Raw genomic sequence first — 46,295 nt, forward strand, 5'->3', positions numbered from 1 at the left:
GGTGCGCACCGTCGTGCGCACCGGCGCGGCGGGGACGCTGACCGCGCTGGTCAGCACCGTCCGCCTGGACCAGTACGGCGAGGCGGCGCTGCGCGAGAACCTGGAGGACCTGGCGTGGCTGGAGGAGACCGCCCGCGCCCACCACGACGTGGTGGACCGGGCGGCGCACGCCGCGCCGACCGCGCCGGTGCGGATCGCCACGATCTACCGCGACGACGCGCGGGTCGCGCAGGTCCTCGACGAGCAGGGCGACCGGTTCGCCCTGGCGCTGGACCGGGTCGCCGGCCGCGCCGAGTGGGGCGTCAAGGCCTACGCGCACCGCGAGGCCCTCGAACCCGCGCAGGCTCCCGAGCCCGCCGCGTCCGCCGCGCCCGAGCCGCGGTCCGGTGCGGGCGGGGCGGGGACGGCCTATCTGCGGCGCCGCCAGGACGAGCGGCGCCGACGCGCCGACGCTGGCCGCAAGGTCAGCGAGCAGGCCGCGGCGATCCACGACGGCCTCGCCGAACTCGCGGTCGCCGCCCGCCACCACCCGCCGCAGGACCCCAAGCTGTCGGGCCGCGACGGCGTGCAGATCCTCAACGCCGCCTACCTGCTCGAGGACGGCGACGCCGAGGCGTTCGCGCAGGCGGCGCGCGCGGCGGGGGAGCGGTGGCCGGGCATCGAGGTGGAGGTGACGGGGCCGTGGCCGCCCTACTCCTTCATCGACACCACCGACCCCGCACCCGAGACCGAAGGGGCCGGGCGGGCGGCCGAGGGGGCGGTGCGGTGACGGCCGTCCTGGACACCGGCCGCGACGTCCCGATGGAGCGGATCGCGCTGGTCGACCTGCTGGACCGGCTGCTGGCCGGCGGCGTGATGATCGCCGGCGACCTGGTCATCTCCATCGCGGAGGTCGACCTGGTGCGGGTGTCGCTGCGCGCGCTGGTCACCTCGGTCCGCGACGAGCTGCTGCGCGGCGACGAGCTGCTGCGCGAGGAGGAACGGTGAACCCCACGCCCCGCGACCCCCGCACCGGCCCCGGGACCGGACGGTCCCGCGCCGGGGAGCGCGCGCCGGTGTCGGGCGAGGTGTCGGTGCGCGACCCCGCGGCGGGCGACCCGCTCACCGACGACATCCTCGCCGGCCGCACCGGCGGCGCCGCCGCGGACGCCCCGGTCCGCGCGACCCGCGCGTCCGCGCACGCCGAGGCCCTGCGGGAGCGGTCGTCGCGCACGATGCAGCGGCTGCGCACCGACCCCGAGACCGTCGAGCGGGACCTGGTGAAGCTGGTGCTGACGCTGGTGGAGCTGATCCGGCAGCTGATGGAGCGGCAGGCGCTGCGCCGCGCCGAGGGCGGCGACCTCACCGACGAGCAGATCGAGCGGCTCGGGCTGGCGCTGATGCGCCTGGACGAGGCGATGACCCGGCTCAAGGACCACTTCGACCTGGAGGACGGCGACCTGAACCTCGACCTCGGGCCGCTGGGGCCGCTGCTGCCCGAATGACCCCGTCGTGCGTCGAGCCCCGCCGAGGCGGGGCTCGACGCATGCTCGGCCTCGATCGTCCTCAGCGCCCGCGCGGCGGCGCGCCGTCCGGCGGCTCGTGCGGGATGGCCTCGTGCGGGGCGGCGGGGTTGACGGCGGTGCCCTTGAAGAAGGTGTAGTGGAACGTGCCGCCCTCGGCGGCGGTGCGGCGCAGGTCGGCGATGCCGCGGTCGAACTCCTCCGGTGTGGTGAGGCCCGCGGCGACCGCGTCGTCGCGGACGGCCCGGACCATCGCGGTGAAGGTGTCGCGGGTGAACCCCTCGACCAGCGCCGGCCGGCTCCGGTCGGCGTACACGGTGCGGGGCCGCACCGTGACCTGCCGGTATCCGGCCCCGGTCAGCAGGGGGTGCAGGCGGCGGCCGATGAGCGCGTCGCCGCCCGCGGCGGCCTGCAGCCGGACCTGGTGGCCGATCGCGGCGCGCGCGGCGGCGCTGTCGGGGTGGAAGAACGCCGACCCGTGGTCGCCCTCGATGACGGTGAGGGTGCCGCCGGGCCGCAGGACCCGCCGCAGCCCGGCGAGCGCGGCGGCCGGGTCGGGCAGGTGCTCCAGCACGAAGCAGACGAACAGGTGGTCGAACGCGCCGCCGGGGAACGGCAGGTCGTGCAGGTCGGCCCGCAGCCACCGCACCCGCGCGGCCGGGAACCGGGCGGCGACGCGGTCGCGCGCCACCGCCAGGGACGCGGCGGACACGTCGACGGCGGTGAGGTCCGCGCCGGGGGAGGACGCCAGCAGGTGGACGGTCTGGGCGCCGACGCCGCAGCCGACCTCCAGGACGCGGGACCCGGGCGGGTAGGCGGTCCCGGCCTGCCCGTCGGCGGCGCCGTGCAGCAGCGCGGCGAGCGTGTCGGCCTGGTCGCCGAGCCGCCGCGTCTCGTGCTCCGAATAGCCGTGCACATAGCCCCGGACGGTGCCGGACGCCTCACCGGACGCCTCACCGGATGCTTCGCCTGATGTCTGGCCGGGCGCCTGGCCGGAGGGGTGCCCGGGAGCGGTCACTGTTTCCATATGCCCACCGTCCCGCCACAATGGCCCGATGCACAGGTCCAAAGACGGCGCGTCCGACCAGGCCATAACCGGTGGCGGCGACGCCCCGGCTCCGGGCGGCGGATCCGGGACCGGGCCGGGCACCCGCGCCGGCATCGGAGCGGACTTCCTGCAGCTCGACACCGCCGAGGCACCGCCGGGCGGCATGGCCGCCTGGCTCGCCCGGCGGCTGCGCGAGGCGATCGCCGACGGCCGCCTGCCCGTCGGCAGCCGCCTGCCCGCCACCCGCGTCCTGGCCGCCGACCTGCGCGTCTCGCGCGGCGTGGTCACCGACGCCTACCAGCGGCTCACCGACGACGGCCACGTCGCCGGACGCGGCCGCGCCGGCACCATCGTCGTCGCCGCGCCCCTCACCGCCCCGCCGCCACCCCCCGCCCGCGCACCCGGCCGCCCCGGCGCGGCGGAACCGCCGCGCCCGGTGTTCCCCGACCGACCCGGCGCCGAAGCGTTCGACGTCCTGCGCGCCGCACCCGCACGCATCGACCTGTCACCCGGCGTCCCCGACCTGGCCGCCTTCCCGCGCGCCGCATGGCTGCGCGCCGAACGCCGCGTCCTGTCCGCACTGGCGGCACCGTCCTTCGGCTACGGCGACCCGCGCGGCACGCCCGCGCTGCGCACCGCCGTCGCCGGCTGGCTGGCCCGCAACCGCGGCATCCGCGCCGACCCCGCCGACATCGTCATCCTCGCCGGCACCGCCCAGGCCCTCGGCCTGCTCTCCCAGGTGCTGCGCGACACCGGCATCGACACCGTCGCCGTCGAGGACCCCGGCTCCCTGGGCACCCGCCAGCACCTGGACCACTGGGGCATGCGCACCCCGCCCGTCCCCGTCGACGACCACGGCGTCCGCGTCGACGCCCTGCGCGGCACCGGCGCCCCCGCCGTCCTGCTCACCCCCGCCCACCAGTTCCCGACCGGCACCGTCCTGTCCGGCACCCGGCGCCGCGAGCTGAGGGACTGGGCCACCGCCGGCGGCCTGATCATCGAGGACGACTACGACGCCGAGCACCGCTACGACCGGCCCCCCGCCCCCGCGCTGCGCGCCCTGCTGACCGACCGCGTCTTCTACGCCGGCAGCGTCTCCAAGCTGCTCGCGCCCGCGCTGCGCACCGGCTGGGTCCTCGCCCCGCCCCGCCACCGCGACGCGCTCGTGGACGCCAAGCGCTTCGCCGACCTCGGCAACGCCGCGCTGCCCCAGCTCGTCCTGGCCGACCTGATGGAGTCGGGGGAGATGGAACGGCAGCTGCGGACGCTGCGCCGCCGCCACCGCGCCCGCCGCGACGCGATGATCGACGCGATCCGCGCGCGGCTGCCCGGCGCCGTCGTGCACGGCGCCGCCGCCGGCCTGCACCTGCTGGTCACCTTCCCCGGCCTCGGGGACGCCGATGTGGCCGACACCGACCTGGCCGCCGCCGCCCTCGGCCGCGGCGTCAAGACCCAGCCGCTGTCCTGGCACGCCCAGCGGCCCGCCCCGCCCGGCCTCGTCCTCGGCTACGCCGCCACCGCCCCCTCGGCCATCGACGACGGCGTCACCGCGATCGCCGCCGCCCTGCGCGACCTCACCTGACCCCCCTGCCCGCCCGCCCGGCCCGCGTCGAGCCGTGCCGGGCGGAGCGGGGAGAGGCCGGGGTCAGGCGGCCAGTAGCTCGGCGTCCCACAGATCCCGGTACGGGCCCGCCACCGCCACCAGCTCGTCGTGACGACCCCGCTGCACCACCCGGCCGCGATCCATCACCACCACCTCGTCCGCCGCGTCCAGCGCCGCCAACCGGTGCGTGACCAGCAGCAGCGTCCCACCGCCCGGCGCCGACAGCAGATCCCGGACGACCGCGTCGGCCATCACCGGATCCAGCGCCTCCGTCGGCTCGTCCAGCACCAGCACCGGCGGATCGGCCAGCAGCGCCCGCGCCAGCAGCAACCGCTGCCGCTGCCCGCCCGACAACCCGTGCCCGCCCGTCCCGACCGGCGTGTCCCACCCGTCCGGCAGCGCCCGCACCACCTCCAGGAACCGCGCCCGCCGCGCCGCCGCCTCCAGCTCACCGTCCGTCGCGTCCGGACGCGCAAGCAGCAGGTTCGCCCGCACCGACCCCGCGAACACGTGCGCGTCCTGCATCAACCCCCGCACCGCGCCCCCAGTGCCCCCGACACCGCCCGCGCCGTACCGGGCCGCGTCCAGCCCGCCGAGCAGCACCGCGCCCGCCTGCGGAACCACCTCACCCGACACCGCCGCCAGCAGCGTGCTCTTGCCCGCACCGCTCGCGCCCACCACCGCCACCCGCCGGCCCCGCTCCACCCGCAGATCCACCCCGTCCAGCGCCGCCCGCACCCGACGCGCCCCACCGCCCGCCGCGCCCGCACCGTCCGCGTACGACACCCGCACACCCAGCAGCTCCACCGCCAGCGGCCCCTGCGGCACCGCCACCGGACGCGACGGACGCGGCGCCGGGGGAGCGGCGGCCAGCACCGCCTCCACCCGCCGCACCGCCGGCGACACCTCCCGCCACCGCTGCGCCGCCCCCGCCAGCGGCAGCACCGCCTCCACCGCCACCAGCGCCGACAACCCCGCCACCGCCGCCCCCACCTGGTCCGCGCCGCTCCCGAGCGCCGCCCACGCGACCGCCGCCACCACGCACCCCTGCACCGCCACACCCGCCCCGGCCACCAGCGCCGACACCCGCGCCGCCGCACGCTCGGCCCGCTGCAGCCCCGCCGCCGCGTCCCCGGCCGCCGCCGCGAACCGCACGTCCGCACCGAACACCGCAAGGTCCGCCGCACCCTCCAGGACGTCCAGCGCCCGCACCGCCAGCTCCTCACGCCCCGCCGCGACCCGCGCCCCCGCCCGCCCGGCCGCCCACGCCGCCACCGACGCCAGGACCGGACCCGCCACCAGCACCCCCACCGCCAGCACCACGGCCGCCGCCGGCGCCACCCACCCGCACACCACCACGCCCACGACCCCGCACACCACCGCCGCGACCCCCGGCAGCACACACCGCAGCAGCAGGTCCTGCACCGCCTCCACGTCCGACACCATCCGCGTCAGCGCACCGCCGTCCCGCACCCCCGCATCCGACCGCCGCCACGCCGCCAACGCGTCGAACACCCGCCCCCGCAGCTCCGCCAGCGCCCGCAACGTCGCGTCATGACCCGCCAGCCGCTCGACGTACCGCAGCGACCCCTTCGCCAGCGCGAACCCCCGCACCGCCACGATCGCCACCGACAGCACCGCCAGCTCCGGACGCTGCGACGCCCGCGCGATCAGCCACGCCGCCGTCGCGACCAGCGCCAGCCCGCACACCTCCGCCGCCACGCCCGCCAGCGCCGCCGCCACCAGCCGCACCGCATGCGGCCGCACCGCACCCCACAGCCCCCTCATGCCGCCCTGCCTCCCTCAGCCGCACCGGCCCGCACGCACTCCGCCCCAGGCTCCGACGCAGGCTCCGACGCAGGCTCCGACAAGCGGCCGTCCTGCAGCCGCACCACCCGATCCACCAGCGACAGCAGCGCCGGACGATGCGCCACCACCAACGCCGACCGCCCCTCCAGCAACCGCGCCGCACCCTCCACCAGCGCCCGCTCACTGGCCACGTCCAACCGCGCCGTCGGCTCGTCCAGCAGCATCACCGGACCACCCGCCAGATACGCCCGCGCCACCGCCAGCCGCTGACGCTGCCCCGCCGACACCCCCGCACCGCCCTCGCCCAGCACCGTCGCATACCCCTGCGGCATCTCCCCGACGAACCCGTCCGCGACCGCCGCCCGCGCCGCCTCCACCACCCGCTCCATCCCCGCCTCCGGATCACCGAGCCGGATGTTGTCGGCCACCGACGCCGCGAACAGATGCGGACGCTGCGGCACCCACCCCAGACGCCGCCGCCACGCCACCGGATCCAGCTCCGCCAGATCCACCCCGTCCACCAGCACCCGCCCCGACACCGGAGCCACCAAACCCGCCACCACCAGCAGCAACGTCGACTTCCCCGCGCCCGACGGCCCCGTCACCGCGACCCGCTCACCCGCACCCATCCGCAACGACACCTCCTCCAACGCCGCCCGCTCCGCCCCCGGATACCGGACCGTCACCCGATCCAGCACGATCTCCGGCACCACCGCCGCCACCACCGCCCGACCCGCCGACGGCGCCGCCGGCGCGTCCAGCACCGCGAACGCCTCCTCGGCCGCCGCCACTCCCTCCGCACTGGCATGGAACCGCGCACCCAACGCCCGCAACGGCAGATACGCCTCCGGCGTCAGCACCAGCACCAGCAGCCCCGTCGACAGCACCATCCCGCCGTCCAGCAACCGCAACCCCACCGGCACCGCCACCAGCGCCACCGACAACGCGCACACCAGCTCCAGCACCAGCGACGACAGGAACGCCACCCGCAACGCCCCCGTCGTCGCCCGCCGATGCTCCTCCGCCAGCGCCCGCACCACCCCCGACTGATGCCCCGTCCGCCCGAACGCCCGCAACGTCGACAACCCCGCCACCACGTCCCGGAAATGCCCCCCGAGCCGATGCAGCGCCCCCCACTGCCGCCCCGTCAACGCCGCCGTCCGCAACCCCACCAGAGCACCGAACACCGGCACCAGCGGCAACGTCACCAGCACCACCACCGCCGACGCCCAGTCCGCCGCCCACAACCGCGCCACCACCAGCGGCGGCACCACGCACGCCGCCAGCAACTGCGGCACGTACCCGGTGAAGAACGGGTCCACCGCGTCCAGCCCCCGCGTCAGCAATGTCACCCGCGCCCCCGCGTCCACCGCCCCGCCCGCCAGCAACCCCGCCCGCAAACCCCGCTTCACCCCGGCCGCCGCACGCCCCGCCACCAGCGACGACACCCACGCCAGCACCGCCCGGCCCGCCACCGCCGCCACCACCCACGGCAGCGACCCCGCGTCCAGGCCCGCCACCGCCCGCGCCAGCAGACCCGCCGCCACCACCAGCAGCACACCCTGACCCGCCGCCAGCACACCCAACCCCACCAGCACCCGCCGGGGGAGAAGCCCCAGCAGCCGCCGCTCCACACCCTTCACACCGACCCCCGGCTCACAGGTACGAGGGCGAATCCACACGCCCCCAGAACGTCCGCCACACCAGCGCCTGCGACGCCGCCAGCAACGGCAGCAGCACCACCGCCGACACCGCCGTCAACGACAACCCGCCGCCCTCCGCGACCACCTCCGACCACGGCAACCGCGCCCCCGCCACCACCGACGCCACGACCAGCACCACCGCCGACACCGCATACCGGCCACGACCCCGCGCCGCCCGCACCGCCAGCTCACCCGACAGCCGCAGCCGCGCGAACCCCGCACCATGCCACGCGAACACCACCGCCAACGGCAACGCCAGCACGCTCCCCGCGTTCACACCCCCGCCGCCCAGCACCGACCCCAGCAGCGACGCCCACGCCAACCCCAGCGCCCAGCTCCCCGCGACCACCGCCCCATCGCACACCGTCCGCCACCCCGCCGCGTCCACCCGCCCGCGAAGCCACAGCCCCATGTCCCGCACGACCCACCCGACCAGCAGCACCGCCGCCACCGGATACAGATCCGCCAGCAACCGGTGCTCCAACCCCGGGAACGCCCCCGCCACCAGACCCGCCGACGCCACCAGCCACACCTCGTTCCCGAGGAAGAACGGCGCGAACGACGCGATCACCACCCGCCGCTCCCGCTGATCCCGCCCCAGCCACGGCAGCAGCATCCCCACCCCGATGTCCGCACCCGCCAGCACCAGATACCCGCCGGCGAACACCGCCAGCAGCACGACCGCCAACGACTCCATCACGCACACTCCCGTCGCACCGTCACGAAACCGAGCATCAGAACGTCGCCGACACCGCCGGCGCCGACGGCGCCACCGGGGGAGCGGCCCCCAGCGCACCCCCGTCCGGCCCCCGCCGCGCGAACCGCGCCAGCAACCACGCGTTCACCGCCACCAGCACCGCGAACAGCACCGTGAACCCCGCGAACGACACCGCGAACGTCCCCGACCCCACCCCGGGCGACAGCGCGTCCCGCGTCTTCAACACCCCGTACACCATCCACGGCTGCCGCCCCACCTCACGGAACATCCAGCCCGCCAGCATCGCCGCATAGGGGAGCGGCACCGCGCAGATCATCACCACGTGGAACACCCGGCCCCGCACCAGCCACCGCCCCCACCACACCTTCACCAGCGCGACGACCGCCAGCAGCAGCATCAGCGACCACAACCCGGTCATCACCGCCTCACCGACACCCGCCTGCCCCGGCGCCATGTAATCGCCCGGCCCGAACCGCGCCGTGAAGTCCGCCACCGCCGCGGCCGCGTCGTCCCCACCGGTCTTCGTCGGCTGCAGGTACCGGTACTGCATCCCCCCGACGACCACCACGGGCATCACCGACGCCATCACCGTCACCAGGCCCATCCGCATCGACCGCCGGAAGAACTCCACCTCCGCCGTCCGCCGCAGCAGGTGGTAACCGCTCACCCCCGCCATGAAGAACCCCGCCGTCAGCAGCCCCCCGAACAGCACATGCCCGAACGCCAGCACCGCCGTCGGATTGCCCAGCAGCGCCCCCACGTCCGTCAGCCGCGCCGCCCCGTCCCGCATCTCGTAACCCACCGGACGCTGCATCCACCCGTTCGCCACCAGCACGAAGTACGCCGACAGATACGCCGTCAGCGTCACCACCCAGATCAACCCCAAATGCACCCACCGGTTCAGCCGATCCCACCCGAAGATCCACAACCCCAGGAACGTCGACTCCACGAAGAACGCGGCGATCGTCTCCAGCGCGAGCGGCGCCCCGAACACCCCGCCCGTCATCCGCGACATCCCCGACCAGTTCAACCCGAGCTGGAACTCCATCACCAGCCCCGTGACGATCCCCACCGCGTAGTTCACCACGTACAGCTGGCCCCAGAACCGCGTCATCCGCTCATGCACCGCACGGCCCGACAACGTCGCCCGCGTCTGCATCACCGCCACCAGCGTCGCCAGCCCCAACGTCAACGCCACGAACACGAAATGCGAACCTGCCGTCAACGCGAACTGCACCCGCGCCAGCACCAACGGGTCCATCAGCACAACCCCCACGAACGATCGCCGGAAACCACGACACGATCCTCCGGCCCCGCACCCCCTCCGCGAATCCTGCGCAAGCCCCGAACCGCACTGCGCGTTTCGCGTACCGACCCCCCGCCCACTACGCCCCGAGATGTACGACGCCGCCGCGCCTACTCCCAGCGGAGAAGCCGCCCCACCGCCCCGGGGCCGGGGGAGGAGCATCGGCATCGCGAGACTGTCGGCGCCGTCCAATACCCTGCCCGCCGAACCACCCGAACCAGGGGAGCGCCGCCATGACCACACTGCCCGACCGCCCCAACACCGCCCTGCTCGTCATCGACGTCCAGAACGGCGTCATGGCCGACGCCCACAAGCGCGACACCGTCATCGCCAACATCGCCGCACTCGCGGCCAAGGCCCGCACCCAGAACGCGCCCGTCATCTGGGTCCAGCACTCCGACGCCGAACTGCAGAAGGGAAGCGACGCCTGGCACTACGTCCCGGAACTGGAACGCCGAGAGGACGAACCGCTCGTCGCCAAGTCCTACGGCGACGCCTTCGAGGACACCGACCTCGACCGCACCCTCACCGACGCCCGCATCGGCCACCTGGTCGTCGCCGGCGCGGAGACCGACGTCTGCATCCGCTCCACCATCCACAGCGCCTTCACCCGCGGCTACGACGTGACCCTCGTCGAAGACGCCCACACCACGCCGGATAAGAGCACATGGGGCGCGCCGCCGCCCGAGCAGGTCATCGCCCACACCAACCTCTATTGGCGGTCCCTCCACGCCGCACCAGGCCGCACAGCCACGGTCACCGAAACCCGGAACGTCACCTTCAACACCTGAGCCGGGGAAGAGCCCATGCCTGCGGTTCCGCCGAACAGCCCTGGGGGATAGGGGCGGGTGACCAGCGGTCAGGTGGTGATCGAGGTGATGAAGGCGTCCAGATTCGTCTTGGTGCGTGCGACCTTCTCCTCAAGGGGGACGCCGTCGTCGTGGCCGTCACCCATCAGGGTCTGCTTCATGCCCCGCACGTAAAGGGAGCAGGACAGGTCGGCGCACAGGTACCGACCGACGGTGTTGCCCTGCTTGCCGGCATCGCCGCTGCGCCGCGCGCTCATCAACGCGACCCCGCCGCCGGTGTGCGCGGTATGGCAGAACGAGCACAGGCTGGTCGAGTTGAACCCGCGTGCCTTGCCGGGCGGGGACGCGAGGCGCAGCGCGATCCCGGTGAGCCGGTCGTCCTTCTCGGCGATCAGCTAGGCGCGGTCGGGAGCCTTCGGATCACGCCAGCCGACGAAGTCGAGGCCGGCCCAAGGCGACTGTGCGAAGTCTATTTTCGGGCGGGTGAGGAGGGGGCCGATGACGTCTACTTAACATAATGCTCATTATCGACCATCTGCGCGAGCTGGGATGAAAGGGGCGTGCGGTGCCGGAACGCCGTGTGTGCGGCGGTCAGTGCGTGACGGCGATCCAGAAACGGTCCTCGCCCCGGCGGCGGCCGTCCGGCACGCCGCCGTTGGCGAGGATGACGCGCCGCGACGGCTCGTTGCCGGCGGCGCATGTGAGAAGAACGCGATCCAGGCCAAGGCTCCGGCATTCGGTCAGGCCGGCGGCGAGCATCGCGGTGGCGTGGCCCTGGCGGCGCCAGGGCGTGACCACGTGGTAGCCGACGTGTCCGCCGACGTCGGCGAGCTGCGGCGTCAGCCGGTGCCGGATGATCAAGGTGCCGATGTAGTGCTCGCCGGACACGTACCAGAACGTGCTGTACGGCACGCCCCAGCGGTGCCTGACGGCGCGGACCCGCGCGGCGAACGCCTCGAAGTCGGCGGCCGCGTCGTCGAGCGTGCGCGTCCAGTCGTCGGTGGCGCCTTCGGCGAGGCAGTCGGCGCGTTCGCCGGCGAGGAACGAGTCGCGCACCGCCGCCGTCGGCGGGACGAGCCGCGGCGGGCGATCTGATGCGGACATGGCAGGACATCCTCTCTTTCCCGCCCTGGGCTCGCGAGGTGGGTCCGCTCCCCGGCCCGGATCGGCGCTCGCTCCGGGCGGATGTCGCGGATGATCAAGGGTGCTCGCGGTGCTCTGGTCGGGGGTGCGGTCGTCGCGCGGTGTCACTTGCGATGTGTGTGGTCTTTTTGACCTCATACCAAACAGAATCCAGCTTCTGTCCGGTATGAGCAGTTTGTTTAGATTCGTCCTTTTGCTTGGGCGGTGTGCTGTCCCGTCTCAGTGAACCTGCTCGGTTCTCAGTCAAGCCGCCGCGAGCCGGTCGACCGTCTCACTGAACCTGCTTCCTGCGAAGATCAGCCGAACGTGAACGTCCTGGCGTGGATAGGACGCCCCCTGGGAGGGTGGGCCTCATGGAGGACTTGCAGGAGGACTTGCGGGAGGCGGAGCACCGACTCCAAGCCGCGCAGCTGGCTGGAGATGTCAAGGCGCTTGATCGGCTGCTGGATGATCGGCTGATCTTCACCTTCGGTGCCAACGTTCAGACCAAGGCGGACGATCTGGAGCTGCATCGCACTCGGACGCAGGTGCTGACGAAGGTGGCCGAGGAAGAGCTGACCGTACTCGCTGACGGGCACACCGGGGTGACCTGGTTTCTCGGCACCGTCGAGGGGACCGTCTCCGGGACGCCGTTCGCGGCCAGGATGCGATACACCCGCACTTGGATATACGACGAGAGGCACGGCTGGCGAATCATCGCCGTGCACGCCAGCACTACGGATTGACACAGCCGACACATCGTCCGACGACCGTCCGGCTTCATGGTCACCACCCCGCCCAAAGGTGACTGCACAGAGCGGTGGCCACTTCGCAGGTTCATTGAGACAGGGCATGTGCGGCTCGCGGCGGCGGGCTCTCTAGGGTGATCGGCATGACCGTGCTGCGCTCGATCGCCCTGTTCCTGCTGGCCGCGCTCGCGGAGATCGGCGGCGCGTGGCTGGTGTGGCAGGGCTGGCGGGAGCACCGGGGGCCGTGGTGGATCGTGGCGGGGGTGGCCGCTCTCGGGGCGTACGGGTTCGTGGCGACGTTGCAGCCCTCCCCCGACTTCGGCCGGATCCTGGCCGCGTACGGCGGTGTGTTCGTCGCGGGGTCGCTGGCGTGGGGCGTGGTCGTCGATGGGTTCCGGCCTGACCGGTGGGACCTCGCCGGCGCGCTGGTCTGCCTGGCCGGGGTCGCGTTGATCATGTACGCGCCGCGTTCGTGACCGGGGCGCGCCGGGTCATGTGGCGGTGAGGTCGATGAAGCGCAGGGCGTTGCGGACGGCCGCTCCCCCGGGGTCGTTGTTGAAGTAGACGTAGGCGTCGTCGGCGTCGTCCAGGCGGTCGGCCCAGGCTCGGAGCGTGTCGTCGTCGTAGTGGGGCCAGGGGTCGGCGGGGCCTTCGTGGAAGCGCAGGTAGAGCCAGTCGGCGGTCCGCCAGAGGGGTGTGAGGGGGCGGCCGAGGCGGTCGGCCCAGCACAGGGCGGCGCCGTGGTGCTCCAGGACGCGGCGGACGTCGTCGGTCCACCAGGTGGGGTGGCGTGGTTCGACGGCGACGCGGACGCCGGCCGGGAACCGGCGCAGGCAGGCGTCGAGGCGGTCGGGTTCGGTCTGGAGGGTGGGCGGGAGTTGGAGCAGGACGGGGCCGAGTCTGTCGTCGAGGCCGCCGGCGGCGGCCATGAGGCGGGCGACGGGCTCGGCGGGGTCGTTGAGGCGTTTCATGTGGGTGAGGTAGCGGCTGGCTTTGACGGCCATGACGAAGCCGGGCGGGGTGTTGTCGCGCCAGGCTTCGAAGGTGGCGCGTTTGGGGAGCCGGTAGAAGGCGTTGTTGTTCTCGACGGTGGTGAAGACCTCGCTGTAGCGCTGCAGCCAGGCGCGTTGCGGGACGCCGGACGGGTAGAGGACGTCGCGCCAGTCGGTGTACTGCCATCCGGATGTGCCGATCCGCACGGGCGGCTCCTCTCCCCCAGGGTGTCGGGTGCGGTGGTCGTACCCGTCCGGGGGCGGTTTTGTCGGTGGCGGGTTGTAGCGTCCGGCGGGTGCGTCCTGCCGATCTTCAGCGTGTGACCGTTGCCGAGGCTGTGGACCGTTATGCGGAGATGGTCCGGGCGAAGTGTTCGACGGGGGCGTTGGCGCCGGCGTCGGCGGAGGTGTATGCGCGGGACGTGGTGACGTTCGCGGAGCTGGCGGGTGCGGATCGGGTGCTGGACGATCTGACGGGGGCGGACGTCGATGAGGTGCTGCTGGGGTTCGCGCGCAAGCCGGACGGGCGTCGGCGCGGGGGGCGGGTGCCGGGGGCGGACGGTGGTGGTGCGTTGCAGAGCGCGTCGTCCCAGGCGCGGTTCCGCAGGTCGGTGTCGGCGTTCTTCAAGTACGCGGTGGTGGCGGGGTGGGTGCAGTTGGATCCGATGGTGGCGGTGACGGTGCGGCCGAAGCATCGGGGCGGGTTGCGGGCGGAGCGGCGGGCGTTGACGGTGGAGCAGGCGGAGGGGTTGCTGGGGGCCGCGCGGGAGTTGGCGGAGGCGGGTCCGGCGCCGCGGCGGCGGGTGGATCAGCGGACGGAGTTGCGGGACGGGTTGATCGTGCTGTTGCTGGCGGCGGTGGGGCCGCGGGTGTCGGAGTTGACGCGGGCGAACGCGGAGGACTTCTTCGTCAACGGGGGGATGCGGTATTGGCGGATCTTCGGGAAGGGCGGGCGGACGCGGGATGTGCCGCTGCCGCGTCCGGTGGTGGAGGTGCTGGACGCGTATCTGGCGGAGGGGCGGGTGCTGCTGGATCGCGGGGTGGAGTCGCGGGCGTTGTTGCTGTCGTGGCGGGGGCGGCGGTTGGCGCGGGGTGATGTGCAGGCGGTGATCGATCGGGTGCTGGAGGGGGTGGAGCCGGGGCGGCGGCGGAGTGTGACACCGCATGGGCTGCGGCATACGACGGCGACGCATCTGCTGGCGGCGGCGACGGACATGGATGCGGTGCGGCGGGTGCTGGGGCATTCGGATCTGTCGACGCTGGGGCGGTATCGGGACGAGCTGCCGGGTGAGTTGGAGGCGGCGATGCGGGTGCATCCGTTGCTGGGGCCGGTGGAGCGGGGGTGAGGCGCGGGGCGGACTGTCCCCCGGTCCTGTCCCTCGGGCCTCTCCCCCGGCGTCTCCCTCCCCCGGTCGGTGGTCAGAGGAGGGTGCGGGCGAGGGTGTAGGCGGCGGTGAGGTCGGTGCCGCGGTAGTCGAGGGCGGCGATGCCGGCAAGGTGGTGGTCGGCGTTGATGGCGATGGTGTTCTTGAGGTGGCGGAAGAGGGGCGCGTCGGACATGGAGTCGCCGTAGGCGAGGCATTGGTCGGTGGTGAGGCCGTGGCGGGTGCGGAGTTCTTCGGTGATGCGGACCTTGTCGTCGGGGGTGAGGATGCCGCTGGTGTCGAGGGGTGCGGCGGTGAACGGGAGCGGGGGGAAGCGGGAGGCGATGACGTGGTCGAAGCCGAGGTCGAGGAGGTGGCGGGCGAAGAAGTCGGGCGACATGGTGATGACGGCGGAGTGTTCGCCGCGTGCGCGGATGTCGGCGCAGACGTCGGGGATGCCGGTGAGCCAGGGGCCGGCGGTGTAGGCGGCGGCGACGTGGTCGGGGGTGAGGTGGTGCCAGAGGCGGTGGATCTCGCTGGAGAAGCCGCGGGTGTCGAGGGTGCCGGCGGCGAACCGGGCCTCGAGGGCGTGGAGTTCGGTGAGGGTGCCGAGGTGGCGGGCGAGTTGGAGGTTGGCGGTGGTTCCGGTGAGGAGGGTGCCGTCCATGTCGAATATGTGCAGGTGTCCCACGTGGTGTCAGTGTGGTGGACGGGCGTCGTGGTGGGCGAATCGGTTTTGGTTGTGGTAAGCGGCGTGGTGTGACCCCCTGTCGGAGGTCGGGGGTGGTGGCGGGCTTTCGGGGGATGTGGGGGCGGTGGTGCGGTTCCTAGCGTCGGGGGCATGGATTCGATCTTGGATGTGGTGGGTGCGGCGGTGTCGTCGCCGTGGTTCTGCCTGGTGCTGTTCGCGGTGGCGCTGCTGGACGGCTTCTTCCCCGTGGTGCCGAGCGAGAGCATGGTGATCGCGGGCGGGGTGTATGCGGCGTCGGGGTCGCCGGATCTGGCGCTGGTGGTGGTGTCGGCGGCGGCGGGCGCGTTCGCCGGTGATCATGTGGCGTTCCTGCTGGGGCGGGGGCCGGGCGGGCGGTTGCTGCGGCGGGCGCGGCCGGGGACGCGGCGGTACGGGGCGCTGGTGCGGGCGCGGGGTGCGTTGGCGGAGCGTGGCGGGTTGGTGCTGGTGGTGGCGCGGTACGTGCCGGGTGGGCGGACGGCGGTGACGGTGTCGATGGGTGCGTTGGGGTTCCCGTTGCGGCGGTTCTCGGTGTTCGCGGGGGTGGCGGCGGTGTCGTGGGGGTTGTACGGCGGGCTGCTGGGTTATGTGGGCGGTGCGGCGTTCGAGGACGATCCGGTGAGGGGTGTGGCGGTGGGGCTGGGGTTGGCGTTGTCGGTGACGGGTGTGGTGGAGGGGGTGCGTTTCGTGCGGCGGCGCCGGTCGCGGGCGCGGCGCGGCGATGGTGGTGGCGGCGTGGGGGTCGGTGGTGCCGCGGTGGGGGCCGGTGGCGGCGGGGTCGTCCGTGCGGAGGGGCGGTAGGGCTGTCTTCGGTGGGGGTGCGGGGTCGACTTCTGGGTGATGCGCGGCGTTTGTGGAGCGGGTGATCGTCGGGACGTGCCAAGCTCTACGGGACGGTGAACGTGGGGTGAACTTCGACGGTCCGTCCGGTGTCCCATGGGGTGTCGGGCGGCCGTCTCGATCGTGAGGGAGAGCATGCAGGCGCCAGATTTCAGCGTGCATCTGTACCGGGACGTCACCGAGTGGGCGTGGGGTACGCCGTCGTGGGTGCATTCGGTGGCGGACGTGGGGACGAACGCGGGGCTTCTGTTGTTCGCGGTGCTGTTCGTGGCGGGCTGGTGGCGGGCGCGGGGCCTGGACGCGCGGGCGATGGGGCTGGCGTTGTCGGCGCCGTTCGCGATGGTGGCGGCGTATCTGGTGAGCGAGGTGTCGAAGGACTTCCTGCAGGAGGAGCGGCCGTGCCGGGCGGTGTCGGGGGCGGTGCACATCGCGTCGTGTCCGGCGCCCGGGGACTGGTCGTTCCCGAGCAATCACGCGACGATCGCGGCGGCCTCGGCGGCGGCGCTGGTGGTGGTGTGGCGGGCGCTGGCGCCGCTGGTGCTGCCGTTGGCGGTGCTGATGGCGTTCTCGCGGGTGTTCGTGGGTGTGCATTACCCGCATGACGTGGCGGCGGGGTTCTGTGTGGGTGTGGTGGTGGCTCCGGTGGTGGCGCTGGTGCTGGTGCGGGCTGCCGAGCCGCTGGTGGATTTCCTGCGGGGGTTCCCGGTGGCGGCGGTGCTGCTGGGGGCGCGTCCGGTGGCCGCGCCGGCGGGTGCGGGGTTCGGTGGCGCGGGGCTGGCGCAGGAGCCGGTGCCGGCAGGTGCCGCGGGTGTGACGCGGATGGACGATGCGGCGGTGACGATGCCGGACGTGATGGGCGGCGTGCGGGGCGTCGGCGGGCCGGGTGGTGCGGTGGGGCGGCATCATCGGCGGGGTTCGTAGCGCTCTGCGGGTGTGGCGGGCCGTTCCGGTGGTGGCACCGGGGCGGCCCGTTCCGTTCGTCGGGGGGGCGGGTTCCCTGCCGAAAGTGGGGGTCGGGGGGTGGCGTTCGGGCACTGTGGGGCCGCTCCCCCGCCGCCTAGGTTCTGGCGTTGTCGAGATGTCGGGGCCGGAGGGACGGTGTGATGATCGCGTTGCGTGGTCTGACGAAGCGGTACGGGGACAGGACGGCGGTGGACGGGCTGTCGCTGGAGGTGGCGGCCGGGAAGGTGACGGGGTTCCTCGGGCCGAACGGGGCGGGGAAGTCGACGACGATGCGGATGATCGTGGGGCTGGATCGTCCGAGTGCGGGTGCGGCGCTGGTGGGCGGGCGGTGGTATGCGGAGTTCCGGCATCCGCTGCGCGAGGTGGGGGCGTTGCTGGAGGCGAAGGCGGTGCATCCGGGGCGGTCGGCGCGGCGGCATCTGCTGGCGATGGCGCGCAGCAACGGGATCGCGGCGGGGCGGGTGGAGGAGGTGCTCGCTCTGGTCGGTCTGGAGGGGGTGGCCGGGAAGCGGGCGGGGGCGTTCTCGCTGGGGATGGGGCAGCGGCTCGGGATCGCGGGTGCGCTGCTGGGCGATCCGGGGGTGCTGCTGTTCGACGAGCCGGTGAACGGGCTGGATCCGGACGGGGTGCTGTGGGTGCGGCGGTTGATGCGGTCGCTGGCGGCGGAGGGCCGGACGGTGTTCGTGTCGTCGCATCTGATGAGCGAGATGCAGCTGACGGCGGACCGGCTGGTGGTGATCGGGCGGGGCCGGTTGATCGCGGACGCGCCGGTGGCGGAGGTGATCGCGGCGAGTTCGCGGAACGCGGTGCGGGTGCGCAGTCCGCGGGCGGCGGAGCTGGCGGCGCGGGTGGAGGCGGAGGCCGTCCCGCGCGGGGCCGCTCACCCCGGGGCCGCTCACCCCGAGGCCGCCCCGCGTGGGGGTGCCGCGTCCGGGGATGCCGGGCGGCGGGGTGTCGAGGTGGTGCGGGTGTCGGCGGAGGAGCTGGTGGTGACGGGGTTGCCGGTGGATCGGGTCGGGTGGCTGGCGTTCGAGGCGGGGGTTCCGGTGCTGGAGCTGAGCGAGGAGAAGGCGTCGCTGGAGGAGGCGTACATGGAGTTGACGGGGACGAGCGTGGAGTACGGCGCGGGTGCGGCGGCCGGGGTGGAGGCGTGATGGCGGCGACGGTGCGGGCGAGGTCCGGTGGCGCGGAGCGGGCCGGCGGCGGGCTGCGGGGGGCGGTCGCGGCGGAGTGGACGAAGCTGTGGTCGGTGCGCTCGACGTGGTGGGGCCTTGCGGCCGCGGTCGTGCTGATGGGGCTGATGTGCCTGATCCTGGCGTCGTCGACGGTGTCGAACAACACCAACGAGGTGGCGTCGGACGATCAGGGGGTGGTGTCGGTGAGCGGGGTCGCGATCGCGTCGCTGGACATGGTCCAGTTCGTGGTGGTGGCGGTGGCGATCCTGGTGATCACCGGTGAGTACGCGACGGGGAGCATCCGGTCGACGTTGCAGTGGGTGCCGCGGCGGGGGCGGATGCTGGTGGCGAAGGCGGTGGTGCTGGCGGCGGTGATGCTGCCGGCCGGGGTGGTGCTGGGCGTGGCGGGGACGGCGGTCGCCGGTCCGGTGCTGCGCGAGTGGGGGCGGCTGCGGGCGGTGGTGTTCGTCGACGACGCGCTGCAGTCGGGGGTGTATCTGGCGCTGGTGTGCCTGCTGGTGCTGGGGCTGGGGGCGATGCTGCGGAGCACGGCGGGGACGTTGACGACGGCGTTCCTGTTCCTGCTGGTGCTGCCGATGCTGCTGGAGAACGCCGGTTCGAGCGTGGGGCGGCGCGCGGCGGACGCGTTGCCGAGCGGTGCGGGGCGGCATTTCATGAACGGGGACGGCCCGTATCCGGCGGGGGCCGGTGCGGCGATCCTGGCGGCGTGGGCGGTGGCGGCGTTGTGGGGCGGTGTGGTGGTGCTGCGGCGTCGGGACGCCTGACACGCCCGTGGGCGGGCTCGGGGGCCGTCGCGCCGTGGTCGGCGCGGCGGCCCCCCGGGGTCGCGCTCAAGGTGCGCGGGTGTCAGGGAGTGCGAGTGTCAGTGGTGGGGTCGTGGACGAGTCCGGCTTCGTGGGCGAGGACGGCGGCCTGGACGCGGTTCTTGACGTCCAGGCGGGTGAGGATGGCGCTGACGTAAGCCTTGACGGTGCCTTCGACGACGTGGAGGCGGTCGGCGATCTCGGCGTTGGCCAGGCCGGCGCCGAGCAGGGCGAGGACCTGGCGTTCGCGGGGGGTGAGGCCCTCGGTGCGGCGGCGGGCGGCGGCGCCGGCGGCCATGCGCCCGCCGGACAGCTCGGTGATGACGCGGTGGGCGACCTTGGGCGACAGGAACGCGGCGCCGGCGGCGACGGCGCGGACGCCGGCGATGAGCTCGTGGGGGTCGCCGGACTTGAGCAGGAAGCCGCTGGCGCCGCCGCTGAGGGCGCGGGCGATGTAGTCGTCCTCGCCGAAGGTGGTGAGGATGGCGACGGCGGTGGCGGGGGCGGCGCGGCGCAGTTCGTCGGCGGCGGTGAGGCCGTCCATGCGGGGCATGCGGATGTCGAGGAGGGCGACGTCGGGGTGGTGGGCGAGGGCGAGGTCGACGGCTTCGCGGCCGTCGCCGGCCTCGGCGACGACGTCGATGCCGGGGTCGGCGGACAGGATGGCGCGGACTCCCGCGCGGATCATGGTCTCGTCGTCGGCGAGCAGGACGCGGATCACTCGGGGCCTTTCGTGGCGGGGTCGGCGGTGCTGTAGGTGTTCTTGGCGGTGAGGCGGCCGCCGCTGAAGCACAGGCGGTAGAGGTGGCCGGTGCCGAGCAGGTCGGCGGTGGGGCGGTAGTAGCGGCAGCGGGCGCCGGGCGGTTCGGGGACGCGGGCGCGGACGGTGCCGGCCTCGGTGGCCTGGACGGGCGGGAGCAGCGGCTCGACGTGGTCGCGGGTGTCGCCGACGCGCAGGGCGGCGTAGTCGGCGGGCGGCAGGACGGAGTTGAGGGTGGCGTAGGCGTAGTAGCCGAGCATGACGGCGCCGAGCGCGGCGATGAGGGCGGCGGGGACGGCGATGGCGGTGATGAGGCCGCGGCGGACCTGGCGGCGTTCGCGTTCCAGGTGGCGTGCGGATTCGGAGGGGCCGTCGGGGGCGTCCAGGGGGCGGGGGCCGGGCGGCGGTGTCTCGGGCAGGACGGCGCGGACGGTGAAGCCGCCGCCGGGCGCGGGTGCGGCGTGCAGGGTGCCGCCGGCGAGGCGGGCGCGTTCGGCGAGGCCGGTGAGGCCGTGGCCGCCGCCGGGCGGGAGCAGGGCGGGGCCGCCGGGCGGGGCGTCGTTGGCGACGGTGACGGTGATCGCGGGCGCGTCCGGGCCGTCGCCGGTGGCGGGGGCGCGGCGGGTGAGGGTGACGGTGATCGGGGCGCCGGGGGCGTGTTTGGCGGCGTTGGTGATGGCCTCCTGCACGATCCGGTGCGCGGCGAGCGCGATCATCGGCGGGAGCGGGCCGGGGGCGGGGCCGGCGGTGGTGTCCAGGCGGACGGGGACGCCGGAGGCGCGGGCGCGTTCGACGAGGTCGTGGACGCTTTCGTGGACGGGCCTGGCGGCGGCGTCCGGCGCGGCCGGGGCGGTGGTCTCCCCCGCCGCGGCGCGTCGGGCGGTGTCGTCGCGGAGGACCCCGATGATCTCGCGGAGGTGCTCGGTGGCGTCGGCGGCGCCGGCGCGCAGTTCGGCGGCGGCGGCGCGGTGGCGGTCGTCGAGGCCGGGCGCGACTTGCAGGGCGCCGGCGCGGACGGCGATGAGGGCGAGTTCGTGGCCGAGGGAGTCGTGCATGTCCTGGGCGATGCGGGCGCGTTCGCGCAGGCGTTCGCGTTCGGCGGTGATGCGCTGCTCGCGTTCGAGGCGGTCGGCGCGTTCCCAGCCGGCGTGCAGGAGTTCCTGGTACTGCTGCCAGTAGCGGCCGACGAGCCAGGGCAGGACGCCGAGCAGCACCAGCCACAGCGTCAGCGGGAACCAGGTGGTGACGTCGATGCCGCGGGCGATGTTGATGAGGGTGCCGGCGGCGAACACGGCGGTGAATCCCCACAGCACCGGGCGGGCGCGGGGCGTCCGCAGCCCGGTCAGGTAGGACATGACGGGCATCGCGAAGACGAAGTTGCCGTGCACGGCGATCAGCGCGATGGCGGTGAGCAGCGCGGCGGTCGGGCGGGTCCGGGAGATCGCGACGGCGGCGGCCAGGACGCCGAGCGCGGCGATCCGCAGCCACCAGGACGGTGCGGTCGGCTGGAGCGGTGAGACCAGGTCGAACCCGGCGGGCAGGGCCAGGACCGCCCACAGCGCGATGTCCTTGACCAGCAGGGATCTGCGGGGCCGGTGGAGGGCGGCGCGGGTCTCCGCGCGGGCCGCGCGCAGCGCGGCGCCTGCGGCATGGGAGACGCGGGCGCCGCTCGGGCGGGCGGGCGCGGGCGCGGGGGCGGCCGTGTCCCGCTCCCCCGGGCGCCGCGGGACGGTGGTGGCCGGGTCGTTCACCCGGCCCACGGTACAAGCCGGTGATCTGCGGTGATACTGCCGAAAGTCAGGGGCCGCTACGGTGGGCGGGTGACCGTGCCCTCGCCGCGTCCCGGGCGTCCCAGGCGGCCCGCTCCGCCGAGCCCGCCGTCGCGGCCGTGGCCCCCGCAGTCCCGGGAGGAGTGGGGCCGCTGGTGGGGTCGCGGCCGGGCCGGCGAGGTGGTGCCGGCGGTGGCCGCGCTGGTGGTCACGGTGGTGATGAGCGCGGTCGCGGCCAAGCCCGGGGACCGTCCGCTGTGGCCGGGCGGGCTGGCGCTGATCGCGGTGACGACGCTGGCGCTGGTGTGGCGGCGCCGGCATCCGGTGGTGCTGCTGGTGGTGGCGACCGTGGTGCCGCCGCTGTACTACCCGCTGGGGTATCCGGACGGGCCGATCGCGTTCGTGTTCCTGGTGGCGCTGTTCAACGCCGCGGTGCAGTGCCGGCTCGCGGTGCCGCTGGGCGCGGTGATCGTGGTGAACGCGGGGTTCCTGACCACCTCGGCGGTGCGGGGCGGGGACGGCGGCGACCCGGACGCGGTGGCCGACGCGCGGGGCGTGGCGTCGCTGTCGCTGGCGCTGCTGGTGACGGTCGGGATCGGGCAGTACGTGCGGGGGCGTCGGATCCGGGTCGAGGAGGCCGAGCGGCGCGCCGCCGCGGCCGAGCGCGGCCGGGAGGAGGAGGCGCTGCGGCGGGCGGCGCAGGAGCGGCTGCGGATCGCGCGGGAGCTGCACGACGTGCTGGCGCACCAGATCTCGCTGATCAACGTGCAGGCGGCGGCGGCGCTGCACCGGCGCGACGATCCGGCGCGGGCGTACGCGGCGCTCGATGCGATCAAGGCGGCGAGCCGGCAGACGCTGCGGGAGCTGCGCGGGGTGCTGGGGGTGCTGCGGCAGGTCGACGAGCCCGGCGGCGGGGCGGGGCCGGTGGAGCCGGTGCCGTCGCTGGCGCGGGTCGGTGAGCTGCTGGAGCGCACGGCGGCCGCGGGGTTGCGGGTGCGTCGGGCCGGCGACCTCGCCGCCACCGACGGCACCTTCGACGGCGAGGGCGGTGGGCGGCTGGCGGCCGTGCCGGCGCCGGTCGGGCTGGCCGGGTACCGGATCGTGCAGGAGGCGCTGACCAACGTCGTCCGGCACGCGGGCGCGGAGACGGTGACGGTGGAGGTGCGGTGCACCGCGGACGCGGTGATCGTGCGGATCGACGATGATGGGGCGGGCCCGGCCGGCGGCACCGCCGCGGCGGACGGGCAGAAGGACGGGCCGGCGGGCGTGCCGAAGGGCGGCAACGGGCTGCGCGGCATGCGGGAGCGGGCCGTGGCGGTCGGCGGCGAGCTGACCGCGGGCCCGGGCCCCGGCGGCGGGTTCCGGGTGCGGGCGCGGCTGCCGCTGGACGCCCCGGCCGGTCGCCGGGGGCACGACGAGGGAGCGGGAGAACAGGTGGCGGACGGGAAGGCCGGGCGGGCGATGCGGGAGGACACGTGATCCGGGTGGCGCTGGCCGACGACCAGACGCTCGTGCGGGCCGGGTTCCGCTCGATCCTGGAGGGCGAGGACGACATCGAGATCGTCGCCGAGGCGGGGGACGGCGAGCGGGCGGTGCGGCTGGCGCGCGAGCTGCGCCCGGACGTGGTGCTGATGGACGTGCGGATGCCGGTGCTGGACGGGCTGGAGGCGACCCGGCGGATCGTCACCGACCCCGCCCTGGCGGACGTCCGGGTGGTGATCCTGACGACGTTCGACCTGGACGACTACGTGTACGGCGCGATCAAGGCGGGGGCCAGCGGGTTCCTGGTGAAGGACACCGAGCCGCCGGAGCTGATCCACGGCGTGCGGGTGGTGGCGCGCGGTGACGCGCTGCTGGCGCCGGCGGTGACGCGGCGGCTGATCGCCGAGTTCGCGTCCCGGATCACCGCGCCGCCGCCGTCGGTGGAGCTGGACGCGCTGACGGCGCGGGAGCGGGAGGTGCTGGAGCTCGTCGCGCAGGGCCTGTCGAACGAGGAGATCGCCGAGCGGCTGGTGCTGTCGCCGGCGACCGCGAAGACGCACGTCAGCCGTATCCTGTCCAAGCTGGGGGCGCGGGACCGGGCGCAGCTGGTGGTGCTGGCCTACGAGTCGGGGATGATCCGTCCCGGCTGGCTCGGCTGACCTTCCCCGGCCGCTTCCCGGCCGCTTCCCGGCCGCTCCCCTGACCCGGCCCCGGGCCTGGTGCGGGAGTGCAACGGGCCGGGCGGCGGCGGTGTTGAAAGGGATGTGACGGTTACCGACGAGGTTTCGATCCGGCCCGCCGGGGCGTCCGCCGAGAGCGGGGGCGACGCCGCGGGCGCGCGGGTCGTCGCCGCGCTGTCCGGCGACCTGGACGGCGGGTTCGCCGTGCTGTACGAGGCGTACCGGGGGCCGGTGTTCTCCACCGCGCTGCGGCTGTGCGGCCGGTGGGCGGAGGCCGAGGACCTGTCCGCCGAGGCGTTCCTGCGCGCCTACCGGGCGCTGTGCGGGTACGGGCCGGAGCGGATCGCGGACCTGCGGCCCCGGGCGTGGCTGCTGACGATCCTGACGAACGTGTGGCGCAACGGCCTGCGGACGGCGGCGCGCAAGCCGCCGCCGGGGCCGCTGGAGGACGCGCCGGACCCGCCCGACCCCGCCGAGGGCGTGGAGGACGCGGCGGCGCGGCACGAGACCGGGCGGGAGCTGGCGGACCTGCTGGCGGCCCTGCCGGACGCGCAGCGCGCCGCGGTGGTGCTGCGGCACGTCACCGACCTCCCGGTCGCGGAGATCGCGGAGGTGATGGGAGTGCCGGAGGGCACCGTGAAGTCGCACGTCTCCCGCGGCCTGGCGCGCCTGCGCCGCCTGCACCAGGATCAGGAAGAAGGGGGTGCCCGATGAACGGCATCGATCCCGCGTCCGACGCGCTGCTGGAGGGCCTGGCGGGGCTCGCCGCCGACGCGCCGCCCGCGCTGCTGGACCGGATCGCCGCGCGCCGCGTCGAGGTGGACGGGCCGCTGGAGCACCTGCGGGTGGCGTTCACCGACCGCGGTGTGGCGTACGTGCGGGCCGGGCTGGACGAGCAGGAGTTCACCGCGTCGTTCCGGGAGCGGTTCGCGCGGCCGCTGCTGCCCGCCGACGCGCCGCCCGCCGGGCTGGTCCCGGCGCTGCGGACGGGGCGGCTCGGCGGCCTGGCGCTGGACCTGCGCGGGCTCAGCGGATTCGAGGCGGCGGTGCTGCGGGCCGCGGCGACGATCCCGCGCGGGCAGACCCGCCCGTACGCGTGGGTGGCGCGGCGCGCGGGCCGTCCGAAGGCGGTGCGGGCGGTCGGGTCGGCGCTGGGCCGCAACCCGGTGCCGCTGCTGATCCCCTGCCATCGGGTGACCCGGTCGGACGGGTCGCTGGGCGAGTACGTGTTCGGGGCGGCGGCCAAGGAGCGGCTGCTGCGCGCCGAGGACGTCGACGTGGACGAGGTCACCGACATGGCGCGGCGCGGGGTGCGGCTGGTCGGCAGCGACACCACGGGGATCGTGTGCTTCCCGACCTGCGCCGACGCCCGCCGGATCGCGCCCTCGCACCGGCGCGGGTTCCGGGACCTGGCCGCCGCGCGGGCCGCCGGGTACCGGCCGTGCCTGCACTGCCGCCCGGACGGCCCCGACCCGTCCCCCGCCTGACCGGCGGGCCCGCCGCCCCGAGCCGGGCCGGGCCAGTCGGTCATGGACCCGGCGCGGTGCGGTGTCAGCGGCGGCCGGCGAGCAGGACGCCGGCGCCGCCGAGGACCAGTCCGGCGACGGTGAGCGGGTGCAGGGCCTGCCCGATCGTCGCCCACGCCAGCACCGCGGTGACGGACGGGGTCAGGAAGAACAGCGCGGCGACGGTCGAGGCCGGGGAACGGCGCAGCATGGTGTTCAGCAGCAGGAACACCCCGATGGAGTTCACCGCGACCATCCAGGCGAGGGAGGCGCCGAACGCGCCCCAGTGCGCGACGGCGGGCGTCTCGGTCAGCAGCGACAGCGCGCCCAGCGGCGGCGCGGCGACCAGGAACTGCACCGCGGTGCCGGTCCGCACGTCCATGTCGGTGACATGGCGCTTCTGGTAGAGGGTGCCGAGGCTGAGGCCGAGGAGCCCGACCAGGCAGAGGACCACGCCGAGGGGGGAGAACGCGATGCGGTCGGCGACGGCCAGCACGACACCGGCGGCGCCGAGCCCGAACCCGGCCCACTGGCGGCCGGTGACCCGCTCCCCCAGGACCCGCGCCGCCAGCAGCGCGATCACGACCGGGTTCAGGCCCTGGACGAGCGCGACGACCCCGGCGGGCAGCCCCATCGCCATGGCGCTGTAGAGGGCGCCGAACTGGACGGCCTGGATCAGCAGCCCGGACACCGCCAGGTGCGCCAGGGCGCGGCCCCGCGGCCACGGCGCCCGGACGGCGACCGCGTAGCCGGCCAGCAGGATCCCGGCGGCGGCGAACCGCGCGAAGATCAGCAGCAGCGGAGGGGCGGCGTCCACCCCGATCGCGCCGGCGATGAACGCGCTGCTCCACAGCAGGACGAACACCGCCGGCATCGCCGCGCCCGCCACTCCCCTGCCCTCGCCACCGGTCCGGGTGCCGGTCCGCTCCCCCCGCACCGCCCTTCCCCGCGTCGCCTTGGGGGACGTCGTCTCCGCAGACGGCGCGGCCGGGGTGCGCTGGACCATGAAGCACCTCCATAAGTAACCGGTCATGACGGTTATTCATCCTCCGGCCGCCGTCCGTAACCTGTCAAGCCGGTTACCATGGGGCGATGGAGTTCACCTTCCACTCCGGCGACCTCGCCCTCGATCTCGCCGGGACCGTCCAGCACCGCCGCGACGACCGCCGCGACCTGCTCACCGCCCCCGACCGGCTCGCCCACTGGGCCGTCGCCGCCGGGCTCGTCACCGACCCGCCCCCGGTGAGCGCCGCCGACCTCGCCGCCGCCGTCGAGCTCCGCGAGGCCGTCTACCGCGCCGCCACCGCCGTCCTGCACGGCCGCTCCCCCGCCGACGACGACCGCGACCTGATCAACCGCCGCGCCGCCGCCGCGCCGCCCGTCCCCCGCCTCGCCGCCGACGGCACCGTGCACCGCGACGGCGACACCACCGCCGTCCTGGCCGCCGCCGCCCGCGCCGCCGTCGACCTGCTCGCCGCCGCGGCCGCACCCGCCGGCTCCACCGCGGCCACCGGCACGGGCGACGGCGTCGACGCGGGCCGCGGCGTCCTCAAGGAATGCCAGGCCGACCCCTGCACCCGCCTCTACCTGGACACCTCCCGCCGCCGCACCCGCCGCTGGTGCGACATGCGCCAGTGCGGCAACCGCGCCAAGGCCGCCGCGTTCCGCGCCCGCCGCACCACCCCCGGCACAAACGCCTGACCGCGTGACGGCGCCCGGCCCCGCAGGCGCGCGGCGCCGCGCGTGTAGACCGGCGCATGGCGGGAATGGGGCCGTCCACCTGCAGGGACGACTGAGGGGGAACACCATGCGGGTCGTCGTCACCGGCGCCACCGGCAACATCGGCACCAGCACCGTCGAAGCGCTCACCGCCGATCCCCGCGCCACCTCCGTCCTCGGCCTGTCGCGCCGCGGCCCCGGCGCGCGGGCCGCCCGCGACGAAGGCATCGAATGGGCCGAGGCCGACGTCACCGACACCGACCTGGTCCCGCTGCTGCGCGGCGCCGACGCCGTGGTCCACCTCGCCTGGCTGTTCCAGCCCACCCACCGGCCCGCCGTCACCTGGGACTCCAACGTCGTCGGCACCACCCGCGTCCTGGACGCCGTCGCCGACGCCGGCGTGCCCGCCCTGGTGGTGGCCTCCTCCGTCGGCGCCTACTCCCCCGGCCCCAAGGACCGCGCCGTCGACGAGTCCTGGCCCACCCACGGCTGGCCCGGCGCCGCCTACAGCCGCGAGAAGGCCTACGTCGAACGCCTCCTGGACGCCTTCGAGGCACGCCGCCCGCAGACCCGCGTCGTGCGGATCCGCCCCGGGTTCGTGTTCGAACGCCAGAGCGCCGCCCAGCAGCGCCGCCTGTTCGCCGGGCCGCTGCTGCCCGGCCGCCTCGCCCGCCCCGGCCGCGTCCCGGTCGTCCCCGACCTGCCCGGCCTGCGCTTCCAGGCGCTGCACTCCGCCGACGCCGGGCAGGCGTTCGCGCTCGCCGCGCTCGGCGACGCCCGCGGCGCCTTCAACATCGCCGCCGAACCCGTCATCGACCCCGACGTCCTGGCCGGCCTGCTCGACGCCCGCACCGTCCGGCTGCCCGCCCGCGGCGTGCGCGCCGCCCTGGCCGCCGCCTGGAACCTGCACCTGGTCCCCGCCTCGCCCGGCCTGTTCGACCTGGCCCTGCAAGTGCCGATCATGGACACCGCGCGCGCCCGCGCCGAGCTCGGCTGGACGCCCCGCCACACCGCCCGCGACGCGATGGCCGCGTTCCTGGAGGGCCTGCGCACCGGCGCCGGACGCGACACCCCGCCCCTTGCTCCCGGCACCGGTGGCCCCGCCCGCGCCCGCGAGATCGCCACCGGCGTCGGCCGGAAACCCTGACCCCGGACGCCGAACACCCACAGGAGGTCACCCGATGCCGACGATCACACCCGCCCACCTGCACGAACTGCTGGCCTCCACCGACCGCGACGCCGCGCTCGTCGTCGTCGGCGGGCACGCCGCCGTCGTCCCGTCCACTCCCGCCGGACGCGGCGAGGCCGACGACGCCCTGGTGCTCACCACCCGGGACGCCGTCATCGCCGAACTCGACACCGGCGCCAACGACGAGCAGCTCGAACGCCTCGCCCAGCGCCTCGACACCGCCCTCGACAGCCTCGGCGGCTGACGCCCGCCCGACGCCCCGCCCCCGCCCCTGCCCCGCGGCTCCGGACGGACGTCCCGGCACCCGGCGGCCGGGTCAGCCGTGCAGGGCCAGGTAGGGCGCCAGGGCGAACAGGCTGACCACCAGCGAACCGGTCAGCGCGCCCGCCGGGACCGCCCGCGCGATCACCCAGCCCAGCAGCACACCCGCCAGCTCCGGCACCCCGGTCAGCGCCGCCAGCGGCCAGTCCACCGCCCCCGCCGCCACGTACCCGAGCGTCCCCACGGTCGCGATCACCACCGACTGCGCCTGCGCCGCCGCCAGCGCCGACAGCACCGGCACGCCCAGCACCACCAGCAGCGGCACGCTCAGCATCGGACCGCCGATCCCGAACACCCCGCTCGCCACCGCCACCGCGAACCCGACCACCGCGACCACAGGCGCCCCCGGGCCCCGCGCGTCCTCACCTGCGGGGGCACGGCCGGACGCGGCGGCGGGACGGCCCGTCCGGTGCCACACCAGCGCCCCCACCAGCGCCACGAACGTCCCCAGCAGGATCCCGAACACCCGCCCCGACACCACGCTGTTGACCAGCACGCCCAGCGGGGTCCCCGCGACCGCGGCGGCCGCCAGCACCGCCGCCGCCCGCCGCGTGCCGCGCTCGCGCAGCTGCCCCGACCGGGTGTAGGCGGCCGTCGCCAGCGCACCGGTCGCCACGTGCGTGACGATCGCCGTGCCCGCCACCTGCGCCGGCGGCAACCCCGTGAGCGCGAACAGCCCGACCGTCACCAGCACCCCGCCCGGCCCGACCGCCGTGATGCCGACCCCCGCGAACAGCCCGAACAGCACCAGCCCCACCAGCACGGGCACTCCGAGACCGCCCACGGCCCCTCCTCTCGCTCGCAACGGACACCACGACCGGCACCACGACGGCACCGAGGCGGGACACCGCGTCCGCCCGGGCCCGGATCCGCGCCGCCGCGGGCGCGGTCAGGCGCCGGGCGGACCCGGCGCGCGGTACAGGGTGGCGCGCAGCGTCAGGCGGTCCGCGCGGATGTGCACCGCCTCGCTGTCGACCGGACGCCCGTCGGCCAGATGCGCGAGCCGGTCGATCGCGAAGATCGCCGCGCCCGCCGGGACGCCCAGCAGCGCCGCCGTCGCCGGCGCGGCCGCCACCGCGTGCACCTGCACCTCCGCCCGGCCCAGCCGCTGCCCGGCGACCTCCTCGATCAGCCCGAACAGGTCCCGGTCGGCCAGCTCCCGGCCGAGATCCGGGCGCCGCAGCAGGCCCTCGCCGATGTCGCCGGGAAGGTAGGTGGTGTCCAGCGACAGCGGCTCGCCCTCCAGCCGCCGCAGCCGCTCCACGCGCACCGCGCCCGCGCCGGGCGGCAGCGCGAGCCGTGCCGCCACCGCCGGCGGCGGCACCGGGACCCGGCCGATCTCGCGGACCTCGTTGGTGACCGTGCCGTGCCCGGTGAGCGCCTCCGCCAGCCCCGCCAGCCGGTCCAGCCCGTGCCCGTGCTTGGCCGCCACCACCGTGGTGCCCACCCCGCGCCGCCGCGTGATCAGGCCCTCCGCCCGCAGCAGCGCCAGCGCCTCGCGGACGGCGTTGCGGGACGCGCCGAGCCGCTCGCCCAGCTCCCGCTCGCCCGGGAGCGTCCCGCCGGGGAACGCGCCGCCGGTGATCTGCTGGCGCAGCACGTCGGCGGCCTGCCGCGCCCGCTCGGCCCGCGGCCGCGACGACACCCACTCGCCCCGCCCCGCCCGCGGCGTCCCGCCCATGCCCCTCCCTCGGTCCGGATGGCCGGCGCACCCGTCCAGCGTGGACGGCCCGCCTCGTCCAGGATGCCGCAGCGAGGTTACGCCACTGTTACGCCACCCTGTTTGACCTGCATTAACGCCCCACCAGGAGGTATGTGGAGGGCGCTGGTCACTTCGGCCACCCGCAGAGCCCGAGACCAGGCCGCACACCGCTGCGCGGCACCCCGCGATCTGGCATCCTGCCCGGGAGAGCGATCTCGTCCGGCGACCGCGGGAGGCCCTGTGCGCTACGTGCTGATGATCTGCAGCGACGAGACCGCCGGGACCGATCCGGAGGAGGCCGCCGCCACCGGCTGCGGCGGCTGGTCGGAGGAGATGACCCGGCGCGGCGTGGTGTACGGCGGCGCCGGGCTCGCCCCCGCCGACACCGCCACCACCGTGAAGGTCCGCGACGGCGAGGTGCTGCTCACCGACGGGCCGTTCGCCGAGACCAAGGACCAGGTCGGCGGGTTCAGCCTCATCGAGTGCGCCGACCTGGACGAGGCCGTCGAGATCGCCGCCCGGCACCCCTGGGCCCGGCTCGGCCAGATCGAGATCCGCCCCGTCCACGAACCGTGACCCGCCCTGCCCCGCAACCCGGCCCGCCACCCGCCGAACCGGCCGCCGGCGCGGATGCGAACGCGGCGGCCGCCGCGGCGTTCCGCACTGAATGGGGACAGATCGTCGCCACCCTGATCCGCATGACCGGCGACTGGGACCTCGCCGAGGACTGCGCGCAGGACGCCTTCACCGCCGCCCTGCGCCGCTGGCCCCGCGACGGCGTCCCCGACCGCCCCGGCGCCTGGCTCACCACCACCGCCCGCAACCGCGCCGTGGACCGGCTCCGCCGCGACGCCGCCGGCGCCGACCGCCTCCGCCGGGCCGCCCTCACCGCCCCCGCCCCGCCCGCCGACGGCACCCCCCACGAGGACGGGTTCGGGGACGACCGGCTGCGGCTGATGTTCACCTGCTGCCATCCCGCGCTCGCGCCCGACGCCCGCGTCGCGCTCACCCTGCGCACCCTCGCCGGGCTCACCACCGCCGAGATCGCGCGCGCGTTCCTGGTCTCCGAGCCCGCGATGTCCAAGCGCCTCACCCGCGCCAAACGCAAGATCCGCGCCGCCCGCGTCCCCTACCGCGTTCCGCCGCCGCACCTGCTGCCCCGCCGCCTCGGCGCCGTCCTCGCCGTGCTGTACCTGCTGTTCAACGAGGGGTACACCGCCGGGGACGACGGTGCGGGGAACGGGCCCGAGCGGCGTCGGCTGAGCGCCGAGGCGATCCGGCTGGCGCGCGTGCTGGCCTCGCTGATGCCCGCTGAGCCCGAACCGCGGGGCCTGCTGGCCCTGATGCTGCTGCACGACGCGCGCGCCGCCGCCCGCGTCGACGCCACCGGCACCCTCGTCACGCTCGAGCACCAGGACCGCGCCCGCTGGGACGCCGCCGGGATCGGGGAGGGAACGCGGATCCTGGACGCCGCGCTCCTCGACGCCCGCGCCGCCGGGCGCCCCGCCGGGCCCTACCTGGTGCAGGCCGCCATCGCCGCCTGCCACGCCACCGCCCCCGACGCCGCCTCCACCGACTGGCCGCAGATCGCCGCGCTCTACGACGTCCTCGCCCGCCTCGCCCCCACCCCCGTCGTCGCGCTCAACCGCGCCGTCGCCGTCGGCATGGCCCGCGGCCCCCGCGCCGGCCTCGAGCTGGTCGAACGGCTGGAGCGGGAAGGCGCCCTGGACGGCTACCACCTGCTGCCGGCCACCCGCGCCGACCTGCTGCGCCGCCTGGGACGCCGCGCCGAGGCCGCCGTCGCTTACCGCGCCGCCCACGCCCTGGCCCCGGGCGATGCCGACCGCCGCTACCTGGCCCGCCGCCTCGCCGAGGTCACCGCACCCGACGCCGCGCCCGACGCCGCGCCCGACGCCGGAGCCGGGCGGGGCTGACCGGCACGGCACGTCCGGGAACCCGGCAAGAAGAAACAAGAAGAAAATCGCGCGGGGGTGTCCGTTCGCGGCCCGCCCGTACGTCGGTGACGCGAACGGGCCGCGCACAGCGGCCCGCCAGAGGCGACCGACGCACCCGAAAGGACACCGCTCATGGACACCGTGCACTCCAAGGACGGCACCCCCATCGCCTACGACCGCACCGGCCGAGGACCGGCCCTGGTGTGCGTGGGCGGCGCGCTTAACGACCGCGGATCGGCCGCTGCCCTCGCCGGCCTGCTCGCCTCCCGCCGCACCGTCCTCGCCTACGACCGCCGGGGACGCGGCGACAGCGGCGACACCGCCCCCTACACCGTCGACCGCGAGATCGAGGACCTGGCCGCCGTCATCGACGCCGCCGGCGGCCAGGCCGCGGTGTACGGGATGTCGTCGGGCGCCGTGCTGGCCCTGCGGGCCGCCGCGCACGGCCTGCCCATCACCCGCCTCGCCCTCTACGAACCCCCGTTCACCCCCGACGAGCCGGACCGCGTCCGGCGCACCCGCGACCAGGCCGCCGAGCTGAACCGCCGCCTGCGACAGGGCCGCCCCGGCGACGCCCTGGAGCTGTTCATGACCGGCGTCGGCATGCCCGCCGAACTCCTCGCCCAGATGCGCCGCGCCCCGATGTGGCCCGCCCTGGAGGCGCTCGCGCCGACCCTCGCCTACGACTCGGCCGTCATGGACGACGCCGCCGGAGGCGTCCTGCCCGCCGCGACCGCCGCCGCCGTCACCGTCCCGGCGCTGGTGCTGGCCGGCGGCGCGAGCCCGGCCTGGATGCGCGACGCCGCCCGGCGCCTCGCCGCCCTGCTGCCCGCGGGCGCCCACCGCGTCCTGGACGGCCAGACCCACGACGTCGCCCCCGACGTCCTGGCCCCCGCCCTGGAGGACTTCCTCAGCACATGACCCCGAAAGCCCCGGGGTGCGGGCCGCCCGGGGCCGCACCCCGGCGCCGGGCGTCCGTCAGACCGGAACCTCGACGTGGCCGGGCGCGCCGCGGGCCACGGCGGCGCGGCCCGCGGTGACCTGCGCCGCCCACGCCTCGAACGCCTCCACCTCCGCCAGCGGCACCGCCACGTCCGCCTCCACCGCGTCGCCGTAGCGGACGTCGGACGGCTGGACGCCGCGCCCGTGCAGATCCCCCAGGAACCGGCCCGCCAGCGCGTGCTCCACCCGCACCGTCACCGTCAGCACCGGCCGCAGCTCCACCACCCCGACCGCGTCGACCGCCTCCGACACCGCCTGCCCGTAGGCGCGCACCAGCCCGCCCGCGCCGAGCTTCACCCCGCCGAAGTAGCGGGTGACCACCGCGACCGTGCCGGTCAGGCCCCGCCGCACCAGCACCTCCAGCATCGGGATCCCCGCCGTCCCGGCCGGCTCCCCGTCGTCGCTGCTCTTGGTGATCTCGCCGTGCTCGCCGACGACGTACGCCGAGCAGTTGTGGGTGGCGTCGCGGTGCGCGCGGCGGTGCCGCGCCAGGAACTCCACCGCCTCGGCCTCGTCCGCCGCGCGCGCCAGCGTGCACACGAACCGGGACCGGCGGATCTCCAGCTCGCGGGAGCCCCCGCCTCTGATCATGCGCATGTCGGCCCCGAGTCTAGGCGCCGCTCCGGGGGGCCGGGGTCAGCCCTTGGGGAACGGCCACGGGTTCGGCGCGCACCCGTACAGCGACTTGGTCTGCTGCACCATCACCGGCGCGGGACGCCCCTTGCCCGGGCACTGCAGGTGGCCGTGGCCGAGCGCGTGCCCGACCTCGTGGTTGATCACGTACTCGCGGTAGGAGGCCAGGTCGCGGCCGTAGGACGCGGCGCCCTCGCCGTAGCGCAGGGCGTTGATGACCGAGCGGTTCCCCTGCCGGCACGACAGCTCCCCGCCGGTGACCAGCGGCGCGCACATCCGGTCGGTGAGCGCCGGGCTCGACAGCGACACCCGGAACCGCACCGGCCCGCGGCTCACCCGCTCGAACCGCATGGTGCCGCCGTGCCCCCAGCTGCGCGGGTCGTTGAGGACCCGCTGCACCTCCGCCGCGAACTCCGCGCCCGCGATCGGCAGGCCCCGCTCGACCTCCACCGTGTACCGGACGAGGGTGCCGCGCGTCCCCTTCGGCTTCGCCGTGCCCGGGACCACGGCGTACCGGCCGCTCGCCGACCGGGGGATGCGGACGCGGGGCGGCTGGCGGCGGCCGTTCACCACCGGCCCCTTCACCGCCGTCCTGCCCGCCCGGCCCGTCCCGCCCGGGGTCCGCCCGGACGCCTGCGGTGACGCCGACACCGCCTCCGACGTCGGGGCGGCGGCCGGGACGCGGTCGTCGTCGTGGCCGAGCGTCAGCCAGGCGCCGCCGGCGGCGCCGACGCCCAGTACCGCGGCGACGCCGACCGCGATCACCGCGGTACGGCGGCGGCGCGGCCTACCGCCCGGCGGGCGCGAGGGGGCGGAAGGGTCCTGGAGGTCGTGCACGGCGCTCCGCTCGGCCAGGGCGCCCGCGGGCGTCCGGCGGCAGGCCGGGCCGCGGACCGCCGGCCGCTCCCGCCGCGCGCCACCGAGCCCTCGACCTGCACGAACGCACCACGGCGCCTATTGTCGATTTCGCCCTGATCGTATCGGTCTGACGCCGGGCGAAGAGCGGCCCGAGGGCGATCCGAAGCCGGTCAGGGCGATCAGGCGTCGATCAGCTCGATCAGGTCGGCGATGGACGGCACCACCCGGTGCGGGCGGAACGGGAAGCGGCCCACCTCGTCCTTGCGGGTCACCCCGGTCAGCACCAGGATCGTCTCCAGGCCCGCCTCCACGCCGGCGACGATGTCGGTGTCCATCCGGTCGCCGACCATCGCGGTCTGCTCGCTGTGCCCGCCGACCACGTTCAGCGCGGTCCGCATCATCAGCGGGTTCGGCTTGCCGACGAAGTACGGCTCCACCCCCGTCGCGCGGGTGATCAGGGCGGCGACGGCGCCGCAGGCGGGCAGCGAGCCCTCCTGGGACGGGCCGATCGGGTCGGGGTTGGTCGCCACGAACCGCGCGCCGCCCTCGATCAGCCGGATCGCCTGGGTGATCTGGGAGAAGCTGTAGGTGCGGGTCTCTCCCAGCACCACGTAGTCGGGCCGGATGTCGGTGAGGACGTAGTCGGCCTCGTGCAGCGCTGTGGTCAGCCCCGCCTCGCCGATCACGTACGCCGATCCCTCGGGCCGCTGGTCGGCCAGGAACCGCGCGGTGGCCAGCGCCGAGGTCCAGATGAACTCGGCCGGGACCTGCAGCCCGACCGCGGCCAGCCGCGCCGACAGGTCGCGGCGGGTGTAGATCGAGTTGTTGGTCAGCACGAGGAACGGCTTGCCGGAGGCGGCGAGCCTGCGGATGAACTCGTCGGCGCCGGGGACGGGGTGGCCCTCGTGCACCAGCACGCCGTCCATGTCCGACAGCCAGTACTCGATCGGCTTGCGCTCGGTCATGTCCCCATTGTCGCAGGTCGGGATCTTCGAGTGGAACGGTCCGCGGGGGTGTCGCCGGGTGAACCGGCCGGTAGGGCGGCGGCGGAGCCCGGCGCGGGCCGTGCGGGTGCGGGACGGGCGCCGGGCGGACCGCGGACCGTTGACCAGCGAGTGAGACAAATCATAGATTTGCCCCACGGTGCGCCGAACCGCGTTCGGTGTAAGGGCCGCGCGGCGGCGCGCCGGTACGGTCCGCGGGAGGCGCGCGTGCAGAGCCGCGAAGTGAACGGCCCCGAACTGACGAGCATCGCCGAGGTCAGAGCCCGGCTGACGGCCCCGGGCCAGCTGTTCGAGATGGACGAGGTCGACATCCGCGGCGTCAGAACCCGCGTCTGGAAGAACGCCCCGACCACCCTGCGCGAGATCCTGGAACTGTCGCGCGGCCACGGCGACGCCCCGTTCCTGGTCTACGAGGACGACCGGCTGAGCTTCGCCGAGCACCACCGCCGCGCGGCGGCGTTCGGGCGGCTGCTGGTCGCCGAGCACGGGATCGCCAAGGGCGACCGCGTCGCGATCGCGATGCGCAACTACCCCGAATGGTCGGTGGCGTTCTTCGGAGCCGCCGTCGCCGGCGCCGTCGTCGTCCCGCTGAACGCCTGGTGGAGCGCCGACGAGCTGGAGTACGGGCTGCGCGACAGCGGCGCCAGGCTCCTCATCGCCGACGCCGAACGCGCCGAGCGCCTCGCCGGGGTCCTGCCCGGCCTCGGCATCCCGCTGCTGGTCGCCCGCCCCGCCGGCGCCCCGCCCGCCGGCGGCGAGGACTTCGACGCCGCCCTCGCAAGGGCGCTCGCAGACGGCACGGACGGCGCGGACGGCGCGGGCGCCCTGCCGGACGTGGCGATCGGCCCCGAGGACGACGCCACGATCTTCTACACCTCCGGCACCACCGGACGCTCCAAGGGCGCCCTCGGCACCCACCGCAACATCACCACCAACCCGGTCAGCCTCGCCTACGGGCTGCTGTCGGCCGGTGTGCGCGCCGGCGCCACGATCGAGCAGCTCACCCGGCCGCAGCCCCGCGTCACCCTGCTGAGCGTCCCGTTCTTCCACGCCACCGGCTGCCACTCGGTCCTGGTCAGCAGCGCCCTGCAGGGCGGCACCGTCGTGCTGATGTACAAGTGGGACGTCACCAAGGCGCTGCAGCTGATCGAGCGCGAGCGCGTCACCGGGTTCGGCGGCGTGCCCACCATGGCGTGGCAGGTGCTGACCTCCCCCGACTTCGACAAGTACGACACCTCCAGCCTCACCGGCGTCAGCTACGGCGGCGCCCCCGCCGCGCCCGCCCTCGTCGACAAGATCAAGGAGCGGCTGCCCCAGCGGGTCCCCGGCAACGGCTACGGCCTCACCGAGACCTCCTCGGTCACCACCTACAACGGCGGCGTGAACTACCTGGAGCACCCCGACAGCGTCGGCCCGCCCGTCGCCGTCTGCGACGTGCGGGTCGTCGACCCCGCCACCGGCCAGGACCTCCCACCGGGCGAGGTCGGCGAGCTGCTCATCGCCGGCCCCAACGTCATCAAGGGGTACTGGAACAAGCCGGAGGCGACCGCGCAGGCGTTCGCGGACGGCTGGTTCCACAGCGGCGACCTGGCCCGCGTCGACGACGACGGGTTCGTCTACATCGTCGACCGCGCCAAGGACATGCTGATCCGCGGCGGCGAGAACATCTACTGCGCCGAGGTGGAGGCCGCGCTCTACGAGCATCCCGCCGTCGCCGACTGCGCCGTCATCGGCGTCCCCCACGACGTGCTCGGCGAGGAGGTCGGCGCCGTCGTCGTGCCCCGGCCCGGCACCGCGCCGGCCCCCGAGGAGATCCAGGCGTTCCTGCGCGAGCGGATCGCCGCGTTCAAGGTGCCCGTCCACTTCTGGTTCCGCGACGAGGGACTGCCGCGCAACCCCGGCGGGAAGATACTCAAGACCCGGCTGCGCAGCGAACTGCTCGGCTGACCCCCGCCACCGCGACGCCGGCGCGCCCGTCCACCCCCGGGCGCGCCGGTTAACGTGATCACGTGAGCGAACAACAGCGACCCAGCGGCGGCGCCGTCCGCCAGATCAACGCACCGGGCCTGGCGCCCGGCCCCGGCTACAGCCATGTGGTGTCGGTGGACGTCCCCGGGCGCCTCGTCGTGGTCAGCGGCCAGATCGCCGTCGACGGCGAGGGAAACCTCGTCGGCCCCGGCGACCTGGAGGCCCAGACCCGGCAGGTGTTCACCAACCTGGAGGCGGCGCTCGCGGCCGCCGGCGCCCGCTGGGAGCACGTGATCCGGCTCGGCTACTTCCTGCTCGACGCCAGCGCGGTCGGCGTCGTGCGCGCCGTCCGCACGCAGATGCTGCCGGACGGCGTCGACCCCGCCGCGTCCCTGATCCAGGTGTCCGGGCTGGTCCGCGACGACCTGCTCATCGAGGTGGAGGCCCTCGCCGTCGTCCCCGTCGACTGACCCCGGCTACCTCCGAGAGCGCCGGAGGGGCGGGGCGCAGGCCCCGCCCCTCCGGTCCCGACGCGGTCAGACGCCGTCGGACGTCCTCAGACGTTCACGCCGAAGTCGGCGGCGATGCCCGCCAGCCCGGAGGCGTACCCCTGGCCGACCGCGCGGAACTTCCACTCCGCCCCGTTGCGGTACAGCTCGCCGAACACCATCGCGGTCTCGGTGGAGGCGTCCTCGGTCAGGTCGTAGCGGGCGATCTCCCCGCCGCCGGCCTGGTTGACCACCCGGATGAAGGCGTTGCGGACCTGCCCGAAGTTCTGCTGCCGGCCGTCGGCGTCGTAGATCGACACCGGGAACACGATCTTGGCGACCTCGGCCGGGACGGTCTGCAGGTCCACCTTGATCTGCTCGTCGTCGCCCTCGCCCTCACCGGTCAGGTTGTCGCCGGTGTGCTCCACCGACCCGTCCGGGCTCTTCAGGTTGTTGAAGAACACGAAGTGCTGGTCCGACAGCACCTTGTTCTCCGCCGAGCACAGCAGCGCGCTGGCGTCCAGGTCGAAGTCGGTTCCGGTGGTCGTGCGCACGTCCCAGCCCAGACCCACCACGACCGCGGTCAGTCCGGGAGCCTCCTTGGTCAACGAGACGTTGCCGCCCTTGCTCAGACTGACTCCCACTGTGCCTACCTCCGTATCGGACCGGGCGGATGACGGTCACCCGCGGCCTGTCTAAGCAGAACGGTAGCCAGTCCCCGCCGGTTCCCCCGCCGCTTTCGCCGATGACCGGCGTGGCGTGCGGGTTCGCCGCCGCGGGGCGGGTCAGCCGCCGGTGAGGAACGCCGTCGGCGCGGTGATCACCGGGGGCAGCTCGAACGCCGCCGCCAGCTCCCCGGCGCGCGGCGCGAGCTCGTCGCAGGCCCGCCGCCGCGCCGCGTGCACGTCCTGCAGCCAGCCGGGCGGCACCACGCCCTCGTCGAGCAGGCCGCCGGCGCGGCGCGCCATCCAGTTCAGGGCGTTCAGGCGCAGCACGGGGCGCAGCGCCGCCGGGCCGCCGTCCAGCGCCGCGTCGCAGATCTCCAGCGTGACGCGGTCGGCGCACGCGGTCGCGGTCTGCGCGGCGAGCACGAGGTTGTCGTTCCAGGCGGTGAAGGGGTCGGCGCCCGCGTCGGCGGCCCCCCGGACCCGTTCGGCGAGCCGGTCGCGCACCCGCCGCTCGACCTCGCGCGCCAGGAACAGCCACACCCGCGGCGAGTCCAGGTCCCCGTCGTCGGGCGGGCCCGGCACCGCCTCGGGCGGGGTGTAGCGGTCCAGGTCGGCCATCGCCCGCGCCGTGTCGTACAGGATCAGCTCGTTGTCGCCGCCGGCGTTCATGTAGGCGTGGGCGAGGCCCCGGTAGGCGTTGAGGCGCTCGACCGCCGCGAACCCGGGCGCGCCCGAATGCACTCGGCACATCGACACCGTCTCCTGCGCGGTGACGGTGGAGGCCGCCTTCAGCAGCGCCAGGTCCCGGTCGACCGCCGACCACGGCGCCCAGGCGGTCTGCGGGCCGCCGGAGGGCGCGTCGGCGGAGGTCCGGCGGACCTTGACGTGGGCGGCGACCGCCGTCAGCGCGTACGCCGACGCCAGCGCGCCCAGCACCGCCTCCTGCTGGTTGCGGTAGTCGGTCAGCGGGCGGCGCGGCGCCAGGCGGCCGAGGGTGGAGCGGCCCGCCGAGTGGGCCAGCAGCATCCCGGCGGACGCGCGGGTGATCGCGGCGGACGCGGAGATCACCGAGCGCCACACCGCCGGCGCGATGCCCATCGAGCGGGTCAGCCGCGCGGCGGGCGACCCGGCGGGGTCGTGGAAGGAGCCGTCGGCGTCGATGCGGGCGCCGTCGCGTAGCCACGCCTCGTAGGGGACGTGCAGGTCCTCCAGCAGCACGGCCGCGTAGTCGACCTGCAGGCCGGTCGTCTCGGGGGCCGGCACCACCCGCACGCCGGGCGGGACGGAGCCGTCGGGGCCGCGGACCGGCACCGCGAACACGAACACCCCGCGCTCCTCACCGCCGTGCACGAGGGTGGCGTACACGCAGGCGGTCTTGGGCAGGTCGGGGTGGGCGGTGCTGGTGGGGAACTTGGCGGCCTGCACGTCGGGGGTGTGCAGCACGAAACCGCCGGTGGCGGGGTCGTGGCGGGCGATGGTGCGCGGGGACAGGTGGCTGTTGCTGCGGCCGACCTCGGTCATCAGCAGCGTCCCGAACGAGTCCATCGACTCCAGCGCCTCGCGGGCGGCGTTCGGGCCGTCCTGGCCGGCGCCGAACCGCACGATCGGGCCGAGCGCCAGGGTGTAGTGCAGCATCATCACGTGGAACAGCGCCGGGTCGGCGATCGCGGCGCGTTCCAGCAGCGCGCACAGCGCCGGCGGGTCGTCCAGCAGCTCCGACCCGGGCGGCGCGGCGAGCCCGGCGCGCCGCATCCGCGCGTAGGTGAGGGCCTGGTGGTCGCGGGCGGTGAGCCCGCCGGGGTAGCTGAAGAACTCCTCGGGGACGGCGTCGGCGAACCGCTCCCGGAGCTTGGGGCCTGGGGACGCGCCGCGCACGAAACCGGCGAGGTCGCCATCGGGGGAGGTGCCCATGGACATGCCCATCACGCTGCTCTCCTGTCGGGACGGAGTGGTCGGACGGGGTCAGACCTGCGGGTCGGGGGTGATGCCGGGCGCGGACTTGCCGACCGGCGGGCCGTCCGGCCCGATCGCGTCGGCGGCGCCGCGGGCGGTCTCGGTGGCGCGGGGGCGCGGCGCGTCCCCGCGGGGCCGGTCGCGCAGCGGGACCAGGAAGGTCTGCGCGTCCGGGACGCTGAGGCGGGCGCACTGGCACAGCGCGTTGCCCGATCCGGCCTCGGCGAACACCGTCGCGCCGGCGGCGTGCACGGCGCGCAGCGCCTCCGGCAGTCGGACGGGCTTGACGATGCAGTCGGCCAGCGCCCGGTGCAGGTCGTCGTCGTCGCGGTAGGCGCGCCCGCGGACCGGCGAGTGCACGACCAGCTCCAGGGGCCGCTGCGGGAAGGCGCGGATCGTGGCGTACCACTCGTCGTCGGCGCCGGCCATCGCGGGATGGTGCGACAGGTAGGGCACGGCGAGCCGGACGGCCCGCACCCCGGTTGCGCGGGCGGTCTCCAGCACCGCCTCCAGCGGGGCGTCGGGGCCGGAGACGACGGTGACCGACGGGGCGTTGAGGCACGCGACGACGACCTCGGGCGCGGCGGCGGCGTCGATGCAGGCGCGGGCGCCGTCCTCGCCGGCCTCCAGCAGCGCCATCCCGCCGCCCGCGCCGCGCCGGGCGAGGACCTCGACGAGGCTGACGGCCATCCGGGCGCCGTCGGCGATGGCGAACACGCCCGCGCACACCATCGCGGCGATCTCCCCGAAGCTCTGCCCGACGGCGAAGCCGGGCTGCACGCCCATCGCGCGCAGGGCGCGGTCGACGGCGACGGAGGAGGCGTAGCCGGCGAGCTGGGCGACGCCGGGGGCGCGGGCCGCGGCCCGGTACCCGGCGGGGTCCTCCAGCAGGATCGCGCGCAGCGAGGGCCAGCCGTCCGGCAGGCCCTCCTGGACGGCGTCCAGGACGTCGGCGGCGGCGCGCGCGGCGGCGGGACCGGAACGTGCCAGGGAGGGCAGGTCGGGGACGCCCGCCGAACCCGTCCCGGCGAACAGGAACGCGCAGACGTCATCGGGTTTGAGCTCCCCGGCGGGGTCGAAGGGGCCGTCCGGCTGGAAAGAGGTGTGGGACACGCGAGGTCTCCTTACCTGGAAGGAAGGCTCTCTTTTCTTTTCGGATAATGGCCGCTTATCGAGGAGTTATGGAACGCAAATCCTGAAATGGGATTATTCACTCATGGAATCGGCCTGGCAACCATCGGTGCAACGGACGGACCGGAGATCGGTCTCCCGCCCGTGCCGGGCCCGGCCACGACCACCGGCCTCACCGCCGGTTGGGGGGAGCGACGCATGACCTGGAGCGACCAGCAGCCCGCGCACACCCGGTGGGCGATCCGCGGAACCGGCTCCTACCTGCCGGAACGGCGCGTCCCCAGCACCGAGGTGGCGCGCTCGCTCGGCCTGGACGAGGACTGGATCGAGCGGCGCACCGGCATCCGCAACCGGCACACCGCCGCGCCCGCGCAGGCCGCCTCCGACCTCGCCGCCGCCGCCGCGCGCGAGGCCCTCGACGCGGCCGGGCTGCGGCCCGACGACCTCGGGCTGATCGTCCTCGGCACCTCCACCCCCGACGAGCTCGGTCCCTCCACCGCCTGCCGCGTGCAGGCGCTGCTCGGCGCCCGCGGCGCCGCCGCCTTCGACGTCGCCGCCGCCTGCACCGGGTTCGTGTTCGGGCTGCAGGCCGCCCTCGGCTGGCTCGCCGCCCAGCGCGGCGCCGCCCCGTACGCGCTGGTCATCGGCGTCGAGGTGTACTCGCGGTTCCTCGACCCCGCCGACCGCGGCACCGCGGCGCTGTTCGGCGACGGCGCCGCCGCCGCGGTCGTCGGGCCCGTCCCCGCCCCCTACGGGATCGGGCCGGTGACGCTCGGCTCGGACGGCACCCGCGCCGACGACGTCCTCATCCCCGCCGGCGGCTCCAGACGGCCCGCCGATGCCGCCACACTGGCCGATCTCGGCCACACCATCCACATGGACGGCCGCGCCGTCCGCGACTTCATCGCCGGCGCCCTGCCCCGGATGGTCGCCGAGGCGTGCGAGGACGCCGGGATCAAGCCCGCCGACCTCGCCCTGGTCGTCCCGCACCAGCCCAACCCGCGGCTGGTGGCGTCGCTGGCCGGGGACGCCGGCCTCGAACCGGACCAGCTGATGATCGCAGGGGAGGACGTCGGCAACATCGGCGCCGCCAGCCTCCCCTACGCCCTGGACCGCGCCGTGCGCACCGGCCGCGTCGGCGGCGGCGACCTGGTGCTGCTCGCCGGGTTCGGCGCCGGCCTGACCTGGGGGCGCGCCCTCATCACCTGGCCCGGCGCCTGACTCCCCCGGCGTCCGGGGCCGGGCCTCGGCGCGGTGCCGTCAGCGGCGGAGCAGGCCGGCGACCGAGCGCAGCAGGTCCCGGGTCTCGGCGCGGCGGTCCCAGCCGATCACCGCGCAGACGGCGGCGAGCGCGGCGGGGAACAGCGCCCACGCGGCGTCCAGCACCAGCAGGTGGGTGAGGACCGCGCCCGCCAGCAGGCCGATCAGCGCGGTCGCGGCGAACCCGGCCAGCCGCGGGACCATCAGCCCGATCGCGCCGGCGGCCTCGACGGTCCCGGTCACGTACCGGAACCACTGCCCCCAGCCGATCCTGGTGAAGGTCTCGACCGCGTCGGCCTGCCCGGCGAACTTCGGCATCGCCGAGGCGAAGAACAGGAACGCGGCGATGAGGACCTGCGCGGTCCACAGGACGCGGCGCAGGACGCGGCGGCGGCCCTCGACGGAGCCGGTGGCGGGGGCGGCGAGGATCTGGGTGACGGTCATGGCGGTGTCCTTCCGTGCGACGTGCTCTTCTCGTGCCTTCACTGACGCGTCGCACGGGCGCACGCCGGATCGACATCCCGGCCCGCTTTTTCTCGGATTTTTTCGCCCGGCTCCGTCAGCGCAGGTCAGAGACGGTCCGAAGCGCGCCCGCCTCCGTGTTCCGGCGTGCGTTGCGGCGGGCGTTGTGGCGGGCGGCGACCGCGGCGGTGACGCGGACGAACGCCGCCAGCGCCCGCGACCGCGACTCCTCGGGCCACGCCAGCACCAGCGTCGTCGGCGGCGCGTCGGGCACCGGCACCGCCGTGAGGTCGTCGCGCAGCAGCCGCCGGTAGGACCGCGGCAGCACCGCCACCATCCGGCCGAGCGCGATCAGCTGCATCACCTGGCCCCCGTCGGTCACCATCGGCCCGTCGCCGCCCGGCCGGGCCGGGGTCCGCGGCAGCACCTCCCCGTCCAAGTCGGCCATCGACACCCGCGCCCGGCCCGCGAGCCGGTGGGTGCGGGGCAGGACGACGACCTGCGGTTCCACCACCAGTTCCTCGACGGCCAGGCCGGTCAGGTCGGCGCGCGGCGCGTACAGCAGGGCGGCGTCGGCGCGCCCGTCGTCCAGTGCCTGCCGCGCCCCGTAGCCGAACACCATCTCCACCGGCAGCGCGTCCGGCTCCCGCTCGTACTCGGCCAGGACGTCCGGCAGCAGCCCGCCGCCGTCGCCGCCCGGCTTCATCGCCAGCACCAGCCGGGCGCCGGTCCCGCCGGCCCTGCGGGTGCGCAGCACCGCGGCCTCCACGGCCGCCAGCGCGGCGCCGCCCTCGGCCAGCAGCGTCTCGCCCGCCGGGGTCAGCGTCACCCGGCGGCTGGTGCGCTCCAGCAGCCGGACGCCGAGCCGCCGCTCCAGCCGCGCGATCGCGCGCGACAGCGGCGGCTGCGCGATGCCGAGCCGTTCGGCGGCCCGCCCGAAGTGCAGCTCCCGGGCGACCTCCAGGAAGTAGGCCAGCTCCCTCGTCTCCACCAAATCCATACCTTCAGGGTATCGATCGTGGTCCGGTCGGTGTTGGAGTCCGCCCGGGCCCCGGTGATGGGATCGAGGGCATGAGCGAACGACCCACGAACGCCAAGGTCGCCCTGGTCACCGGGGCCAACAAGGGAATCGGCCGCGCCGTCGCCGAGGGGCTCGCGGCGCGCGGCATGACCGTGCTGCTCGCCGCCCGCACCCCCGACCTCGGCGAGAAGGCGGCGGCGGAACTGCGCGACGCGGGGCACGACGTCCGGTTCGTCCGGCTGGACGTCACCGACGACGACAGCGTCCGGGCCGCCGCCGACACCGTGACCGCCTCTCCGGGACGGCTGGACGTCCTGGTCAACAACGCCGGCATCTCCGAAGGCCCGAACGACCCGCCCTCGCAGGCCGACCTGGACCATGTCCGCCGCGTGTTCGACACCAACCTGTTCGGCGTGATGCGGGTGACCAACGCGCTGCTGCCGCTGCTGCGCCGCTCGCCCGCCGCCCGGATCGTCAACGTCTCCAGCGGCACCGGGTCGCTGACCCACATGACCGACCCGGACCACTACTTCTGGAACCTCGGCGCCGTGGCGTCCTACCCGCAGTCCAAGACCGCGCTGAACATGCTGACCGTCCAGTACGCCAAGGAGCTGCGCGACACCGGCATCCTGGTCAACGCCGTCGCGCCCGGCGCCTGCGCGACCGACTTCGCGATCGAGCACATCCGGGCGGGCCGCACGATCACCCGCACCGCCGAGCAGGGCGCCGCGATCGCGATCCGGATGGCGACCCTGCCCGACGGCGGCCCGACCGGCGGGTTCTTCGACGACGACGGCGCCGTCCCCTGGTGACCCGGCGGGCGAATCCGGGCGGGCGATCCGGCGGATGATCACCAGGGAGACAGCACCAGGGCCTGGACGGCGATCGCCGTGGCCGCCTGCGCCGCCAGCCACCACCGCGCCCCGCCCGCCCGCGCCGATCCGGACGAATGCAGCGACGCGGCCGCGACCAGCCACGCCGCGAACGGCACCCAGATCCGCTCGACCTCGCCCTTGGTGACCCCCGACAGGTCCAGCACGAGCACGCCCAGCAGCGCCGCGCACGCCGGCAGCGCCACCGCCGCCGCCGGGGACACCGCGCGGGTGCGGGCCGCGCGCCACAGCACGTGCGCCGTGCGTGGCAGCGCGTACGCGACCGCGGGACCCGTCAGCAGCCCCAGCACCGCGAGGTCGCCGAACAGGAAGTAGGCGTAGGAACGCTGCGCCGAGCCGCGGCTGATGAGGTAGGTGTCCAGGGTGGCGCGGACGCCGTCCGGCCACCAGAACCCCAGCAGCGTGAACGCGGCCGGCACCACCACCAGCCCCGCGCCCAGCGCTACGAGCACCCGCGGGCGCGGGCGGACCAGCAGCAGGACCGCCAGCGGCACCGCGAACAGCGGCAGCAGCCCGTACGACAGGACGTCTTTGGACTATCGGCCCGGCACAGGCGGGAAGACCGCCCGTGACAGCCGGGTATATTCGTTCCGGTTACAGAGGAGCGCTCGTACT

Annotated in this window: 48 protein-coding genes and 1 pseudogene; 26 read left to right on the top strand and 23 right to left on the bottom strand. The window is 75.3% G+C overall.

Going from position 1 to position 46,295, the window contains the following annotated elements:
- The 3 genes from ABT299_RS41215 to ABT299_RS41225 all read left to right on the top strand — a co-directional run.
- Nucleotides 1-769 (top strand): GvpL/GvpF family gas vesicle protein (locus ABT299_RS41215; protein ID WP_500254075.1); only part of this gene is annotated, 769 nt, incomplete at its 5' end.
- Entirely contained in the window at nucleotides 766-987 is a 222-nt protein-coding gene (locus tag ABT299_RS41220; protein WP_433252213.1) for a gas vesicle protein, read from the top strand. The genes ABT299_RS41215 and ABT299_RS41220, both read left to right, overlap by 4 nt.
- Nucleotides 984-1,484, top strand: a complete 501-nt coding sequence (locus tag ABT299_RS41225; protein ID WP_347256692.1) for a gas vesicle protein K — start codon at nucleotides 984-986, stop codon at nucleotides 1,482-1,484. The genes ABT299_RS41220 and ABT299_RS41225 overlap by 4 nt, the downstream gene beginning before the upstream one ends.
- A 61-nt stretch (nucleotides 1,485-1,545) precedes the next feature.
- Here the strand turns inward: ABT299_RS41225 and ABT299_RS41230 are convergent, their stop codons facing one another.
- On the bottom strand, nucleotides 1,546-2,529 hold the full coding sequence (locus tag ABT299_RS41230) for a methyltransferase domain-containing protein (protein ID WP_500254076.1): 984 nt from the start codon (nucleotides 2,527-2,529) through the stop codon (nucleotides 1,546-1,548).
- A gap of 28 nt (nucleotides 2,530-2,557) precedes the next feature.
- On the opposite strand from ABT299_RS41230, the gene pdxR reads away from it, so the two are divergent.
- Nucleotides 2,558-4,132 carry a MocR-like pyridoxine biosynthesis transcription factor PdxR gene (gene pdxR, locus ABT299_RS41235; RefSeq protein WP_500254077.1) on the top strand — a complete coding sequence of 525 codons (1,575 nt, stop codon included), beginning with the start codon at nucleotides 2,558-2,560 and terminating at the stop codon, nucleotides 4,130-4,132.
- A gap of 63 nt (nucleotides 4,133-4,195) precedes the next feature.
- Here pdxR and cydC read toward each other — a convergent pair whose 3' ends face one another.
- Genes cydC through ABT299_RS41255 form a run of 4 tightly spaced genes read right to left on the bottom strand, consistent with a single transcriptional unit; the run spans nucleotide 4,196 to nucleotide 9,644 of the window.
- The gene (cydC, locus tag ABT299_RS41240) at nucleotides 4,196-5,941 is read right to left on the bottom strand and encodes a thiol reductant ABC exporter subunit CydC (RefSeq protein ID WP_500254078.1); all 1,746 of its coding nucleotides are present in this window, start codon (nucleotides 5,939-5,941) and stop codon (nucleotides 4,196-4,198) included.
- Nucleotides 5,938-7,605, bottom strand: coding sequence for a thiol reductant ABC exporter subunit CydD (gene cydD / locus ABT299_RS41245; protein WP_500254079.1), 1,668 nt, complete (start codon nucleotides 7,603-7,605; stop codon nucleotides 5,938-5,940). Before cydD ends, cydC begins: the two co-directional genes overlap by 4 nt.
- Nucleotides 7,606-7,618: 13 nt before the next feature.
- Nucleotides 7,619-8,362: a cytochrome d ubiquinol oxidase subunit II gene (locus ABT299_RS41250; RefSeq protein ID WP_500254080.1), complete on the bottom strand. Its 744-nt coding sequence runs from the start codon at nucleotides 8,360-8,362 to the stop codon at nucleotides 7,619-7,621.
- Between the two features lie 37 nt (nucleotides 8,363-8,399).
- A complete protein-coding gene (locus ABT299_RS41255; protein ID WP_500254081.1) occupies nucleotides 8,400-9,644 on the bottom strand; it encodes a cytochrome ubiquinol oxidase subunit I in 1,245 nt (414 codons plus the stop codon).
- 278 nt (nucleotides 9,645-9,922) lie between these two features.
- On the opposite strand from ABT299_RS41255, the gene ABT299_RS41260 reads away from it, so the two are divergent.
- A complete protein-coding gene (locus tag ABT299_RS41260; RefSeq protein WP_500254082.1) occupies nucleotides 9,923-10,480 on the top strand; it encodes an isochorismatase family protein in 558 nt (185 codons plus the stop codon).
- A gap of 68 nt (nucleotides 10,481-10,548) precedes the next feature.
- Here ABT299_RS41260 and ABT299_RS41265 read toward each other — a convergent pair.
- Both ABT299_RS41265 and ABT299_RS41270 read right to left on the bottom strand, forming a co-directional pair.
- A pseudogene (locus ABT299_RS41265) lies at nucleotides 10,549-10,998 on the bottom strand (FBP domain-containing protein).
- A 91-nt stretch (nucleotides 10,999-11,089) separates the two neighbouring features.
- The gene (locus ABT299_RS41270; RefSeq protein ID WP_500254083.1) at nucleotides 11,090-11,602 is read right to left on the bottom strand and encodes a GNAT family N-acetyltransferase; all 513 of its coding nucleotides are present in this window, start codon (nucleotides 11,600-11,602) and stop codon (nucleotides 11,090-11,092) included.
- A 392-nt stretch (nucleotides 11,603-11,994) separates the two neighbouring features.
- Between ABT299_RS41270 and ABT299_RS41275 the strand changes: the two genes are divergently transcribed.
- Both ABT299_RS41275 and ABT299_RS41280 read left to right on the top strand, forming a co-directional pair.
- Entirely contained in the window at nucleotides 11,995-12,366 is a 372-nt protein-coding gene (locus ABT299_RS41275) for a nuclear transport factor 2 family protein (protein WP_500254084.1), read from the top strand.
- A 146-nt stretch (nucleotides 12,367-12,512) separates the two neighbouring features.
- Nucleotides 12,513-12,845 carry a YnfA family protein gene (locus ABT299_RS41280; protein WP_190856700.1) on the top strand — a complete coding sequence of 111 codons (333 nt, stop codon included), beginning with the start codon at nucleotides 12,513-12,515 and terminating at the stop codon, nucleotides 12,843-12,845.
- A 15-nt stretch (nucleotides 12,846-12,860) separates the two neighbouring features.
- Here the strand turns inward: ABT299_RS41280 and ABT299_RS41285 are convergent, their stop codons facing one another.
- Nucleotides 12,861-13,568: a DUF72 domain-containing protein gene (locus ABT299_RS41285; protein ID WP_387018842.1), complete on the bottom strand. Its 708-nt coding sequence runs from the start codon at nucleotides 13,566-13,568 to the stop codon at nucleotides 12,861-12,863.
- Between the two features lie 113 nt (nucleotides 13,569-13,681).
- On the opposite strand from ABT299_RS41285, the gene ABT299_RS41290 reads away from it, so the two are divergent.
- Nucleotides 13,682-14,707: a tyrosine-type recombinase/integrase gene (locus ABT299_RS41290; protein WP_500194334.1), complete on the top strand. Its 1,026-nt coding sequence runs from the start codon at nucleotides 13,682-13,684 to the stop codon at nucleotides 14,705-14,707.
- Nucleotides 14,708-14,780: 73 nt separating this feature from the next.
- Here the strand turns inward: ABT299_RS41290 and ABT299_RS41295 are convergent, their stop codons facing one another.
- Complete coding sequence (locus ABT299_RS41295) at nucleotides 14,781-15,416, bottom strand: HAD family hydrolase (protein WP_500254085.1); 636 nt, start codon at nucleotides 15,414-15,416, stop codon at nucleotides 14,781-14,783.
- 150 nt (nucleotides 15,417-15,566) lie between these two features.
- Between ABT299_RS41295 and ABT299_RS41300 the strand changes: the two genes are divergently transcribed.
- The 4 genes from ABT299_RS41300 (at nucleotide 15,567) to ABT299_RS41315 (ending at nucleotide 19,218) form a co-directional block, all read left to right on the top strand.
- The gene (locus tag ABT299_RS41300; RefSeq protein WP_500254086.1) at nucleotides 15,567-16,256 is read left to right on the top strand and encodes a DedA family protein; all 690 of its coding nucleotides are present in this window, start codon (nucleotides 15,567-15,569) and stop codon (nucleotides 16,254-16,256) included.
- 162 nt (nucleotides 16,257-16,418) lie between these two features.
- On the top strand, nucleotides 16,419-17,216 hold the full coding sequence (locus tag ABT299_RS41305; protein WP_500254087.1) for a phosphatase PAP2 family protein: 798 nt from the start codon (nucleotides 16,419-16,421) through the stop codon (nucleotides 17,214-17,216).
- Nucleotides 17,217-17,398: 182 nt separating this feature from the next.
- A complete protein-coding gene (locus ABT299_RS41310; protein WP_500254088.1) occupies nucleotides 17,399-18,412 on the top strand; it encodes an ABC transporter ATP-binding protein in 1,014 nt (337 codons plus the stop codon).
- Nucleotides 18,412-19,218, top strand: coding sequence for an ABC transporter permease (locus ABT299_RS41315; protein WP_500254089.1), 807 nt, complete (start codon nucleotides 18,412-18,414; stop codon nucleotides 19,216-19,218). Before ABT299_RS41310 ends, ABT299_RS41315 begins: the two co-directional genes overlap by 1 nt.
- A gap of 82 nt (nucleotides 19,219-19,300) precedes the next feature.
- Here ABT299_RS41315 and ABT299_RS41320 read toward each other — a convergent pair whose 3' ends face one another.
- Entirely contained in the window at nucleotides 19,301-19,978 is a 678-nt protein-coding gene (locus tag ABT299_RS41320) for a response regulator (RefSeq protein ID WP_500254090.1), read from the bottom strand.
- A complete protein-coding gene (locus tag ABT299_RS41325; protein WP_500254091.1) occupies nucleotides 19,975-21,768 on the bottom strand; it encodes a sensor histidine kinase in 1,794 nt (597 codons plus the stop codon). The genes ABT299_RS41320 and ABT299_RS41325 overlap by 4 nt, the downstream gene beginning before the upstream one ends.
- Before the next feature lie 69 nt (nucleotides 21,769-21,837).
- Between ABT299_RS41325 and ABT299_RS41330 the strand changes: the two genes are divergently transcribed.
- The 4 genes from ABT299_RS41330 (at nucleotide 21,838) to ABT299_RS41345 (ending at nucleotide 25,435) form a co-directional block, all read left to right on the top strand.
- Nucleotides 21,838-23,265: a sensor histidine kinase gene (locus ABT299_RS41330; RefSeq protein WP_500254092.1), complete on the top strand. Its 1,428-nt coding sequence runs from the start codon at nucleotides 21,838-21,840 to the stop codon at nucleotides 23,263-23,265.
- Entirely contained in the window at nucleotides 23,262-23,927 is a 666-nt protein-coding gene (locus ABT299_RS41335; RefSeq protein ID WP_387018815.1) for a response regulator, read from the top strand. Before ABT299_RS41330 ends, ABT299_RS41335 begins: the two co-directional genes overlap by 4 nt.
- Before the next feature lie 105 nt (nucleotides 23,928-24,032).
- Nucleotides 24,033-24,662: an RNA polymerase sigma factor gene (locus ABT299_RS41340; RefSeq protein WP_387018812.1), complete on the top strand. Its 630-nt coding sequence runs from the start codon at nucleotides 24,033-24,035 to the stop codon at nucleotides 24,660-24,662.
- On the top strand, nucleotides 24,659-25,435 hold the full coding sequence (locus ABT299_RS41345; RefSeq protein ID WP_190856709.1) for a methylated-DNA--[protein]-cysteine S-methyltransferase: 777 nt from the start codon (nucleotides 24,659-24,661) through the stop codon (nucleotides 25,433-25,435). Before ABT299_RS41340 ends, ABT299_RS41345 begins: the two co-directional genes overlap by 4 nt.
- A gap of 64 nt (nucleotides 25,436-25,499) precedes the next feature.
- On the opposite strand, the gene ABT299_RS41350 is transcribed toward ABT299_RS41345, so the two are convergent.
- Nucleotides 25,500-26,459 (bottom strand): DMT family transporter, encoded by a 960-nt coding sequence (locus tag ABT299_RS41350; RefSeq protein WP_500254093.1) that lies wholly within the window; start codon nucleotides 26,457-26,459, stop codon nucleotides 25,500-25,502.
- Between the two features lie 86 nt (nucleotides 26,460-26,545).
- Here ABT299_RS41350 and ABT299_RS41355 point away from each other — a divergent pair, with 86 nt between their 5' ends.
- The 3 genes from ABT299_RS41355 to ABT299_RS41365 all read left to right on the top strand — a co-directional run bounded on the left by ABT299_RS41355 (nucleotide 26,546) and on the right by ABT299_RS41365 (nucleotide 28,605).
- Entirely contained in the window at nucleotides 26,546-27,154 is a 609-nt protein-coding gene (locus ABT299_RS41355; protein ID WP_500254094.1) for a CGNR zinc finger domain-containing protein, read from the top strand.
- A gap of 106 nt (nucleotides 27,155-27,260) precedes the next feature.
- Nucleotides 27,261-28,319, top strand: a complete 1,059-nt coding sequence (locus ABT299_RS41360) for an NAD-dependent epimerase/dehydratase family protein (protein ID WP_387018802.1) — start codon at nucleotides 27,261-27,263, stop codon at nucleotides 28,317-28,319.
- A 34-nt stretch (nucleotides 28,320-28,353) separates the two neighbouring features.
- Nucleotides 28,354-28,605: a hypothetical protein gene (locus tag ABT299_RS41365; protein WP_190856712.1), complete on the top strand. Its 252-nt coding sequence runs from the start codon at nucleotides 28,354-28,356 to the stop codon at nucleotides 28,603-28,605.
- A 72-nt stretch (nucleotides 28,606-28,677) separates the two neighbouring features.
- Here the strand turns inward: ABT299_RS41365 and ABT299_RS41370 are convergent, their stop codons facing one another.
- Nucleotides 28,678-29,466 carry a sulfite exporter TauE/SafE family protein gene (locus tag ABT299_RS41370; protein WP_500254095.1) on the bottom strand — a complete coding sequence of 263 codons (789 nt, stop codon included), beginning with the start codon at nucleotides 29,464-29,466 and terminating at the stop codon, nucleotides 28,678-28,680.
- A 105-nt stretch (nucleotides 29,467-29,571) separates the two neighbouring features.
- Entirely contained in the window at nucleotides 29,572-30,363 is a 792-nt protein-coding gene (locus ABT299_RS41375) for a GntR family transcriptional regulator (RefSeq protein WP_190856714.1), read from the bottom strand.
- Between the two features lie 261 nt (nucleotides 30,364-30,624).
- Between ABT299_RS41375 and ABT299_RS41380 the strand changes: the two genes are divergently transcribed.
- The 3 genes from ABT299_RS41380 to ABT299_RS41390 all read left to right on the top strand — a co-directional run bounded on the left by ABT299_RS41380 (nucleotide 30,625) and on the right by ABT299_RS41390 (nucleotide 33,260).
- Nucleotides 30,625-30,960, top strand: coding sequence for a YciI family protein (locus tag ABT299_RS41380; RefSeq protein ID WP_387018793.1), 336 nt, complete (start codon nucleotides 30,625-30,627; stop codon nucleotides 30,958-30,960).
- Nucleotides 30,957-32,318 (top strand): RNA polymerase sigma factor, encoded by a 1,362-nt coding sequence (locus ABT299_RS41385; protein ID WP_500254096.1) that lies wholly within the window; start codon nucleotides 30,957-30,959, stop codon nucleotides 32,316-32,318. Before ABT299_RS41380 ends, ABT299_RS41385 begins: the two co-directional genes overlap by 4 nt.
- 153 nt (nucleotides 32,319-32,471) lie before the next feature.
- Nucleotides 32,472-33,260, top strand: a complete 789-nt coding sequence (locus ABT299_RS41390) for an alpha/beta fold hydrolase (protein WP_500254097.1) — start codon at nucleotides 32,472-32,474, stop codon at nucleotides 33,258-33,260.
- A gap of 57 nt (nucleotides 33,261-33,317) precedes the next feature.
- Here the strand turns inward: ABT299_RS41390 and ABT299_RS41395 are convergent, their stop codons facing one another.
- The 3 genes from ABT299_RS41395 to ABT299_RS41405 form a co-directional block, all read right to left on the bottom strand.
- Entirely contained in the window at nucleotides 33,318-33,938 is a 621-nt protein-coding gene (locus ABT299_RS41395) for an IMPACT family protein (RefSeq protein WP_190856715.1), read from the bottom strand.
- A gap of 39 nt (nucleotides 33,939-33,977) precedes the next feature.
- Entirely contained in the window at nucleotides 33,978-34,739 is a 762-nt protein-coding gene (locus tag ABT299_RS41400) for a DUF3152 domain-containing protein (RefSeq protein WP_500254098.1), read from the bottom strand.
- 272 nt (nucleotides 34,740-35,011) lie between these two features.
- Nucleotides 35,012-35,797 (bottom strand): HAD-IIA family hydrolase, encoded by a 786-nt coding sequence (locus ABT299_RS41405; RefSeq protein ID WP_190856716.1) that lies wholly within the window; start codon nucleotides 35,795-35,797, stop codon nucleotides 35,012-35,014.
- Nucleotides 35,798-36,043: 246 nt separating this feature from the next.
- Here ABT299_RS41405 and ABT299_RS41410 point away from each other — a divergent pair, with 246 nt between their 5' ends.
- Together ABT299_RS41410 and ABT299_RS41415 are read left to right on the top strand one after the other, a co-directional pair.
- Entirely contained in the window at nucleotides 36,044-37,783 is a 1,740-nt protein-coding gene (locus ABT299_RS41410) for a class I adenylate-forming enzyme family protein (protein WP_500254099.1), read from the top strand.
- Between the two features lie 62 nt (nucleotides 37,784-37,845).
- Nucleotides 37,846-38,274: a Rid family hydrolase gene (locus ABT299_RS41415; RefSeq protein WP_190856717.1), complete on the top strand. Its 429-nt coding sequence runs from the start codon at nucleotides 37,846-37,848 to the stop codon at nucleotides 38,272-38,274.
- 86 nt (nucleotides 38,275-38,360) lie between these two features.
- Here the strand turns inward: ABT299_RS41415 and ABT299_RS41420 are convergent, their stop codons facing one another.
- The 3 genes from ABT299_RS41420 to ABT299_RS41430 form a co-directional block, all read right to left on the bottom strand.
- Complete coding sequence (locus ABT299_RS41420) at nucleotides 38,361-38,936, bottom strand: TerD family protein (RefSeq protein ID WP_190856718.1); 576 nt, start codon at nucleotides 38,934-38,936, stop codon at nucleotides 38,361-38,363.
- A 141-nt stretch (nucleotides 38,937-39,077) separates the two neighbouring features.
- The gene (locus ABT299_RS41425) at nucleotides 39,078-40,877 is read right to left on the bottom strand and encodes an acyl-CoA dehydrogenase family protein (protein WP_500254100.1); all 1,800 of its coding nucleotides are present in this window, start codon (nucleotides 40,875-40,877) and stop codon (nucleotides 39,078-39,080) included.
- 45 nt (nucleotides 40,878-40,922) lie between these two features.
- Entirely contained in the window at nucleotides 40,923-42,026 is a 1,104-nt protein-coding gene (locus ABT299_RS41430; protein WP_500254101.1) for an ACP S-malonyltransferase, read from the bottom strand.
- 216 nt (nucleotides 42,027-42,242) lie between these two features.
- Here ABT299_RS41430 and ABT299_RS41435 point away from each other — a divergent pair, with 216 nt between their 5' ends.
- Nucleotides 42,243-43,265, top strand: a complete 1,023-nt coding sequence (locus ABT299_RS41435) for a 3-oxoacyl-ACP synthase III family protein (RefSeq protein WP_387018772.1) — start codon at nucleotides 42,243-42,245, stop codon at nucleotides 43,263-43,265.
- Between the two features lie 39 nt (nucleotides 43,266-43,304).
- On the opposite strand, the gene ABT299_RS41440 is transcribed toward ABT299_RS41435, so the two are convergent.
- Both ABT299_RS41440 and ABT299_RS41445 read right to left on the bottom strand, forming a co-directional pair.
- Nucleotides 43,305-43,748: a DoxX family protein gene (locus ABT299_RS41440; protein ID WP_500254102.1), complete on the bottom strand. Its 444-nt coding sequence runs from the start codon at nucleotides 43,746-43,748 to the stop codon at nucleotides 43,305-43,307.
- A gap of 115 nt (nucleotides 43,749-43,863) precedes the next feature.
- A complete protein-coding gene (locus ABT299_RS41445) occupies nucleotides 43,864-44,766 on the bottom strand; it encodes a LysR family transcriptional regulator (RefSeq protein ID WP_387018767.1) in 903 nt (300 codons plus the stop codon).
- 71 nt (nucleotides 44,767-44,837) lie between these two features.
- On the opposite strand from ABT299_RS41445, the gene ABT299_RS41450 reads away from it, so the two are divergent.
- Nucleotides 44,838-45,599, top strand: coding sequence for an SDR family oxidoreductase (locus tag ABT299_RS41450; protein ID WP_190856724.1), 762 nt, complete (start codon nucleotides 44,838-44,840; stop codon nucleotides 45,597-45,599).
- Between the two features lie 38 nt (nucleotides 45,600-45,637).
- Here ABT299_RS41450 and ABT299_RS41455 read toward each other — a convergent pair whose 3' ends face one another.
- The gene (locus ABT299_RS41455; RefSeq protein ID WP_500254103.1) at nucleotides 45,638-46,174 is read right to left on the bottom strand and encodes a hypothetical protein; all 537 of its coding nucleotides are present in this window, start codon (nucleotides 46,172-46,174) and stop codon (nucleotides 45,638-45,640) included.
- Between the last annotated feature and the right edge of the window lie 121 nt (nucleotides 46,175-46,295).

Source organism: Spirillospora sp. NPDC000708 (genome assembly GCF_040299565.1).
Classification (GTDB): Bacteria; Actinomycetota; Actinomycetes; order Streptosporangiales; family Streptosporangiaceae; genus Spirillospora.

Bases quoted from the DNA above. Each gene is read 5' to 3' on its own strand.
- ABT299_RS41230 (WP_500254076.1), bottom strand. From the start codon at position 2,529: ATGGAAACAGTGACCGCTCCCGGGCACCCCTCCGGCCAGGCGCCCGGC.
- pdxR (WP_500254077.1), top strand. From the start codon at position 2,558: ATGCACAGGTCCAAAGACGGCGCGTCCGACCAGGCCATAACCGGTGGC.
- cydC (WP_500254078.1), bottom strand. From the start codon at position 5,941: ATGAGGGGGCTGTGGGGTGCGGTGCGGCCGCATGCGGTGCGGCTGGTG.
- ABT299_RS41250 (WP_500254080.1), bottom strand. From the start codon at position 8,362: ATGGAGTCGTTGGCGGTCGTGCTGCTGGCGGTGTTCGCCGGCGGGTAT.
- ABT299_RS41255 (WP_500254081.1), bottom strand. From the start codon at position 9,644: ATGGACCCGTTGGTGCTGGCGCGGGTGCAGTTCGCGTTGACGGCAGGT.
- ABT299_RS41260 (WP_500254082.1), top strand. From the start codon at position 9,923: ATGACCACACTGCCCGACCGCCCCAACACCGCCCTGCTCGTCATCGAC.
- ABT299_RS41270 (WP_500254083.1), bottom strand. From the start codon at position 11,602: ATGTCCGCATCAGATCGCCCGCCGCGGCTCGTCCCGCCGACGGCGGCG.
- ABT299_RS41275 (WP_500254084.1), top strand. From the start codon at position 11,995: ATGGAGGACTTGCAGGAGGACTTGCGGGAGGCGGAGCACCGACTCCAA.
- ABT299_RS41280 (WP_190856700.1), top strand. From the start codon at position 12,513: ATGACCGTGCTGCGCTCGATCGCCCTGTTCCTGCTGGCCGCGCTCGCG.
- ABT299_RS41300 (WP_500254086.1), top strand. From the start codon at position 15,567: ATGGATTCGATCTTGGATGTGGTGGGTGCGGCGGTGTCGTCGCCGTGG.
- ABT299_RS41310 (WP_500254088.1), top strand. From the start codon at position 17,399: ATGATCGCGTTGCGTGGTCTGACGAAGCGGTACGGGGACAGGACGGCG.
- ABT299_RS41315 (WP_500254089.1), top strand. From the start codon at position 18,412: ATGGCGGCGACGGTGCGGGCGAGGTCCGGTGGCGCGGAGCGGGCCGGC.
- ABT299_RS41345 (WP_190856709.1), top strand. From the start codon at position 24,659: ATGAACGGCATCGATCCCGCGTCCGACGCGCTGCTGGAGGGCCTGGCG.
- ABT299_RS41350 (WP_500254093.1), bottom strand. From the start codon at position 26,459: ATGGTCCAGCGCACCCCGGCCGCGCCGTCTGCGGAGACGACGTCCCCC.
- ABT299_RS41355 (WP_500254094.1), top strand. From the start codon at position 26,546: ATGGAGTTCACCTTCCACTCCGGCGACCTCGCCCTCGATCTCGCCGGG.
- ABT299_RS41360 (WP_387018802.1), top strand. From the start codon at position 27,261: ATGCGGGTCGTCGTCACCGGCGCCACCGGCAACATCGGCACCAGCACC.
- ABT299_RS41365 (WP_190856712.1), top strand. From the start codon at position 28,354: ATGCCGACGATCACACCCGCCCACCTGCACGAACTGCTGGCCTCCACC.
- ABT299_RS41375 (WP_190856714.1), bottom strand. From the start codon at position 30,363: ATGGGCGGGACGCCGCGGGCGGGGCGGGGCGAGTGGGTGTCGTCGCGG.
- ABT299_RS41390 (WP_500254097.1), top strand. From the start codon at position 32,472: ATGGACACCGTGCACTCCAAGGACGGCACCCCCATCGCCTACGACCGC.
- ABT299_RS41395 (WP_190856715.1), bottom strand. From the start codon at position 33,938: ATGCGCATGATCAGAGGCGGGGGCTCCCGCGAGCTGGAGATCCGCCGG.
- ABT299_RS41405 (WP_190856716.1), bottom strand. From the start codon at position 35,797: ATGACCGAGCGCAAGCCGATCGAGTACTGGCTGTCGGACATGGACGGC.
- ABT299_RS41425 (WP_500254100.1), bottom strand. From the start codon at position 40,877: ATGTCCATGGGCACCTCCCCCGATGGCGACCTCGCCGGTTTCGTGCGC.
- ABT299_RS41435 (WP_387018772.1), top strand. From the start codon at position 42,243: ATGACCTGGAGCGACCAGCAGCCCGCGCACACCCGGTGGGCGATCCGC.
- ABT299_RS41440 (WP_500254102.1), bottom strand. From the start codon at position 43,748: ATGACCGTCACCCAGATCCTCGCCGCCCCCGCCACCGGCTCCGTCGAG.
- ABT299_RS41445 (WP_387018767.1), bottom strand. From the start codon at position 44,766: ATGGATTTGGTGGAGACGAGGGAGCTGGCCTACTTCCTGGAGGTCGCC.
- ABT299_RS41450 (WP_190856724.1), top strand. From the start codon at position 44,838: ATGAGCGAACGACCCACGAACGCCAAGGTCGCCCTGGTCACCGGGGCC.